The 52,537-nt window shown below is 69.9% G+C and carries 47 protein-coding genes and 1 pseudogene; 8 read left to right on the top strand and 40 right to left on the bottom strand.

Annotated elements, in window-relative coordinates; translation table 11 throughout:
• Window positions 1-286: 286 nt before the first annotated feature.
• From D6718_11995 to D6718_11935, 13 genes are all read right to left on the bottom strand, one after another.
• Window positions 287-1,696, bottom strand: coding sequence for a DUF349 domain-containing protein (locus D6718_11995; protein ID RMG43597.1), 1,410 nt, complete (start codon window positions 1,694-1,696; stop codon window positions 287-289).
• An 82-nt stretch (window positions 1,697-1,778) separates the two neighbouring features.
• On the bottom strand, window positions 1,779-2,393 hold the full coding sequence (locus D6718_11990) for a hypothetical protein (protein ID RMG43596.1): 615 nt from the start codon (window positions 2,391-2,393) through the stop codon (window positions 1,779-1,781).
• A complete protein-coding gene (locus D6718_11985; GenBank protein ID RMG43595.1) occupies window positions 2,390-2,902 on the bottom strand; it encodes a hypothetical protein in 513 nt (170 codons plus the stop codon). Before D6718_11985 ends, D6718_11990 begins: the two co-directional genes overlap by 4 nt.
• A complete protein-coding gene (locus tag D6718_11980) occupies window positions 2,851-4,173 on the bottom strand; it encodes a FliI/YscN family ATPase (GenBank protein ID RMG43601.1) in 1,323 nt (440 codons plus the stop codon). The genes D6718_11985 and D6718_11980 overlap by 52 nt, the downstream gene beginning before the upstream one ends.
• Before the next feature lie 17 nt (window positions 4,174-4,190).
• Entirely contained in the window at window positions 4,191-4,763 is a 573-nt protein-coding gene (locus D6718_11975; protein RMG43594.1) for a hypothetical protein, read from the bottom strand.
• A complete protein-coding gene (gene fliG / locus D6718_11970) occupies window positions 4,750-5,778 on the bottom strand; it encodes a flagellar motor switch protein FliG (GenBank protein ID RMG43593.1) in 1,029 nt (342 codons plus the stop codon). The genes D6718_11975 and fliG overlap by 14 nt, the downstream gene beginning before the upstream one ends.
• On the bottom strand, window positions 5,778-7,349 hold the full coding sequence (fliF, locus tag D6718_11965) for a flagellar M-ring protein FliF (GenBank protein ID RMG43592.1): 1,572 nt from the start codon (window positions 7,347-7,349) through the stop codon (window positions 5,778-5,780). Before fliF ends, fliG begins: the two co-directional genes overlap by 1 nt.
• 64 nt (window positions 7,350-7,413) lie before the next feature.
• On the bottom strand, window positions 7,414-7,716 hold the full coding sequence (fliE, locus tag D6718_11960; protein ID RMG43591.1) for a flagellar hook-basal body complex protein FliE: 303 nt from the start codon (window positions 7,714-7,716) through the stop codon (window positions 7,414-7,416).
• A 26-nt stretch (window positions 7,717-7,742) separates the two neighbouring features.
• Window positions 7,743-8,174 carry a flagellar basal body rod protein FlgC gene (flgC, locus tag D6718_11955; protein RMG43590.1) on the bottom strand — a complete coding sequence of 144 codons (432 nt, stop codon included), beginning with the start codon at window positions 8,172-8,174 and terminating at the stop codon, window positions 7,743-7,745.
• Complete coding sequence (flgB, locus tag D6718_11950; GenBank protein ID RMG43589.1) at window positions 8,174-8,590, bottom strand: flagellar basal body rod protein FlgB; 417 nt, start codon at window positions 8,588-8,590, stop codon at window positions 8,174-8,176. Before flgB ends, flgC begins: the two co-directional genes overlap by 1 nt.
• The gene (locus D6718_11945; GenBank protein RMG43588.1) at window positions 8,587-9,939 is read right to left on the bottom strand and encodes a sigma-54-dependent Fis family transcriptional regulator; all 1,353 of its coding nucleotides are present in this window, start codon (window positions 9,937-9,939) and stop codon (window positions 8,587-8,589) included. The genes flgB and D6718_11945 overlap by 4 nt, the downstream gene beginning before the upstream one ends.
• Window positions 9,936-11,075: a hypothetical protein gene (locus D6718_11940; GenBank protein RMG43587.1), complete on the bottom strand. Its 1,140-nt coding sequence runs from the start codon at window positions 11,073-11,075 to the stop codon at window positions 9,936-9,938. The genes D6718_11945 and D6718_11940 overlap by 4 nt, the downstream gene beginning before the upstream one ends.
• Complete coding sequence (locus tag D6718_11935) at window positions 11,072-12,847, bottom strand: hypothetical protein (GenBank protein ID RMG43586.1); 1,776 nt, start codon at window positions 12,845-12,847, stop codon at window positions 11,072-11,074. Before D6718_11935 ends, D6718_11940 begins: the two co-directional genes overlap by 4 nt.
• 301 nt (window positions 12,848-13,148) lie before the next feature.
• Between D6718_11935 and D6718_11930 the strand changes: the two genes are divergently transcribed.
• The 3 genes from D6718_11930 to D6718_11920 all read left to right on the top strand — a co-directional run bounded on the left by D6718_11930 (window position 13,149) and on the right by D6718_11920 (window position 19,649).
• Entirely contained in the window at window positions 13,149-14,576 is a 1,428-nt protein-coding gene (locus D6718_11930; protein ID RMG43585.1) for a sigma-54-dependent Fis family transcriptional regulator, read from the top strand.
• An 82-nt stretch (window positions 14,577-14,658) separates the two neighbouring features.
• The gene (locus D6718_11925) at window positions 14,659-15,270 is read left to right on the top strand and encodes a peptidyl-prolyl cis-trans isomerase (GenBank protein RMG43584.1); all 612 of its coding nucleotides are present in this window, start codon (window positions 14,659-14,661) and stop codon (window positions 15,268-15,270) included.
• 2,768 nt (window positions 15,271-18,038) lie between these two features.
• Complete coding sequence (locus D6718_11920; protein RMG43600.1) at window positions 18,039-19,649, top strand: hypothetical protein; 1,611 nt, start codon at window positions 18,039-18,041, stop codon at window positions 19,647-19,649.
• A 22-nt stretch (window positions 19,650-19,671) separates the two neighbouring features.
• Here the strand turns inward: D6718_11920 and D6718_11915 are convergent, their stop codons facing one another.
• The 7 genes from D6718_11915 to D6718_11885 all read right to left on the bottom strand — a co-directional run bounded on the left by D6718_11915 (window position 19,672) and on the right by D6718_11885 (window position 25,446).
• Window positions 19,672-20,070, bottom strand: a complete 399-nt coding sequence (locus D6718_11915; GenBank protein ID RMG43583.1) for a DUF302 domain-containing protein — start codon at window positions 20,068-20,070, stop codon at window positions 19,672-19,674.
• 157 nt (window positions 20,071-20,227) lie between these two features.
• Complete coding sequence (locus D6718_11910; GenBank protein ID RMG43582.1) at window positions 20,228-20,554, bottom strand: hypothetical protein; 327 nt, start codon at window positions 20,552-20,554, stop codon at window positions 20,228-20,230.
• A 10-nt stretch (window positions 20,555-20,564) separates the two neighbouring features.
• Window positions 20,565-20,969, bottom strand: a complete 405-nt coding sequence (gene fliS, locus D6718_11905) for a flagellar export chaperone FliS (protein ID RMG43581.1) — start codon at window positions 20,967-20,969, stop codon at window positions 20,565-20,567.
• 18 nt (window positions 20,970-20,987) lie between these two features.
• Entirely contained in the window at window positions 20,988-22,901 is a 1,914-nt protein-coding gene (locus tag D6718_11900; GenBank protein ID RMG43580.1) for a hypothetical protein, read from the bottom strand.
• A gap of 45 nt (window positions 22,902-22,946) precedes the next feature.
• The gene (locus tag D6718_11895) at window positions 22,947-23,336 is read right to left on the bottom strand and encodes a flagellar protein FlaG (protein ID RMG43579.1); all 390 of its coding nucleotides are present in this window, start codon (window positions 23,334-23,336) and stop codon (window positions 22,947-22,949) included.
• Window positions 23,337-23,458: 122 nt separating this feature from the next.
• Entirely contained in the window at window positions 23,459-24,328 is an 870-nt protein-coding gene (locus D6718_11890) for a flagellin FliC (GenBank protein ID RMG43578.1), read from the bottom strand.
• Window positions 24,329-24,609: 281 nt separating this feature from the next.
• Entirely contained in the window at window positions 24,610-25,446 is an 837-nt protein-coding gene (locus tag D6718_11885; GenBank protein RMG43577.1) for a flagellin FliC, read from the bottom strand.
• Between the two features lie 235 nt (window positions 25,447-25,681).
• Here D6718_11885 and D6718_11880 point away from each other — a divergent pair, with 235 nt between their 5' ends.
• From D6718_11880 to D6718_11870, 3 genes are all read left to right on the top strand, one after another.
• The gene (locus D6718_11880; protein ID RMG43576.1) at window positions 25,682-26,623 is read left to right on the top strand and encodes a GGDEF domain-containing protein; all 942 of its coding nucleotides are present in this window, start codon (window positions 25,682-25,684) and stop codon (window positions 26,621-26,623) included.
• Window positions 26,620-27,201, top strand: coding sequence for a PilZ domain-containing protein (locus D6718_11875; protein ID RMG43575.1), 582 nt, complete (start codon window positions 26,620-26,622; stop codon window positions 27,199-27,201). The genes D6718_11880 and D6718_11875 overlap by 4 nt, the downstream gene beginning before the upstream one ends.
• Before the next feature lie 110 nt (window positions 27,202-27,311).
• Complete coding sequence (locus D6718_11870) at window positions 27,312-29,768, top strand: response regulator (GenBank protein RMG43574.1); 2,457 nt, start codon at window positions 27,312-27,314, stop codon at window positions 29,766-29,768.
• A 274-nt stretch (window positions 29,769-30,042) separates the two neighbouring features.
• On the opposite strand, the gene D6718_11865 is transcribed toward D6718_11870, so the two are convergent.
• From D6718_11865 to D6718_11800, 14 genes are all read right to left on the bottom strand, one after another.
• Window positions 30,043-31,293 carry a Glu/Leu/Phe/Val dehydrogenase gene (locus D6718_11865; protein RMG43573.1) on the bottom strand — a complete coding sequence of 417 codons (1,251 nt, stop codon included), beginning with the start codon at window positions 31,291-31,293 and terminating at the stop codon, window positions 30,043-30,045.
• 88 nt (window positions 31,294-31,381) lie between these two features.
• The gene (locus D6718_11860) at window positions 31,382-32,890 is read right to left on the bottom strand and encodes an NADH-quinone oxidoreductase subunit N (GenBank protein ID RMG43572.1); all 1,509 of its coding nucleotides are present in this window, start codon (window positions 32,888-32,890) and stop codon (window positions 31,382-31,384) included.
• The gene (locus tag D6718_11855) at window positions 32,890-35,025 is read right to left on the bottom strand and encodes an NADH-quinone oxidoreductase subunit L (GenBank protein ID RMG43571.1); all 2,136 of its coding nucleotides are present in this window, start codon (window positions 35,023-35,025) and stop codon (window positions 32,890-32,892) included. The genes D6718_11860 and D6718_11855 overlap by 1 nt, the downstream gene beginning before the upstream one ends.
• Window positions 35,026-35,055: 30 nt before the next feature.
• Window positions 35,056-35,379: an NADH-quinone oxidoreductase subunit NuoK gene (nuoK, locus tag D6718_11850; GenBank protein RMG43570.1), complete on the bottom strand. Its 324-nt coding sequence runs from the start codon at window positions 35,377-35,379 to the stop codon at window positions 35,056-35,058.
• Window positions 35,380-35,382: 3 nt separating this feature from the next.
• Complete coding sequence (locus D6718_11845) at window positions 35,383-35,931, bottom strand: NADH-quinone oxidoreductase subunit J (GenBank protein ID RMG43569.1); 549 nt, start codon at window positions 35,929-35,931, stop codon at window positions 35,383-35,385.
• Window positions 35,931-36,905, bottom strand: a complete 975-nt coding sequence (nuoH, locus tag D6718_11840) for an NADH-quinone oxidoreductase subunit NuoH (protein ID RMG43599.1) — start codon at window positions 36,903-36,905, stop codon at window positions 35,931-35,933. Before nuoH ends, D6718_11845 begins: the two co-directional genes overlap by 1 nt.
• 41 nt (window positions 36,906-36,946) lie before the next feature.
• The gene (locus D6718_11835) at window positions 36,947-38,641 is read right to left on the bottom strand and encodes an NADH-quinone oxidoreductase subunit G (protein ID RMG43568.1); all 1,695 of its coding nucleotides are present in this window, start codon (window positions 38,639-38,641) and stop codon (window positions 36,947-36,949) included.
• An 88-nt stretch (window positions 38,642-38,729) separates the two neighbouring features.
• Window positions 38,730-40,010 carry an NADH oxidoreductase (quinone) subunit F gene (gene nuoF / locus D6718_11830; GenBank protein RMG43567.1) on the bottom strand — a complete coding sequence of 427 codons (1,281 nt, stop codon included), beginning with the start codon at window positions 40,008-40,010 and terminating at the stop codon, window positions 38,730-38,732.
• Window positions 40,011-40,061: 51 nt separating this feature from the next.
• Window positions 40,062-40,586 carry an NADH-quinone oxidoreductase subunit NuoE gene (gene nuoE, locus D6718_11825; protein RMG43566.1) on the bottom strand — a complete coding sequence of 175 codons (525 nt, stop codon included), beginning with the start codon at window positions 40,584-40,586 and terminating at the stop codon, window positions 40,062-40,064.
• A gap of 22 nt (window positions 40,587-40,608) precedes the next feature.
• Entirely contained in the window at window positions 40,609-41,751 is a 1,143-nt protein-coding gene (gene nuoD, locus D6718_11820; GenBank protein RMG43598.1) for an NADH dehydrogenase (quinone) subunit D, read from the bottom strand.
• Window positions 41,752-41,851: 100 nt separating this feature from the next.
• Complete coding sequence (locus tag D6718_11815; protein RMG43565.1) at window positions 41,852-42,361, bottom strand: NADH-quinone oxidoreductase subunit C; 510 nt, start codon at window positions 42,359-42,361, stop codon at window positions 41,852-41,854.
• On the bottom strand, window positions 42,349-42,726 hold the full coding sequence (locus D6718_11810) for an NADH-quinone oxidoreductase subunit A (protein RMG43564.1): 378 nt from the start codon (window positions 42,724-42,726) through the stop codon (window positions 42,349-42,351). The genes D6718_11815 and D6718_11810 overlap by 13 nt, the downstream gene beginning before the upstream one ends.
• A gap of 191 nt (window positions 42,727-42,917) precedes the next feature.
• Window positions 42,918-44,180 (bottom strand): tetratricopeptide repeat protein, encoded by a 1,263-nt coding sequence (locus D6718_11805; GenBank protein ID RMG43563.1) that lies wholly within the window; start codon window positions 44,178-44,180, stop codon window positions 42,918-42,920.
• A gap of 178 nt (window positions 44,181-44,358) precedes the next feature.
• Window positions 44,359-44,670, bottom strand: coding sequence for an energy transducer TonB (locus D6718_11800; protein ID RMG43562.1), 312 nt, complete (start codon window positions 44,668-44,670; stop codon window positions 44,359-44,361).
• A 34-nt stretch (window positions 44,671-44,704) separates the two neighbouring features.
• Between D6718_11800 and D6718_11795 the strand changes: the two are divergent.
• Window positions 44,705-44,794 (top strand): annotated as a pseudogene (locus tag D6718_11795) (endoglucanase).
• A 340-nt stretch (window positions 44,795-45,134) separates the two neighbouring features.
• Here the strand turns inward: D6718_11795 and D6718_11790 are convergent.
• The 6 genes from D6718_11790 to D6718_11765 form a co-directional block, all read right to left on the bottom strand.
• Window positions 45,135-45,629, bottom strand: a complete 495-nt coding sequence (locus D6718_11790) for a biopolymer transporter ExbD (GenBank protein RMG43561.1) — start codon at window positions 45,627-45,629, stop codon at window positions 45,135-45,137.
• 62 nt (window positions 45,630-45,691) lie between these two features.
• Complete coding sequence (locus tag D6718_11785; GenBank protein ID RMG43560.1) at window positions 45,692-46,144, bottom strand: biopolymer transporter ExbD; 453 nt, start codon at window positions 46,142-46,144, stop codon at window positions 45,692-45,694.
• A 13-nt stretch (window positions 46,145-46,157) separates the two neighbouring features.
• Window positions 46,158-46,901, bottom strand: coding sequence for a MotA/TolQ/ExbB proton channel family protein (locus D6718_11780; GenBank protein RMG43559.1), 744 nt, complete (start codon window positions 46,899-46,901; stop codon window positions 46,158-46,160).
• Window positions 46,902-47,419: 518 nt separating this feature from the next.
• Window positions 47,420-48,985, bottom strand: coding sequence for a TolC family protein (locus tag D6718_11775; protein ID RMG43558.1), 1,566 nt, complete (start codon window positions 48,983-48,985; stop codon window positions 47,420-47,422).
• The gene (locus tag D6718_11770; GenBank protein ID RMG43557.1) at window positions 48,982-50,034 is read right to left on the bottom strand and encodes an ABC transporter ATP-binding protein; all 1,053 of its coding nucleotides are present in this window, start codon (window positions 50,032-50,034) and stop codon (window positions 48,982-48,984) included. The genes D6718_11775 and D6718_11770 overlap by 4 nt, the downstream gene beginning before the upstream one ends.
• The gene (locus D6718_11765; GenBank protein ID RMG43556.1) at window positions 50,031-51,161 is read right to left on the bottom strand and encodes an ABC transporter ATP-binding protein; all 1,131 of its coding nucleotides are present in this window, start codon (window positions 51,159-51,161) and stop codon (window positions 50,031-50,033) included. Before D6718_11765 ends, D6718_11770 begins: the two co-directional genes overlap by 4 nt.
• Before the next feature lie 92 nt (window positions 51,162-51,253).
• Between D6718_11765 and D6718_11760 the strand changes: the two genes are divergently transcribed.
• The coding region (locus D6718_11760; protein RMG43555.1) for a sodium:proton antiporter at window positions 51,254-52,537 on the top strand (1,284 nt) is incomplete at its 3' end.

Raw genomic sequence — 52,537 nt, 5'->3', positions numbered from 1 at the left:
GCTACCGGAAGGCGTACGAGCGGAAGCTGCGGGCCCGGCCGAAGGAGAAGCTCCCCGCGGCGTGAGCGGGAAGTCGGAAACTCCCGGAAGACGAAGCCTCGCCCCTCGGCCGAGCGCGATCGCGACGGTCGTCCTCTCTGCGGCGCCCTTTCGGTCCTTCGAGAACGTCAGAAAAAACGGGCCCGAACGCTCCCGCCCCGCCGCGGCGGTCCGGTCAGGAACCGTGCCAACGGAGGTCCGGCGCCGAAAACGCACCGCGAAGGAAGCACCTCAGAAGGGCTGGGGGTCAGTCGCGAGCGGAGCGCAGTTCACGCTCCAGACGCTCCAGCTCTTCCCGCTTCGCCGCGAGCTGCCGCTCCATCTCGGCGATCTTGGCCCGGAGGGCCTCGGCGGTGCCGTCTTCGCGCTCGCCGACGGCGCGGCGCCACCGGTCCAGGTGGCCCTGGTCTCTCACGATCGACTCGCGCAGCCTCTCGATGTTCTCGCGCGAACCCGGCGCCACCGGCGCCTGGCTGTCCTCGGTCCGGCGGCGCCTCGGCCGCTGGCGCCTGGCCTTTTCGAACACGCGGTTGCAGGCGGCCCGGAAGCGCTTCCACTGGGCTTCCGACTCCTTCCGCGGGACAGGACCGATCTCCTTCCAGCGCGCCTGCAGCTCCTTGACGCGCTCGCAGGCGGCATCCAGGTCGTCGGCGCCCTCCAGCGCCTCGGCCTGCTCGCACAGCTCGTCCTTGAGGCGCTTGTTTTCCTGTAGCTCCCGCCGGCGGCGCTCGCGATCCTCCTTCCGGCGCTCGAAGAACCTCTGCCGAGCGGCCCGGAACCGCTGCCACAGCCTCTCGTCTTCGCCGCGCCCGGCCCAGCCGGCCGCCTTCCAGGCCGCCATCAGCGCCGCGTGCTGGCCGGCGGCTGCGGCCCAATCGGTGGACTCCGCGAGAGCCTCGGCTTGCTCGCAGAGGTCGATCTTGGTGGCGCGGGCGCGTTCCTGCTGTTCCTTCCGCCGTGCGCGATCCTCGTCACGCCTCCGGAAGAACGTGTCGAGCGCGGCGCGGAACCGCTTCCACAGCTCCTGCTCCTGTTCGCGCGGGAGGGCCCCCAGCGACTTCCACTCGCTCTGCAGCGCTTTGAGCTTCTCCGTGGTCCCGCGCCAGTCGGTGGAGTCGGCCAGGCTCTCGGCCAGCGCACACAGCTCTTCCTTCCGCGCGCGCTGGGTCTTCTCGAACGCCCGCACTTCGTCCTGCAGGCGCTCCAGCCGGTCGAGGAGCGCATCGAAATCGCCCAGCGCGTCCGCGTGGGTGACCTCCTCGATGAGTTCCGAGACGCGGCGCAGATAGCGTGCCTTGTTCTTCGCCGAGCGGATCTCCGTCTCGAGGCGGTTCGCCCGTCTCTCGAGCTGAGCGAACCGCTCGGCGTAGAAGGCGAGCACGGCCTCCGGCGTCCGCCGGCCGATTTTCCCGATGACGCGCTCGCCGAGGCGGCGGCCCCCGCGGATGTGAACCGCGCCCTCCTCGTCGATGAACCCCCACGGGGTGGAAATCGGTGGGGTCGGTGCGGGCGGGACCGCGGACGGGGCCGAATCCGTCTCCGGCGTCCCGGTCCCCCGATCCGGCTCCGGACCGCCGCTGAGCCGCTCCTCCGGCCGGCCGATCGCGCCGGGCGGCTGCTCCTCCGGCCCTTCGGGCTGGGGATCGAGGTCGCTCATCGTCGCGCTCCGTCGGCCCGCCACCGGCGACGCGCCGGGCGGGGTCTCGTGCGGGGCAGCTTATCCGAAGGAGCCGCTGCCGTCACCTCAGGCGCTTGGGGTTGCGCTTCCAGATCTCGTAGGAGACCTGAGCGGCGACCTCGGGCTGGGCTGCCGCCAGCGCGTCGAGGGCCGCGGCCGCTTGGCGGGGCTTCAGCCCCAGCAGGAGATCGACGACGACCATCTGGTCGCGCCGGAACAGTTCGGCCAGGGCCTTGGCCGCATTGTCCGGTTCCATCCCCTCGTAGGCCTTGAGCAGGCGCTCGAACGAAGGGGCTCGGAGCTCCTCGAAAGCCTTCCGCTCCCTGGCCAGCGCCGCGCGGGCCTCCTTCACCGCCTCGAGCTCGGCGGCCAGCTCCTCCCGCAGGATCACGACCTGCCGCTCGCGTTCGGAGATGTCCGCCTCGCGCCGCTCGATCTCCGCCTTTTTCGCGCGAAGCTCCTCCACGAGCTCCCGGAACGTCCGCTCGCGCTCGAGAGCTTCCGCCTTCACCGGGTCGGCCAGCGGATCGAGCGCCTCCGGGACGGTCTGCTGGGCCCGGCTTTCCCTACCCGCCAGCGACACGACCGCGAGGATGGCGGCTGCGGCGACGGCGTTCACGAGGTTCGCCGCCGCGAGTCCGGCCAGGATCCTGCGGCGTCCGACGCGTCGAATCATCGCTCCCGCCTCCCGCCGCGGGCCGAGCCCCCGCGGCGCACCAGTGTGAGATCGTCGATCTCGGCCTGCTCGCGCTTGAGAAGCGCCAGGCGATGGGCCCGGTGCGCCTCCCGTTCCAGCCTCTCGAGGACCTGGACCCGGCGGCCGATACCGGCCAGCTCCGACCTCGCCGACTCGAGCCTCTGCCGGACCGAACGCTGCTCCCTCGCGAGAATCTCCGCCCGGGCGCGCGCCGCTTCGATCACCTGCGCGGTCTGCCGGAACTCGTCCCCTCCGATGCCTCCCGGCGCGCGCGCGAGGACGTCCGCGGCGGCGCCCCGGCCCGCCTCCCTGAGGCGCCGGATCTGCTCTTCGAGCTCGATCTCCCGGCGGATCTCCTCCGCCAGCCGGCGGCGCAACTCCTCCCGCCGAAGGCGAGCCAGACGCAACGGAGCGGCCAGGCGGAATCGGAAGCGGCTCACGGCGTCGGCTCCGCGATGGCTTCCAGACGCTGCCGGGTTTCCTCCCACGGGCTCGGCTCGGAGAGGTCCTGGCGCAGGAAGGCCTCGATCTCGCGGTGCGCGGAGACCGCCGCATCCAGCTCGGGATCCGCGCCCGGTTTGTAGGCGCCGATCGCCACCAGATCGCGGTTTTCGCGGTGGACGGCGAGCAGGCGGCGAACGCGCTCCGCGGCCCGCCGGTGGCGATCGTCGATCACCTGGAGCATGACCCTCGAGGTGCTCGCGAGCACGTCGATCGCGGGATAGTGGGCGCGCTCCGCGAGTTCCCTGGAGAGAACGATGTGTCCGTCCAGAATCGCGCGCGACGCGTCGGCGACCGGATCGGTCAGATCGTCCCCTTCGACGAAGACGGTGTAGATGCCGGTGACCGATCCGCCTCCCGACATGCGCCCGGCGCGCTCGAGCAGCCGCGGCAGGAAGGCGAACACGGATGGGGGATATCCCTTCGACGACGGCGGTTCACCGGTGGCCAGGCCGATCTCGCGGAGGGCCATGGCGACGCGCGTCACCGAGTCCATCAGAAGCGTCACGTTCCGCCCGTGGGCGCGAAACTCTTCGGCCACGGTGGTCGCGGCGAGCGCGCAGCGCACCCGCCGCAGGGGCGACTCGTCGGAGGTGGCCACGAACGTGACCGAGCGATCCCGGCCGCCGCCCGCGAGCTCCCTCTCCACGAACTCCCGGACCTCCCGGTTCCGCTCCCCCACCAGGGCGATCACGATCACGTCGTCCCGGGCGTGACGCGCCAGCGCACCGAGGAGGCGGCTCTTCCCCACTCCGGAGCCGGCGAAGATGCCGATCCGCTGCCCCCGGCCGATGGTGACCAGCCCATCGATGGCGCGCACCCCGGTGACGAGCGGTTCGTCGATCAGCGGGCGCGCGAGCGCGGGGATCGGATCGCGGTGGATCACCGCCCGCTCGGTGACGGGCGGCGGCGGCCCTCCGTCGATCGGGCGGCCGTCCGCATCAAGCACGCGCCCGAGAAGCGCGTCGCCCACCGGCACCCGGGGGTGGCTTCCCGTGGCGACGACGCGGTCGCCGCGCCGGAGTCCCCGAACGGGGTCGACGGGCATGGTGTAGATCGTGTTTCCCTCGAAACCCACGACCTCGGCCAGGGAGAGAAGCTCGCCGCCGGCGCTCTCGAGACGGCACTCCTCTCCCACCGCCACCCGCGGACCCCGGGATTCCACCGCGAGACCCACGGCCCGAACGACCCGGCCGGCGTGCGCCACCGGATCCACCTCACCGACGCGACGCCGCAGCCGCCGAACCAGCTCCGTCACGGTGCCCCGATCCCCCGTCACCGGTCCTCCATCAACGCGGCCCAGAAGGCGCGGAATCCCGTCTCGATCCGGGCGTCGACCTCTTCCTCCTCCGTTTCGACGATCACCCCGCCGCGCCCCACCGAGGGGTCGGCCACGAATTCCACCGCGGACGGGCTCCCCGACGCCGCCCCGTCCGCCACCGCCATGTCGTCGGGGTGCAGCCGAACGCGTCGCACCCCGCCGGGAAGCGGGCGGTCCAGCAGTTCGCGAACGACACGTTCCGCGACGGGATCCCCCTCCTCGATCCGCGCCCGGACGATTCTCCCCGCGATCTCCAGAGCGAGGCGCGGCACCTCGCGGCGCAGCTCTTCGCTCAGGTCTCGCGCGAGCGCCTCGAGCTTCGCCACGCTCTCGGACAGCCGGGCGCGGAGTCGTTCCCGTTCCGCCTCCAGCTCGCGTGCCGCCGCCTCCCGCGCCTCGCGGGCCAGCTCCTCGCGGAGGCGCTCCAGCTCGGCCGCATCGTCGCGCGCCGGCGCCTCGCCGGCGTCGGCGCGGGGCGGTCTGTACGGCCGAACCTCCGCGTTGTCGATCACCCTACCCGGCGACAACGGCCTGCTCCTCGAGGGAGATCGTCCCCTCCTTCTCCAGCTTCAGGACGAGGTCGATGATCGTCCTCTGGGCCTTCTCGATGTCCGCGAGCTTCGGCGCACCGAGGAATTCCATCTCCTCCTTGAGCATCTGGCCGGCTCGCTCCGACATGTTTCGGAAGAAGATCGCGTGCAGCTCGGGATCCGCCCCTTTCAGGGCCAGAGCGAGGGTGCTCCGATCCACCTGTTTGAGCACCTCCTGCGCATCGCGGTCTCCGAGGCCCCGCAGCATGTCGAAGGTGAACAGGATGTCGCGGAGCTGGGTCGCCAGCTCGGGGAAACCCTCGCTGAGGGCCTCGACGATCTCCTGGCCGTTGGCGCGGCCGAGATTGGTCAGCCGATCCGCTGCCGTCTGAATGCCGTCGAGGGGCACGAGCGGCTCGTCGCAGAGCTCGTCGAGACGCTGGGACAGGACCTCGCCGACCCGAGCCACCACCTCGCTCCGAACCTCGTTCATCGACGCCATGCGGCGCGTGACCTCGATGCGCTGCTCGCGATTCATCATCGCCAGAAGGCGCGCGGCCTTCCGCGGAGGGAGCAGCGCCAGAACCAGAGCGACGGTCTGCGGCGGCTCGTCGGCGAGGAGCATCGCCAGGCGCCTCACCGGAGCGCGGACCACCACCTCGGGCAGCTCGGGGGGAGGTGGAGGAGGCCCGTCCTCGTCGTCGACGCGCCGGCGGGGCGCGATCTCCCCCATGATCCGATCGGCGTCGTCCGGGCACGCCTTCGCGAGCAACCGGCGCGCCAGCGGCGGTCCCGCCAGCTCGAGCCCCCGCGACTGCTCGAGCATCTGACGAAACTCCTCGAGGACGCTTTCATATCGGGTGGCGTCGATCATCTCGATGCCCGCGATCTCCATCGTCACGCGGCGGACTTCCTTCTTGTCGAGGTGCTCCAGCACCTTGGCGGCCGCTTCCTCCCCGATCAGCGACAACACGATCGCGGCCTTCGTGGCGCCCGACAGTTCTTCCGGCATCAGTCTTGCCCCTTCGACTCGTGCAACCACACCCTCAGCGTCTGCGCCATGCCCTCGGGCTCCTCGAGCGCCGCCTTGTGGAAGCTCTGGCGGAGAATCTCGACCCGGGACGGCGGACCGATCTGGAGCGGCGCCTCGAGCGACGCCGAACCCTCAGCGGGGGCCGGCGCAGCGGCCCGCGCCGCCTCGCGAAGCGCCTCTCGCACCGTGGCCACCATCGGGCGGTAGAAGAGCAGGAAAACGAGCAGAAGCGCCACGACCAGGGCCGGGTACTTCACCAACGGCAGCCATTTCCGCGGCGCGAACCGCCGGGAGGGCTCCACCTTCGGCTTCGGCACGAACGGCGCCTGCTCCACGGTCACCTGGTCTCCGCGCTCCTCGTCGAAGCTGATCGCTGCCTTCACGAGCTCCTCGATCCGGGCCAGCTCCTCTTCGCTTCTCGGCTCGGTCGTCGCGCCGTCCCCGTCGGACGACGGTTTCTCGTTCACGAGCACAGCCACGGAAAGGCGGCGGATTCTCCCCTGCGGCTCCTCGACCGTCTTCTCGACGACCGAGTACTCGAAGTTGCTCGTCTGGTCGACGGAATCGCTCTGTTCGCTTTCCCCGGCGGCGGCTCCGCCGGCGCCCCCCGGAAGGTTCGACCCGGTCCCCGGTACGCCTCGCGCCCCCGCGGCGCCGCGGCGGGTCTTCTCCTTGCGTTTCTGCTCGGAGACCAGGACGCCGCTGTCCGGATCGTACTGCCGCTCGTGCCGCTTGATCCGCTGGAAGTCGAGGATGGCGGTGGTCCGGACGACGAAGCCGTCCGGCCCCAGAATCGGCTCGAGAACCCGGGCGACCTTCGCGTTGATATCGCGCTCGACCGCGCTCTGCATCTCGATCTGCCGTGCGGCCACGAGACCTCCGCCATCGCCGCCTCCGTCCCACAGAACGCGGCCCGAGGTGTCCACCACCGCCACGTTCTCCGGCGACAGCTCGGGCACCGCTCCCGCGACGATGTGCGCGATCGCCTGGACCTGTTGGGCCGAGGGAGCGGTTCCCCCGGCCAGCGCCAGCGTCACCGAAGCCTTGGCGATGTCCTTGTCGTCGATGAAAACGCGGTCTCCCGGCAGGACGAGGTGCACGCGGGCCGAGCGGACCTCGTCCAGCGCCTCGATCGTCTGCGCCAGCTCGTCCTCGAGGGCTTTCTGGTAGCGGATCCGCTGCATCTCGTTGGACTGGGCCAGCGTTTCCTGCTCGAACATGCTCATGAAGCCGAACCGGCCGCTGGTCGGAAGGTTCTGCGCGGCGAGCTCGATGCGCAGCCGGTCGACTCTCTCGGCAGGCACCTCGATCGTTTGGCCGCCCTCGCTCAGCCGCAGGGGAACCTTGCGCGCCTGGAGCGTCTGGACGATCTGCTGCGCCTCTTTCGGATCGAGGCCGGTGTAGAGAATCGACCACGTCGGCTGCTTCGCCCACCAGACGAGAGCGATCACGGCCGCGGCCGTCATGAGGGCCGACGCGCCGAGGCTGATGCGCTGCTTGAGCGAGAGCGACAGCCATGCGGCCTTGAGCTGGCGGATCATCTCCTGCATCGCGCCTCTCCTCGACCGGGTCGCGCGCGCGGGCGTGAAGCGCCGCGCAGCCGCTCAGCCGGCGTCACACCTGCATTCGCATGATCTCGCGGTAGGCATCCAGGAGCTTGTTGCGCACCTGCATGAGAGTCCGCAGCGACAGGTCGGCTCGCTCCATCTCGAGGAGGACGTTGTGGAGATCGCTGCCGTCGCCGGCGATGTGCCCGACAGCCGCCGCGTCCGCGCGGCCGAGCTCGGTCTCCACTTCGCGGAGCGCCTCCTCCATCGCCTCGCCGAAGCTCGGGCCGTCCGGCCGGTTCCCGGAACGGCCGGCCTCAGGGCCCCGCGGTTTCTCGATCTCGATCCGTCCGATCTGGCCCACATTCATGCCGACTCACCCCGCGGCGGCGACACTCACCGCACCATGCCGAGCGCGCTCTCGTGCATCCGCCCGGCGGCCTTGATCACGTTCACGTTGGCCTCGTAGGAACGCAGCGCCGAGAGAAGATCCACCATCTCCTCGGCAGGATCGACGTTGGGATACGCGACGTAACCATTGGCGTCCGCATCCGGATGCCCGGGCTCGTACCTCAAGAGAGGCGGCCGCGGGTCCTTCGTGACGCCGGTGATGCGCACGCCGCGCACAGCGCGGTCGAGGGCTCCGGCGAACCCGCCGGGGCCGTCGACGGGGGCCGCTTCCACCACCGGGAGCCGGCGGACGTACGGCCCCCCCTCGGCGGTCCGCGTCGTGTTGGCGTTGGCCAGGTTCGAGGCCACGATCTCCATCCGGGCTCGCTGCATCTCCAGGCCGCTGGCGGCCACACGCATTGCGCGAAGCAGGCTCATCAGCCGATCCTCCCTTCGGAGATCACCGATCGGAGCTGGCGCAGCTTGATGCGGAGGAGCGCCGTCGCCGCGTCGTAGCGAAGGCGGACCTGCGCGAGCGCCAGCATCTCGCGGTCCAGGTTCACGTTGTTGCCGTCGATCCGCTCCATCAACCCCTCAACCTCGCGGGGACGCTCGGAAGGAGAGGAAGCCGGGGCGAGGTGCCCCGGCCGCGTGCGGGCCGGCTCGACGCCGCCGCCGGCCTCCTCCACCGCACGCTGGAGCGCGCGGTCGAAATCGATGTCGACCGTGTGGTAACCGGGCGTGTCGATGTTGGCGATGTTGGCCGCGGTGAGCTGCTGGCGGCGCGACATCACGTCGAGCGCCCGCTCCATCCGTCTCAGAAACGGATCGAACGATGGCAGGCCCCAGGTCATGGTGCACCTCCCCGGCAGGCGGCGGCGAAAGCCGCGTCGCGCTCCCGGAACGCCTTGAGCTTGTTGCGGAGTGTCCGGACCGAGATGCCGAGCATCTCGGACGCCCTGGTCCGGTTCCCTCCCGCTGCGTCGAGAGTCCTTTCGATCAACCGCCGCTCGGCCTCGGCGATCGTCATCCCCGGTGCGATCCGGTCGCCGTCCTGCGGCTGGTCCCAGGAGTCGAGGAACAGATCCTCCGGCCCGATCCGGCCGTCCTGGTCGAGGATCACCGCCCGCTCGATCACGTTCCTGAGCTCGCGCACGTTACCGGGCCACGGATGCCGGACGAGCCGGTTCATCGCCGCGCGGTCGATGGCCGGCGCCCGCCGTCCCAGCTTCGCCGCCACCTGTTCCGCGATGTGCCGCGCGAGCGCTGGAATGTCGCCGCGGCGTTCCCGCAGAGGCGGGACCGCGAGCGGCAGCACCCGCAGCCGGAAGTACAGGTCCTTGCGGAAGCGGCCTTCCGCGACGGCGGCGACGAGGTCCTGGTGGGTGGCAGCGATGATCCGCAGGTCCACGGGCTCGGCCGCCCCGGCCCCCAGCGGAACGATGACCTTCTCCTCCAGGGCGCGCAGGAGCTTGGCCTGGATCGCCAGCGGGCAGTCGCCGATCTCGTCCAGGAGCAGGGTTCCGCCCGCCGCCCGCTTGAGGTGCCCGTCGCGATCCCGGTCGGCGCCCGTGTAGGCGCCGCGCCGGACACCGAACAGCTCCGCCTCGAGGAGTTCCGCCGGCAGGGCGGCGCAGTTGACCGCCACGAACGGACCGGCAGCGCGCGGGCTGCGGCGGTGGATGTAGCGGGCGACGACCTCCTTGCCGGTTCCGCTTTCCCCGGTGATCAGCACCGTGGCATCCGTCTTCGCGGCACGCTCCGCCTGATCCAGCAGCTCGCGGAACGCCGGATCGTCGCCGACGAGGCGCTCCTCGTCGGCCTCCCCTCCGCCGCGACCGCCGAGGGCGCGCTCGAGCGCCGACAGGAGCGCCTCCGGAGAGAACGGCTTGAGAAGGTAGTCGGCGGCCCCCCGCCGGATGGCCGAGACCGCGTCCTCGACCGTCCCGAACGCCGTCACCACGATCACGCGGAGCCTGGGACGCAGGGCAAGGGCCTGGGTGAGCAGACGCCGGCCATCGAGTCCCGGCATCCGGACGTCGGTCACCATGGCATCCCACGGGCGGGCGCGCAGCGCCTCGAGCGCGGCGGCTCCGTTCTCGCAGCGTGCCGTTTCGTAACCGGCCCGCCGGATCGCCCGCGCCATCGCCAGGCGCATACCCGCGTCGTCGTCCACCACGAGGACGGAAGCTTTCGGTTTCACCGTTCCGACTCCTCCGGAGCGCCGCAGCCTTTCGGACCGCGCGCAGGGAGATGCAGGCGGAACAGGGCACCGCCGGCCGGCGCTTCCCCCACGGTCACCCGGCCTCCGTGGGCCATCGCGACGCGCTCCACCAGCGCCAGGCCGAGGCCGGTGCCCTGATCCCGCGTCGTGTAGAAGGGCTCGAAGATGCGCTCCCTGAGAGCCTCGGGGACCCCCGGCCCCTCGTCGCCGACCTCGAAGACGAGGAGGTCTTCCTCGATGCGGACCCCGAGCGTGATCTCGCCTCCGGGCGGCGACGCCTCGAGCGCGTTCCCGAGAAGGTTGAGCAGCGCCTGCTGGACCGCTTCGGGGTCGATCACCGCGGCGAGCGACTCGCGCGGGAAGCGGAGCGCGAGGCGCAGACCTCGGCTCCGGGCGAGCGGCTCGAAGAACGCTCCCGCCTCCCGCGCCACGGCCACCGCGTCGACGGGCCGGGGCCGCACGCGGGTCCCCCGAGCCGTCGCCAGCAGCCGCGTCACGGTCGCGGAGAGCTGGCGCACACCGACCTGGATCTGCACCGCAAGTTCCCGGTTGTCGGGATCGTCCTCGAGTTCCTCTGCCAGGATCGAGGCGAGCAGCTCGAGGCTGCCGAGCGGATTGCGGACCTCGTGTGCCACCTCGGCGGCCATGCGTCCGAGGAGTTCCAGGCGGCTCTTCCGGCGCGCTTCGCACTCCAGCTCGACGAGGCGCGACACGTCGTGGACGACGATGAGTTCTCCCGTCCGGCCGTCCTCCAGCGGCACGGCGCGGCGCCTCACGAGCCATGTGGGCCCGCCGGCACCCGAGGGCCGGACCGTTCCCTCCTCGGCGCCTGCGATGGAGCGGTGGCAGGTTTCCGCGGTCCCCACGCGGCTCACGGCTCCCATCTCTCGTGCCGCCCGGTTGGCCGCGACGATCCTCCCCTCGGCCCTGAGAACGATCCCAGCGTCGATCCCCTCGAGAACCTGGTCCAGCAGCCGGCTCAGCCGGGATTTCGCCTCGGCGAGCCGGCGCAGCCGCCCCGTCGCGCCCGCCAGCTTGTCGGCGAGTTCGATCACCTGCGCCTGCAGTGAGGCGGGTCCGGGCATCGGAGCGGTTCGCGCGGCGGCCCTCGTCATGACCGGCTCTCTCCCGGCGCCGCCTCCTCGATCCTCTCGAGGAGGTTCTCGGCGGCGAAGCGGATCGGCTCTCCCGGCGAACGCGCCAGCAGCGTTCGGACCCGCCGCGCGGCCTCGCCCGCGCGCCCCTCCCGGAAGGCGCACGCCGCCCCCCGCAGGTCGAGCCACGAGCGCTCCGCGGGCAGAAGGTGCTCCGGCCGGCCGGCGGCCTTCCGATACAGAGCGCACGCCTCGTCCCACCGCCCGCCGAGGGCGAGCAGATCGGCCCTCTCGACGAGGAGGGCGGGCGGCGCGCCTTCCGGCGGCTCCACCGCCGCCTCCAGGAGGGGCCGGGCCTCGGCCAGGCGTCCTGCTCTCATCGCCGCACGCGCGGCGAGGGCGGCGGCGCGGGCGGGCGGCTGCGGCCCGAGCTCCGCGCTCCGAACGAGCACCTCGTCCCAACGTCCCTTCCGCGCGAGCGCGGCGATAGCCTCGGCAGGCCCGACACCGGGCGCCTTCGGCGGGGCACACCGGGCGAGCCCGGCGCGGGCGCGACCGGCCGCAGGCCCCCCTCCGGCGGCCAGCCGCGAGTAGAGGCGTCCCGCGGCCTCCTCCTCGCCGATGCTCTCGAGCAGTTCCGCGGCGCCGAGGGCGATCGCGGGCGGCGTTTGCTCGGTCAGGTCCAGCTCCTCGAGCAGCCGCTCGAAGAAGTAGGCCTTCGCCGGATCGCGCGACAGCTTGGAGGCCATCGCCTCGAGGAGGCGCGGGAAGTGGGCCTCGGCGAGCTTGCGGCGGAAGCGGTCGCCGCGGCGCAGGTCGGAAGCCAGCATCAACAAAGCCGTTTCGCTGCCGTGCTCCCGGATCGTCAGATCGATCAAGTGCCGCAAGGCCGTGGCGGCGAGCCGAGGATTCGTGGCGCCGTCGAGCCCGCGGCGGTACGCGTCACGCGCCTTTTCGAGGTCCCCGGCCCTCTCGAACGCTTCGCCGCGCAGCAGCCAGGCTCTCGCGGCGAGCTCGGCGTCGGCGCTGCTCTCCGCGACCTCTTCGGCGAGGGTCGCGGCCAGCGCGTGGCGCCCGTGACGAGCGAATGCCTCGGCGGCGCGCATCAGCGCCTCGTAGCGGTGAGGATCGGCCGGAAAGAGGTTGGCGAAGCGGAGCATTCCGGCCGCCGCGACCAGGGGATCGTCGAGCGCGGCGGAAGCCTCGGCCGCGAGCCAGGCGAGACCGGGATCGTACGAGGCCCTCCCGGGAGCGAGCGCGGCCAGGCGCGCGAGCGTTCTCTTGACCTCGGCCGGCCGCCCCAACCGCGCATAGGTGCGGGCCAGACGGGACAGCACGGGGATGGGATCGGCGAGACCGTCCTCGAGAAGCGATTCGTCGGCCCGGGCGGCCTTGGCGGTCAGACCCGCCCTCAGGTACAGCGCCGGCAGCGCCCGGCGCGCCCGGATTCCGGCCGGGTGGCCGGGGTGCCGGCGCGCGAGCTGCTCGAAATCGGCGATCGCTCCCTCCACATCGCCGCCGCGCCGCCGGATCTCCCCCCGCCGCCACAGCAGCAGGGGATCGTCCGGGTGCGTCTCGAGGAGCTTCGCCACCAGCCACGCCGCTTCCGCGGTGCCCCCTTGGCCCGACGCATCGAGCGAAGCCAGCAGGCGCCGCGCCGTGCGGTCCCAGTCCTCCCGGGTCTTCTGCCGCTCGAGCTCTTGCCGGAGGCCGTCGGGATCGCCGGCCGCCGGTCCCGCCATCGCCGCCGGGACGGCGCACAATGCGATCACGATCGAAAGACACGCGCGCACAGGCGACACCTCCGGCGGCGTTGCGCGGCGCACCCGCCGCGTGGTGACGCCAGCAAGGGGCGTGCCGAACTGCGGCACGGGGAGGCATTTCCCCGTAAGATATTGGCAAGGTGCTGCTTAGGGGGCCGGGCTGCGCGCCGCCGGGCGGCGCGCAGCGCCGGCGGAACGTCGGTCGGGCGGAAGAGATCGCCGGTCGATGGTCGATCTCTTGACACTCCCGGCCTCCGGCCTATGTATTCTCCGCGTACGCCGCCACCGGCGTTCGCCCCGAGCGAGCACCGAATCCGGGTGACGAACCGCGATGAAGACGACCCACCAGACCAACGCGCCGAACCGTGAACGATGCCACGTCATCGTCGTCGAGGACGACGAGGGGCTGCTCCGCACGATCAGCGAGTATCTCCGCAAGATCGGCCATGAGGTCAGGACCGCGACCTCGGCCGCCGCCGCGTGGGAGCTCCTGCTCCAGGAGCCGGCGGACGTGCTCATCACCGATCTCAAACTGCCGGACCCGAAGACGGACGGGCTCGACCTCCTCCGGCGCGCCCGGGAACTCTACCCCGGGCTGATCGTCCTCGTGATGACCGGATTCGCCTCCGTGCGGTCGGCGGTCGATGCCATGCGATGCGGCGCCTCCGACTACCTGCCCAAGCCCTTCGCGATGAGCCAGCTGGAGATCGCCCTGAACCGCGCTCTCGAAACGCGCCGACTGCGCGAGGAGAACGAACGGTTGCGCTCCCAACTGATGGAACGCGAGAGTTTCGACAAGATCATCGGCAAGAGCCGGCCGATGCAGCGGCTCTTCCAGCTTCTCGAGAAGGTGAGCCAGGTGGACAGCACCGTGCTGATCACCGGCGAGTCAGGGGTCGGGAAGGAGCTGATCGTCCAGGCCCTCCACTACGGGCACCCGTTGCGCCGGCGGCACCGGCTCGTGGCCGTGCATTGCGGCGCTATCCCCGAGAACCTGATCGAGTCCGAGCTGTTCGGCCACGCTCGCGGCTCGTTCACCGGGGCCGACCGGGACAAGCCGGGCCGGTTCGAACTGGCGCAGGGTGGCACCCTTTTCCTCGACGAGATCGGGACGATGAAGCCCGATCTCCAGGTGAAGCTGCTCCGCGTGCTGCAGAGCCGGCAGATCCACCGGGTGGGGGGAACGCGCCCGATCCCCGTCGACGTGCGGGTCATCGCCGCCTCCAACGAAGACCTGAAGGCCAAGGTGGACCGGGGGGAGTTCCGCGAGGATCTCTACTACCGCTTGAACGTCATCCCGCTGTACGTCCCGCCGCTTCGCGAGCGCCGGTCCGATATCCCGCTTCTCGCCGCCCATTTCGCCGCCAAGTACGCCCACCGCAACAACCTCCCCAAGAAGGAGATCTCCCAGGAGGCGATGCGGATCTTGATGCGCCACGACTGGCCGGGGAACGTCCGCGAGCTGGAGAACGCCATCGAGTTCGCCACGGTGATGTCGGGAGGCCGCTCGACGATCGAGCCCGGCGACCTGCCGTTCGAGATCCAGCGGGAATCTTCCGGCTTCTCCCTGCCGCTGCAGGTGACGGAGGAGGGCCTCGACTTCAAGAGCGTCGTCTCGGAGCTGGAACGGAACCTGATCCTCCAGTCGCTCGAGATCGCGGGGGGCAACAAGGCCCGGGCCGCCGCGCTGTTGGACCTCAAGCGGACCACGTTCGTCGAGAAGCTGAAGCGGATCCAGCGCGGCCAGCCGACAGCGTGACGCGGCACCCGGCCCGTTGGAGCGCGGGGGCCGGACCTCTATAATCCTCCGGGCACTGCAGTCTCCCCGGAGGGTACGATCGATGACCCCTGTGCGCACGCTTTTCGTCGGCGTCACCTCGCTCCTGCTGTCCGCTCCCCTCGCCTTCGGCGCTGGGGCCGCGGAGCCCGAAGCGGGCAAGGTCTATGTGAAGATGGCCACCACCATGGGGGACATCTACCTCGAGCTGGACAGGGAGAAAGCTCCCATCACGGTGGAGAACTTCCTTCGGTACGCCCGCGAGGGCTTCTACGACGGGACGATCTTCCACCGGGTGATCGACAACTTCATGATCCAGGGGGGCGGCCTCGACAAGAACATGAAGAAGAAGCCGACCCATGAGCCGATCAAGAACGAGTGGCGCAACGGATTGAAGAACCGGCGCGGCACGATCGCCATGGCACGGCTCGGGCGGCAGCCGGATTCGGCCACGTCACAGTTCTTCATCAATGTCCGCGACAACGAGGCCCTGGACATCCCGCGCGACGGGGCCGGGTACGCCGTGTTCGGGCGCGTGGTGTCGGGAATGGATGTCGTGGACAAGATCAAGTCGGTGCCCACGACGTCGCGAGCGGGGCGCCAGGACGTTCCCGTCGAGCCGATCGTGATCCTCTCGGTGCGCGAGATTCCGCGCGACCAGGTGCCCGGGAACTGACGCCGTGCGGATCCGCCGGCGAGGCGCGGCTCCGGCGGGCGTTCGCGGGCTCCCGCCTCCGGCTGCGGCCCGTTCGGACCCGTGCGCCCCGATTGCGGTCCGCGCTCCCGCCCCGCTCTCCCACGCACGGGCGCGACAGCGGGCCGCCCCCTGACAGGATCTGTTGCCATGTCCCGTGCCCTTCACGCCCTTCCCGCCGGTCTCCTCCTGGCCCTCGCCCTTCCCGCCGGAGCCGCGATGAAGCTCCAACCGGAGCTTCTTTCCGGTATGAAGGCGCGCGCCATAGGGCCGGCCGGAATGAGCGGCCGCGTGGCCGCGATCGAAGGGATCGCCGCCGATCCCGAAGTTCTTTACGTCGGCGCCGCAACGGGCGGCGTCTTCCGGTCGGAGAACGGCGGAGTCACTTTCGAGTCCGTTTGGGACGACCAGCCGGTGGCCGCCATCGGAGCGGTGGCCGTCTTCCAGTCCAATCCGGACATCGTCTGGGTGGGGACCGGCGAGGGGAATCCCCGGAACAGCGCCAGTGTGGGCAATGGCGTCTACCGCTCGCTCGACGGGGGACGGACCTGGCGCCACGTCGGCCTCGACGGGACGGAACGGATCCATCGCATCGTCTTGCATCCGGAGAATCCCGACATCGCCTATGTGGCCGCTCTGGGCCGGGCCTGGGGGGAGAACGAGGAGCGCGGCGTGTTCCGCACCCTCAACGGAGGCCGGACGTGGGAGAAGGTCCTTTACATCGACGCCCGGACGGGCGCCGCCGACCTCGCCATGGACCCCCGGAATCCGCTTCACCTCATTGCCGCGATGTGGGACTACCGGCGATGGCCTTGGTTCTTCCGTTCGGGCGGGCCGGGCTCGGGGCTGTTCGCCACCTACGACGGCGGGGAGACCTGGGTGGAGATCACGCCCCGCGACGGGCTGCCCCGGGGCGACCTCGGTCGCATCGGCATCGCGTTCGCGGCGTCGAACCCGGACATCGTGTACGCCTTCGTCGAAGCGGCCGAGCGCAACGTCTTTCTCAGATCCGAGGACGGGGGACGGACGTGGCAGGACACGGGGGCCAAGAAACGTTTCGGCAACCGGCCGTTCTACTATGCCGACATCCGTGTCGATCCCAAGGATCCGAACCGCGTCTACAGCCTGTGGTCGGCGCTGAGCGCATCGGACGACGGGGGGCGCACCTGGCGCGTGATCGCGGACTTCAGCGCCGTGCACCCCGACCACCACGCCCTCTGGATCGACCCCGGCGACCCCCGTCACCTCGTCGCCGGGAACGACGGGGGCGTCTACGTCAGCCGGGACCGCGGCGCCACGTGGCGGTTCGTCTCCAACCTGCCGCTGGCCCAGTTCTACCACATCCGCGTCGACATGGATCTGCCCTACCACATCTACGGGGGCATGCAGGACAACGGCTCGTGGCGGGGACCGAGCAGCGTCTGGGAGAACGGCGGCATCAGGAACCACCACTGGGAAGAGGTCGGCTTCGGGGACGGCTTCGACACGATTCCGGACCCGGAAGACTCCCTCACCGGGTACGCGATGAGCCAGGAGGGCTACCTCTTCCGCTGGAACCTGAGGACGGGGGAACGGCGGATGATCCGTCCCGCCGGACCTCCCGGCGTGGAGCTGCGGTTCAACTGGAACGCCGCACTGGCCATCGACCCTTTCGATCCCGCGACCATCTACTTCGGGAGCCAGTTCGTTCACCGTAGCCGCGACAGGGGGATGAGCTGGGAGATCATCAGCCCTGACCTGACGACCGACAACCCCGAGTGGCAACACCAGGACGAGAGCGGAGGGTTGACCCGAGATGTCACGGGCGCGGAGAACTACACCACCATCGTGGCCATCGCTCCGAGCCCAGTGCGGCGCGGCCTCATCTGGGCTGGCACCGACGACGGGCGCCTTCACGTCACCAGCGACGGAGGGGAGAGCTGGACGAGCGTCGAGCGGAATCTCGATGGTGTTCCGGAGAACACCTGGGTCGCCCACATCGAGCCGAGCCATCACGATGCCGAGACGGCCTACGTCGTCTTCGACGATCACCGGCGCTCCAACTGGGAAACCTACGTCCTCCGCACGCGGGACCTGGGGCGCCACTGGAAACGGCTTCCCGTCGAGGGTGTTTCCGGATACGCGCTGGCGATCGCGGAGGACCCGGTCGATCCCGACCTCCTCTTCCTTGGCACGGAGTTCGGCCTGTTCGTCACGGTGGACGGCGGAGATCACTGGTTCCGCTGGAAGCACGGTTTTCCGACGGTTCCGGTCCGCGACCTCGTGGTCCATCCCCGCGACGGCGATCTCGTCGTCGGGACTCACGGGCGGGGAGCCTACGTCATCGATGACCTGACGCCGCTGCGGGAGATCTCCCCCGAGATCCTGGAAAAGAGGATCCACCTGTTCCGGCCGCCGCCGGCACAGCAGTACGTCGTCAAGCAGACGGGGGCCTCGCGCTTCCCCGGGAACGGGGAGTTCCGCGGGGAGAACCGGCCCTATGGCGCGCTGATCAGCTTCTGGTTGGGCGATCCCGAGCTTCCGCACCCCGACGAAAAGCGCCGGCGCGACGAGGAGCGCCGGCGCCGCATGGAGCGGCGGTTAGCCGGGGCCGCGCCGTCCCGTGAGGCGGAGAGCCCGACCGGGACGGGTGAACCGGGAACGGAGGAGGAGAAAGAAACCCCCAAGGCGACCATCCGCGTGTACGACAGCGAGGGCGCCCTGATCCGGGCTTTCCGCCGCGAGGTCGTCCGCGGTCTCAACCGGGTCGTCTGGGATCTCCGGCGGGATCCCTTCCGGGAGCCTCCCCGGGAGCCGAGCCCGTGGCGGGAGGCGCGGGGCCCCGAGGTGCCCCCGGGGCGCTACGAGGTGAAGGTGGCGTACGGGGACGCCGAGGCCTCGACCGAGGTCGACGTGCTGCCCGACCCGCGTCTCGGCGTCACGGCCGCCGAGCGCCGCGAGAACTGGGAAGCCCAGATGGAGGCGGGCCGTCTCCAGGAGCGTGCCGTCGCTGCCATCGAGTCGCTCCTCGGCGTGCGCGAGGACGTCGAGGCCGTGCTGGGAAAGGCACGGCGGAAGTGGGATGTGGAGCGGCGCCGGGCCCGGGGCGAGACGCTCCCTGCCGCCTACCGCGAGCTCGAGGAGGCCGCCCGCAAGCTCCGCCGGCGCCTCGACGAGGTCGAGCGGCTCCTGTGGCAGCCGCCGGACCTCAAGGGGATCCACGCGGAAAAGGACGCTCTGTCGCGGATCGAAACCGCCCAGTGGATGCTCTCGTCGACGTGGTCACGCCCGACCCCCGCGGCGCTCGGCTATCTGGAACGCGCGCGCCGCACCCTCGAGGAGTCCCTGGCGGCGCACCGGCGCCTGATGGAGGGCGAGGTCGCCGCTTTCCGCGCGCTCGCGCAGGAGCATGGCCTGCTCACGCTCCTTCCCGCCGGGGGGACGGCCCCTGGCGGCGTGGATGCGGACCGGTGAGGCGGATCGCCGTCTCGGCGCTGGCGGTCGCCCTGGCGATCCTCCCCGCGCCGTCTCGCTCCCCCGGTCGCGGGAGCGCTCGGCCGCTGTTGTGGCGGATCGACGGGGCGGTTCCGTCGTTCGTCTTCGGAACGATCCACGTTCCGGACGAACGCGTCCTCGATCTGGCGCCCGCCGTCGAGGCGGCGCTCGCGGCAGCCGACGTGGTCGTCACCGAGATCGCGCTCGACGAGGCGAGCCGGCAGAGGATCGCCTCCCGCCTGCTCCTTCCGGAGGGGAAGACGCTCGCGGACGTGCTCCCGCACGCGCTCTACGAACGGGCCGCCGGCGCCCTTCGCGAGAGGGGGCTGTCGATGGCACCCTTCTCGCGGCTCACCCCCTGGGCCTTCGCCGCCCGGCTGGAGCTGGTGGACTACATCGCGCGGGGAATCCCCGCCAGACCTCTGGATCTCGTCCTCGCGGAGAGGGCGCGGCGGGAGGGGAAGCGGACGGACGGTTTGGAGACACCGGAGGAACAGCTGGAGATCTTCGAATCGCTGCGGCCGGAGGAGCAGTGGCGGCTGGTGGAGGCGGCGCTGGACCGGCTCGGTCCGGAGGCGGGCTCCGGCGGCACCGAACGCCTGATCGAGCTGTACCTCGCCGGAGACACGGAGGGGCTCCTGGCGGAGGTCCGCCGGGGGCTGCCGCGGGACGGAGCCCTGGCGGCCAGGCTGGAGCGGCGCCTGATCGACGAACGGAACGAGCGGATGGCCCGGCGCATCGCGAAGAGAATCGCGGCGGAGCCCCGCACGTCCTTCTTCTTCGCCGTCGGGGCCGGCCATCTCGCGGGGCCCCGCGGTATCCCGCAGCTGCTCCGCCGCGAGGGCCTCGCCATCGCGCGCGCCACCGCGGCCGCCGCCGCGCCGTAGCGACGACGCCCGCGCCGACCGGTCAGAGTCGCTCGAGGACCCGCTGCAGCCGCGCGGCGACTTCCTCCGCGATCGGCTGGAGTTCCGGGCGGCCGATCACGCCGAACATCGTGATCGGATTGATCGCCTGCACGACCGTCCGGCCGCTGTCGTCCTGGAAGACGGTGACGTTGCAAGGCAGCAGCACGCCGATCGGCGGCTCCTTCTCCAGGGCCTGATGGGCGAGCTGGGGATTGCACGCGCCGAGGATGAGATACGGCGGCCGGTCGATGTCGAGTTTCTCCTTCATCGCCTTCTGCACGTCGATCTCGGTCAGGACACCGAATCCCTCTTCGGCGAGCAGCTCCCGCACTTTCCCTGCAGCCGCCGCCACATCCATGCCTTCGACCTGCCTCGTGTAGGCGTAGTCTCTTTCCAGCATCGGACGAGCCTCCTCAGCGGGCAGGAACGACACCGATCGATCCGCTCCCGCCCCGCCGGACCATTATGGCGGGCGGGCAGCCGGGCGCCACCGCGCGGCGGAAAAAAGGCCGGCGCCCCAGGGGCGCCGGCCCGGAGCATGCTCCTCCCTTCCCCCTTCAGCTGCGAGCGTAGTTCTCCACCGCCCGCCGGAGGCGATGCGACCGGGACAGCGCTTTCGAGAGTTCGTCTCGGAGGCTCAGCAGGAGCGCGAGGTTCCGGCGCACCTGCCCGGCGAGCCGGTCGACCCGTTCCTTCAAATCGCCGTCCTCGACCGGGCCGGCCGGCAGAAGCGCGTTCAACTCCTCGATCGCCCGCCGCCGTTCCTCGACGATGCCCTCCAGCTCGGCAATCCGCCCGCTCGCGACGAGATCCCGTTCCGCCGCCATCAGCCGCTCCAGTCGGCCGGCGACCTCCGCAGCGCGGGCGGCTTCGTTCTGCGTCATCGAACCGCCCTCAACGCACGCCGGCGGCGAGCGTCTTCTCGCGCGCCTCCGCCCACGCGTCGCGCAGCGGCTGCAGAAGATCCGCCACCTCCCGCAGCCCCGCGGGATCGGACCCGAGATGGGCCTCCACGATGCGACGGCGGGCGTACGTGTACAGCCGGTCCAGGTTGGCGGCCACCTCGCCGCCCCGGTCGAGATCGAGCACGGCCTGCAGCTCGCCGACGATGTCGGTGGCGCGGCGAATCGGTTCGGCCGCCTCCCGGTACCGGCTCTCCTCCAGCAGCTCGCTGCCGCGCCGGAGGAAACCGAGCATCCCGTCGTACAGCTTCACCACGAGGCCCAGCGGGTCGTCGTCCCGCACCGTGTTCGCCTGGTAAGCCGCCCTGGCCCGCTCTGCGCTCAGCGCATAGCTCATTCGCGTGCCGCTCCTTCCTCAGGCCCTCTGCTGCAGGGAGGCCTGCATTTGTTGCAACTGCGCGATCGCCTGCTCCGCGGCCGAGAACTGGCGCACGAGCAGTTCCTCGCGCCGCACCAGCCGGGCGTTGATCGCGTCGATCCGCTCCTGGATCGTGTCGATCGAGTCCTGAAGCCCCTCCGTCAGCGCGTGGATCGTTCCCTCGAAGGGGTCCGTGATGTCGTCGATGGCGTTGATGAAGCGGTCCGCGACGCCCAGGCTGTAGCCGACGGTCCCGAAGTCGCCGCCCTTCGCCGCCACCGAGTCCGCCGTCGCGTAGACGCGGATCCTGATCCCGTCCACGTCGGTGCCGTCCGGGCCGACGAGCACCTGGCCGGTGCCCACGCCCGTCTCGCCGCCGATGGTGCCGGCGACATCCACGCCGACGCTGTTCTGCGGCGTGGTCCCGATCTCCGTGCTCTTCCCGTCGCCCTTCGCCTGGCGGTCGCTCACGACCGTCAGGTCGTACTGGGAGCCGTAGTCGTTGGCCTGGATGACCAGCACGCCGTTGTCGTCCAGCGCCGTCGCCTCAATTCCCGCGGCGTCGAGGGCGGCGTTGATCTTGTCGACGATCACGGAAATCGTGTCGTTCTTCGCCAGGGCGACGTCCGTGGAGGTCCCGTTCAGCGTGATCGTCAGGGTCTCGTTCTTGGAAATGCCCTGCGAGCGGATGGCGGTCCCGCCGCGGACCTCGGCCTTCTCCGCGGCCTGCGTGATGTGCACGGCGTAGGTTCCGGGTACGGCGTTCGAACCGGCGCTGAGGAAGACCACCGAGCCGTCGGTCGCGGTCCCGGTGGACTGAATGACGGCACGGACCTCGTCGAACCGTCCCTGCTCGACGATGTCGTCGAAGGTCGACTCCTTGAACTCGAGGCGGCCGGTCCCGTCGGCGACCAGAATTCCCAGCTCGGAGAGCGAGTCGAGTTTTCCATCCGGGATCCCGGTCACCGAACCGGTGAGGAGCTGCTGCAGCTGCCGCTGGATGCCGCGGATCAAGGCGTCACCGGCGACGGCGGAGGCCGACTCCAGCTCCGCGGACCCGAAGTTCTTGTCGAAGTAGTCGTTGACCTCGTTGTACGCCTCCACGAAATCCCGGAGCGCCTGCTTGGCTCCCTCGACGTCGTCGGCCACGGTGAGCGTGACCGGGGAGGTCGTCTCGGCGGTCAGTTCGAGCGTGACGCCCTGGATCGCGCCGGTGACGGTGTTGGAGGAGGAGGTCACCGTGATCCCGTCGATGATGAGCTCGGCGTCCTGAGCCGGCTGGAGCTCGTTCCCGGCGTCGTCGAGATTGAGGTTCGTGGTGTCGGTGATCGTCAACGCATTCTCGGTGCCGGTTTCCTCGGCGCGGACGATGAGGATGTCGCTGCTGCCGTCATTGACGATCGACGCGATGACACCGGCGTCGGCGTTGTTGATCTCGTCGGCGATAGCGCGCAAGGAGTTGTTGCCGTTCGCGGCGCTGACGTCGATCGTGATCGTGTCGTTCGATCCCGACTGGATCGTGATCGTGCCGTCGGAAACGAGAGGCGAGTACCTGTCGGCGAACCCGTCCGAGCGGACACGGTGAGCCTGGGCGATCCGGGTCACCTCGATCTGGTAGGTTCCCGCCAGCGCTCCGGGCCGGGCGCTCGCCGTGAGCGCGGTCTCGTCGTCCAGGGACGCCGTCTTGCCACCGACCCCCGTGTCCGAGCTGAGCTCCTCGAGCTTGCTCTTGAAGGTTTCGAGCAGGCCCGAGAGTTCCTCCGCCGAGCTCTTCGCGCGGTTGAAAGTGTCGATGCGCTTCTGGAGCGTCTTGATCGGGGCCCGCTCCGCCTCGAGCAGCGCGTCGATGATCGAGCGGAAGTCGAGGCCCGAGACCAGCCCCTGACCGAAGGCGATGCTTCCGAGCGGCATGCGGTGTCCTCCAGCCCCCTCCGGCCCGGGACCGCCGCCGGCCGCTCAGGCGGTCTCGTCCAGGACCAGGCCGAGGTATTCCTCGAGCCGGCGCGCCAGCTCGAGTTGTTCCTCGGGGGGGACCGTCCGGATGACCTTATCGGTCTCCGCGTCGAGGATCTTGACCACCACGACGTTCCCGTCCCGGATCTCGTAGTCCAGGCGGAGCTGCCTGAGGCTGCCCCGGGCCTGGATCTCCGCCAGCTGCCGCTTGAGGTCCTCGAGGAACTGCGGGGCGTCCGCCGGCACCGGCGGCCGGTCGCCTGCCGTCTCCGCGGCTCGCGGGGGCGGTGCTGCCGGAGGTTCGGGGCGCACCGCCGGCGGCGACGGACCGGATCCGGGGACCGGCGTACCGGCCGCGATCCTTCCCTCGAACGTGAGGCTGTCCGCCGTCATCGCTGCTCCCTCCGCCGGCGCCTCGCCGGGGCTGCGGGCCGCCCCGGGGCCGCCGCCGGCTTAAGGGCCCGGAAGGGAGCGTGAGGCGGGCCGCGCCAGCAGGCCGGCCCGCCTCCACCCCGTCAGCCGAGCAGCGCCAGGACGCTCTGGGCGCTCGCGTTGGCCTGAGCCAGCGCCGCGAGGCCGGTCTGGTTGAGCACCTGGAACTTGGTCAGGTTGACCACTTCCGCCGCGATGTTGGCATCCCGGATCTGGCTCTCGGCCGCCTGCAGGTTCTCCGCCTGGGTCGTGATCACGCTGATCGTCGCCTCGAGACGGTTCTGGGCGGCGCCGAGGGTGCCGCGGTCGGACGAGATCGTGTCGACGGCCGACTGGAGGTTCACCAGCTCGAGCCGCGCGTCGGAGGCGGTCAGCAGCGAGTCGGAGGTCAGGCCGAGGGTGCTCGCGCTGATCCCGCTGATCGTCACCGTCAGGCGGTCGTTGGCGCTGGAACCGGTGCCGATCTGGATGTCGATCGAGGTTCCCGAGCCGTCGATGAGCTTCAGGCCGTTGAACTCGACGGTAGCGGCGATCCGGTCGATCTCGGACAGGATCTGGTTGTACTCGTCGTTCAAGGCCGCCTTGGAAGTGGAGCTGTCCTGCCCGGAGGTCTCGGAGGCTGCCTGCTGGGCGAGGGTCACCGCCCGCTGGACCAGGTTGCCGATCTCCTGGAGGGCGGCGTCGGCGACGTTGATCACGCCGATGCCATCGTTCGCGTTGCGCACGCCCTGGTTCAACGCCGCGACGTCGGCGCGCAGAGTCTCGGCGATCGCGAGGCCTGCCGCGTCATCCTTCGCGCCGTTGATGCGCAGGCCGGAAGAGAGGCGGTCCAGCGTCTGGCTGAGGCCGCGCTGCGTCCGGGTGAGATGGTTCTGCGCGACGAGCGACTGAATGTTGTGGACGACCGAGAAAGTGGCCATGCTGTCGTTCCTCCCTGAAGCGTGCCGCGGCATCCGTGCCGCGAGGTGGCGGGGCGCCCCCGCCGGCGTTCGGTTGTTCGTCGGTGGTCGGATCGCTGGAGAGCCGGCCACCCTTCCCCAGGCGCTGCGGCCCGTGCCGGACGGCACGGAGCGCCGCCGCCTATCCGAAGGGACGTTTCGGCAGGCGGGCGGCCCGCTTTAGCTCCCGGGAGGAGCCGGATCGCGGGATCGGGACGCCGTCCCCCCGGGGCGGGGGCCCCGGGGGAACGGCCTCTGGAGGTCCTCGGTAGGCCGCGGACCGCGGCGAACGGGCGCTACCGGAGAAGCGCCAGGACGCTCTGGGCGCTCGAGTTCGCCTGGGCCAGTGCCGCGAGACCCGTCTGCGTCAACACCTGGAACTTCGCCATGTTGACGACCTCGGCCGCGACGTTCGCGTCCCGGATCTGGCTCTCGGCCGCGGACAGGTTCTCGGCCTGCACGGTGATCACCGAGATCGTGTGCTCGAGCCGGTTGAAGGCGGCACCGAGATCCCCGCGATCGGAGGAGACCGTGTCGATCGCCGACTGGATCTCCACCAGCTCCAGGCGGGCGTCCGACTTCGTCAGGAGGGCGTCGGAAGTCAGCCCGAGGCCGGCCGCGGTGATCGCGGAGGTCACGATCGTGAGGCGGTCGTCGGTGCTGGAGCCGACGCCGATCTGGACGTCGATCGTCGTGCCCGAGCCGCTGAGCAGCTTGAGCCCGTTGAACTCCACCGTCGCGGCGATCCGGTCGATCTCCGAAAGGATCTGGTTGTATTCGTCGTTGATCGCCGACTTCGACGAGCTGGAATCGGCTCCCGACGTGTCCGAGGAGGCCTGCTCCGCCAGCGTCATCGCCCGCTGGAGCAGGTTCGAGATCTCCTCCAGCGCCGAGTCGGCGACATTGATGATGCTGATCCCGTCGTTGGCGTTCCGGATGGCCTGATTGAGGCCCTGGATGTCGGCGCGCAGGTTCTCCGCGATCGCAAGGCCGGCGGCATCGTCCTTCGCGCCGTTGATGCGCAGCCCGGACGACATGCGGCTCAGCGTCGTCTGCAGCCCCCGCTCCGTCTTGATGAGGCTGTTCTGGGCGTTGAGTGCCCCGATATTGGTCACGACCGAGAAGGCAGCCATACCGAAACCTCCGTTCCGGCAGGGCCGAGCACCGGGCGTCCTGGGGATGCCGGCGCTGCCCGCCGGGTTTCGCCGACCTTCTCGGCCGCCCGGGGCCGGTCTTTAGGACTTCCGGTCGGATTTCTTGCCCTCCGGTTCGAGCATGTCCATCTTTCATCGTGTGAAGACCTGAAACGGTCCCGGGAGCCGGGAACTGGACATGCCCATGGAAGAGACACACCCAGCCCCGCCCGGCGTGCGGAAACCGCCCACCCGGGGCGCGCCGGGGCTGCTGCTGGACCTCGTCCGCTGCCTCGAGCCGGCCGATCTCGAAAAGTCGCTGCTGGAGGCGCTTCTCGAGCGGCTCCCCGGGGCCACGGCCCTGGTCTCGCTCCAGGGCAGGACGCCTCGCCCCTCCCGGATCGCCAGCGACCGGGGGGTCCACCGCTTCCCGGCGGGTGCACCGGTGCCGCCGCTCGTCGCGGTCCCGGTGATGGACCGGGGGGAGATGCTCGGCTGGGTCGGCTACGCCGACGACGAGGCGCTCGGAGACCGGCGGGATGCGGCGCTGGCGGCTCTCCGCGAGGTGGCGGAGGCCGCCGGCATCCCGGCGCGCAACGCCCGCCGCCACGCTGCAACGATGGAGCTGGCCCTGCGGGATCCCCTGACCGGCCTGTTCAACCGCCGGGCCTTCGAGGCGTTTCTGGACCGTGAGGTCCACGCCGCCCGCCGCTACCGGCGCCCCCTGGCCGTGCTGATGGTCGACCTCGACCGCTTCAAGGAGATCAACGACCGCCTCGGCCATGCAGCCGGCGACGAGGCGCTGCGCTGCTGCGCCCGGGCGGTGGAGAAGACGATCCGGCGGGCCGACGTCGCGGCCAGGCTCGGCGGCGACGAGTTCGCGATCCTGCTCCCGTGGACCACCGCGCGAAACGCCGTGCAGCTCGGCGGGCGCCTCCTGTCGGCGCTCGAGGAGGAGCCGCTGGAGCTGGCGGAGCCCCGCCCGGCGCGCCTCGTGGTGGGGGCGAGCCTGGGGGCGGCCGATCTCGAGCAGGCGGGCGGCCGCGCCTCCCGCTTGCTCGAGCTGGCCGATCTCGCGATGTTCGAAGCGAAGCGTGCCGGGGGCCGGCGGGTGGCGGGCGGACCTCCGCCCGCGGGGCCCCTCCCCCCGCCGCACCTCCCGGAGGACTCCCGATGACCACCCCCACCGTCCAGTCGCGCCGCTTCGCCCGGGTGGAACATCCCCTCCCCGTGCGCCTCCGGCCGCTCGACGAAACGGAGGCCGAGGAACTCGCCAAGCGGCTCTCCTGCACCCCCACCTACACGGAGCGTGTCCGGGCCGACGCCGCCGGCCATCCGGGGACGGAGGTCTCCTGGGAAAGGGCCGCCCTTTCGTCGGTGATCGAGAAGCTCGAGCGGCTCGAGCAGACCATCCAACGCATCGCCGCGGCATTGAGTGTCGACCTGGGCGACGGCGAGAACTGGATCTCCGGCGTCACCTCCGCCCTGTCCGGTTCGGGAGTCGGGCTGGTGGTTCCGTGCAAGCTCCCGCAGGGAACCCCCGTCGAGATCGAGCTGACGCTGGTGGGGGAGACGACGGCGACGGTCCGGGCGGTGGCGCGGATCGTCTCCGTGGTCCACCCCGACGGCGAGGCCCTGCCGGTCGGCCGCTACCATCTCGGCGCGGGGTTCGAGGGGATCAACGACGCCGACCGGGAGGCGATCGTCCGCTACACCTTCAAGCTCCAGCGGGCCAAGCTCCGCGAGCGGGCCTGAGCGGGCATCGCACCGTGAGCGCGACGGCACCGGGAGCCGGGGATCGCGAGTCGGCCGGCCGATCCGCGGCCGCCGCTCCGGGGGGGAGAGCGCCGCGCCTGAGCGGGACGGTGTGGCGCTACGCCGCCTACCTCGGCGCCGTGCTCGGTCTGGGGTTCCTGGTCGAGTCGGCGGTCATGGTGGCCCTGGCGCGCTTTCCGCTCCCCGCACGGTTCGGGCCGCTGCTCCCGCTGGTGGACGCCGGCCTGCTGGCGGCGCTGCTGGCGGCCCCCCTGTGGATTTTCGTCCTCCGGCCGATCGCGCGCGCGGAGGCGAGACTCCGAGACGCCCACCGGCGGCTGGCGGGCCTGCTGGACGCCCTGCCCGACGCCGTGCTCATGGTCGATCCGGACGGGCGGGTCAGCGGCGGGAACCGGTGCGCGCGGCGCCTCTTCGGCGGCCGCGGCGGCAGGATCGAGGGGATCCCCGTCCGCCGCCTGCTTCCCGGGCTGCCGCCCTGCGCCCGGGCCGGCCTGACGTGGACCGGTGAGGCGCGCCCCGGCGACGGGACCCTCGCCGGCGTGCCCGTCGAGGTTTCCTTGGCCCACGCCCCGCTGGCGGAACGGCCCACCCTGCTCGCGGTGGTGCGGAACCTGTCGGGGACCAAGAAGCTCGAATGGGAACTCCGCGTCCGCGCAGCGGCTCTCGAGGCCTCGGCGAACGCGGTGCTGATCGCGAACGCCGACGGCACGATCGAATGGGTCAACCGCGCCTTCACCGAGCTCACCGGATACAGCCGGGAGGAGGCGGTGGGCAGGACCCCGGCGATCCTGCGCTCCGGCCGTCACGATCCCGCTTTCTACGAGGATCTGTGGACAACTATTCTCTCGGGCCGCGTGTGGCGGGGCGAGATCGTCAACAGGAGGAAAGACGGGACGCTCTACACCGAGCAGATGACGATCACGCCCGTTCTCGACGACGAAGGCCGTCCGGCGCGCTTCATCGCCATCAAGCAGGACGTGACGGAGGAGAGGCGGAAGCGGGAGCAGCTCGAGCGGGCGCGCGAGGAGGCGGAAGCCGCGGCGCGCGCGAAGGCCGCTTTCCTGGCCAACATGAGCCACGAGATCCGGACGCCGCTGAACGCGGTGATCGGCCTGACCGACCTGCTCCTGCGGACGAAACTCGACCGGGAACAGGAGGAGTCGCTGGAGCTGATCCGAAGCAACGGCGAGACGCTTCTCGCGATCATCAACGACATCCTGGACCTGTCCAAGATCGAGGCCGGCCGGATGCCGGTGAACAAGGAGCCCTGCGACATCGTCGAGTGCGTCGAGGAGGTGCTGGCGATGCTCGCTGCCAGGGCGCAAGAGAACGGGGTCGAGGTGGTGCCGGTGGAGATCGCCGGCGAGGTCCCTCGCATCGTGTCGTGCGACCGGCTCCGGCTCCGGCAGATTCTGTTCAATCTCGTCGGCAACGCGGCGAAATTCACGCTCGAGGGGGAGATCGCGGTCCGCATCGGGCTCTTGCAGCGAGACCGTGCCTATCTGGAGTTCGCCGTCCAGGACACGGGGCTGGGGATCGCGAGGGAGCACCAGGAGGCGATCTTCGAGAGCTTTCGGCAGGCGGACGGCTCGATCGCCCACCGGTTCGGCGGCACCGGGCTGGGCCTCGCCATCTGCCGCCGGCTGGTGGACCTGTTGGGCGGGACGATCGGCGTCGAGAGCGCGCCGGGCCGGGGCTCGACCTTCCGCTTCACGATCCCGCTCGAACCGGCTCCGGATCAGCCCTCGCATCCAGTGGCCCCCAGCGCCCTCAAGGGGCTCGCCCTCCTCCTGGTCGAACCGCACTCCCGGAGCCGCAGCGTTCTCCAGCAGGAGCTTCTGCGGTGGGGGATGGCCGTGGAAGCCGTGGCCGGCCTGAACGAGGCGCACGATCGGCTGGCGAAAGGAGGCATCTACCCGCTGGTCCTCGCGGCCGCCCCGCCCCGCGGTGACGGCGGTGCTCTCCGGACGCTCGCCTCGCGGCTCCCCTCGGCCGAGAGCTTGATCGTCATGACCCCGAGAACCCGCCTGAGGGATCCGGAGCTGGCGGGTTTCACCCTCGTGGCGAAGCCGGTTCGCTTCGCACCGCTCGCGGCCCTGCTCGCGGCCCGCGTCGGCGGCTCCGCTCCCCCCCGACGGCGCTTGTTACCGGTCTCCGGGGGCAGCGATTCGCGCCGGCTGAAGGTTCTCGTGGCCGAGGACAACCCCGTCAACCGGAAGGTGGCGGTCAAGCTGCTCGAGCAACTGGGCCACCGGGCCGACACCGTGTGCGACGGAGCCGCCGCCGTCGAGGCCGCGCGCCGCGAGCGCTACGACGTCGTTCTGATGGACCTGCAGATGCCGAATATGGACGGCCTGGAGGCAGCGCGGCGCATCCGTGCCCTCGGCCTGCGCCCGCGGATCTACGCCCTCACCGCGCACGCACTCGACGAGGCCCGCCAGGCCTGCCTGGCCGCCGGCATGGACGGCGTCCTGCTCAAACCGATCGGGGTCGATGCGCTCGCCGAAGCGCTCGCCGCCCGCCCGGCCGTGGCCGCGGAGTCGTGACGCGGGCCCCGCTCGCTCCCGCGAAGGAGAGCTGCCCGGAGCGACTCCGCCACCGGATCGCTCCGGAGCCGGCCGCCGGTCCGCGAAGGCCGTAAAGGGTGGGGCGGCGCCGCAAGGTCGAGCCGCGGCGGCGCGCCGGTCGGTCCTCGCCGCGCGGCGACTCTCCGCCTGCGTGCGCCGACCTCGCGCGGGCCGCGCGCCCGGAGGGACTTCGTTCCGCAAGAGAAAGCGGCGGGGCGGCGCGTCCGGTGCGCCGCGCCGCCCCGTCCGACACTCAGACCCAACCGCGGAGCTTGCAGGCCTCCGCGACGCGGCGGACCGCCACCATGTAGGCGGCCAGCCGGGGATGGACCTCGTCCCGCTTCATCGTCTCGTACACGGCGTGGAAAGCCGTCGTCATCCGCGCGTCGAGACGCTTGTGCACGTCCTCGAGGGTCCAGTAGTAGTTGTACGTGTTCTGGACCTGCTCGAAGTAGGAAACGGTCACCCCGCCGGCGTTGGCCAGGAAATCGGGGAGGACCAGCTTCCCGTTGCGGTAGAGGATCTGGTCGGCCTCCGGAGTCGTCGGGCCGTTCGCCAGCTCGCAGATCAGGCGAGCCTTGATCCGGTCGGCATTCTTCTCGGTGATCTGGTTCTCGAGCGCCGCCGGATACAGGATGTCCACGTCGAGCTCGAGAAGCTCCTCGTTGGTGATCTCCTCGCCTTCCGGATAATCGGCCAGGGTCCCGTGGCGCAGCTTGTGATCGACGAGCTTCTTCGCGTCGAACCCGTCGGGCTTGTAGCGGGCGCACCGCGAATCGCTCGCCGCCACGAGCTTCCCACCGCCGAGCACCTCCTCGTGGAGCAGGGCGGCGAACTGGCCGGCATTGCCGAATCCCTGGATCGCGTACGTCGCCGTCGCCGGATCGAGGCCGATCTTCTTCGCAGCCTCGCGCACGACGTACAGGCCGCCGCGTGCCGTGGCATCCCCGCGACCCTGGGAGCCGCCCAGGGCGATCGGCTTTCCGGTGATCACGCCCGGATGGGACTCCCGCACGATCGTCTCGTACTCGTCCATCATCCAGGCCATGATCTGCGGGTTCGTGTAGACGTCGGGGGCGGGAACGTCCTTGTGGACCCCGAGGATCGGGCCGAGGGCCCGCACGTACGCGCGCGCCAGGTCCTCCTTCTCGCGCTCGCTCATCTCCTTCGGGTTGCAGATCACGCCGCCCTTGCCCCCTCCGAGCGGAATGTCGACGACGGCGGTCTTCCACGTCATCCACGCCGCGAGAGCGCGGACCGTGTCGATCGTCTCGTCCGGATGCCAGCGGATGCCGCCCTTCGCCGGACCCCGAGCCATGTTGTACTCGACGCGGAAGCCCTGGAAGACGCGGGTCGTGCCGTCGTCCATCCGGACGGGGAGGGTGAAGTGGTATTCCCGCTGCGGAACGCGCAGCAACGCGCGAGTCGCGTCGTCGAGACCCAGGCGGTCCGCAGCCTCGTCGAACTGCCTTTGCGCGATGTGGAACGGATTCAGGTCTGACATCGGTTTCTCCTCGGGCGGCGCTCGGCGGCGCCCCCGCCGGCACCGCCCCGCCGGCCGTGCGGCACGGCCGGTGCTGCCAGGGCGGAGGTCATGGCAAGAACACCAGGCTGTCCGGGATCCTCGTCAGCGGCTCCAGCACGAGGGCCGGGTAGACGCCCAGCAGGACCGTCCCCGCTGCGGCGACCGAGAGCGCGACGCCGGCGGGCAGAGGCACGCGGACGTCGACGGTCGACCCGGCGGCCGGATCCCGGAAGTACATCGCGACGATCACCTTGAGGTAGTACGCCGCGCCAATCACTGCCGTGAGGGCCATGATCCCCGCGAGCCAAGGGTGGCCCGATCTCAGTGCGGCGAGAAAGATGACGTATTTCCCGGTGAACCCGCCCATCGGCGGGATCCCGATCAGCGACAGCATGAAGACGGTCATCACGAGGGCGAGGACGGGATGGCTCCGGCCCAGTCCGGAGAAGTTCATCAGGTGATCGGCATCTTCGCCCTCCGTCTGGAAGAGCGACACGACCGCGAAAGCACCGACCGTCATGAAGGTGTAGGCGGCGAGGTAGAAGACCGTGTTGGCCACACCGACATCGATCGGCGCCATCACTCCCAGCAGGAGGTACCCGGCGTGCGCCACGCTGGAGTAGGCCAGGAGCCGCTTCACGCGGTCCTGGACGAGCGCCATGAGGTTGCCGACGATCATCGTGGCCACCGCCAGAACCGAAAGAGCCGCCGTCCAGCGGTCCGCCAGGTCCGCCGATCCCTGCAATCCCTCGTGCAGCAGCCTCAGCAGCACCCCGAAAGCGGCCGCCTTCGTTCCCGCCGCCATGAAGGCGGTGATCGGGGTCGGGGCGCCCTGGTAGACGTCCGGCGTCCAGAAGTGAAACGGCACGGCCCCGATCTTGAAGGCAAACGCCACGAGAACCAGCGCGGCGCCCGCCAACAACATTCCGTTTCCGAACGAGCCGAAGTTCAGCCGCCCGTCGGCGATCGCTGACGCCATCTCGCTCATGTCCAGAGACCCGGTGGCCCCGTAGAGCAGCGCGGTACCGTACACCAAGAATCCCGTGGCGAAGGCGCCCAGCAGGAAGTACTTCAGCGCGGCCTCGGTCCCGAGCGCGGTGTGCCGGGCCACCCCGGTCATCACGTACAGCGAGATCGAGAGGATCTCGAGGCCGAGAAACACCATGAGCAGGTTGTCGGTGCCCACCATCACCGTCATGCCGGAGACGGCGAAGAACATGAGCGGGTAGATCTCCGGACGGTGCGACTTGACCTTCTCCAGGTAGTTCGGAAGGACGAGCAACGCCAAGAGACCCGCCAAAGCGAAAAGGATGTCGAGCGAGAGGGAGAGCCTGTCGGCACGGACCATCGCCATCCCCGGCAGGCCGGCGGTCTCCCGCACGTCCCCGTAGTCGCCGATGTGCCAGAGCATGAAAGACGGGATGAGCAGGGCGAGCGACATCCCGGCGACGGAGAAGCCCCACAGCCACTGACGGTCCTGCCGGAGTGCAGGGGCGAACAGGAGGAGCAGCAGGCCGTAGGCCGCCGTCCAGAGGGTCGGCATCGCTGTCCACGCTTCGAAAAGCTGGTTTTCCATCAGCCGATCACCACCCAGAGCAGCATCACCGCTCCAGCGAGGAACCAGAGGGCGTAGTGCCTCACCACGCCTGTCTGGAAGAGCTTGATCACCTGACCCGAGAACTCGGCCACCGCGCCGGACAGATTCACCGCACCGTCCACGACGTTCCGGTCCATCGCGCTCATCGCGCGGGACAGCGCGTTGAACGGCTGGATGACCAGGCGGTCATAGAGCTCGTCCACGAACCACTTCCGGTGGAGAAGCCGGCGGAGATACTGCAACCGCCCGGCAAGCTCCTCGGCGCGCCTCATCCCGTCGCCGTAGGCCCAGGCCGCCAGCGCGAGGCCGAGCGCGAACACGCCGATGCCGAGCCCGAACAGGCCCCACTCCCCGGCGACGCTCGGGTGCCATGCCGCGCCCTCACGGAGCACCTCCGCCGGTCCCGCCCCCTCGTGCGCCGCCTCCCCCGCCTCCGCGACGATTCCCCGCGCCGCGACCACCGGGTGCAGAACGTGGTCGAACCAGTTGACGTCGTGCACCCCGACGAGCCTCGACACGCCCTCGGGGATGCCGAGGAAGCCGACGAGCGCGGCCCCGACCGCCAGCACCACGAGAACCGCCGTCATCACCCGCGGCGACTCCCCGAGCTGGCGCCGCACCCAATCCGGCGAGCGGTTCTCGCCGTGGAACGTCATCAGCAGGGCGCGGAACATGTAGAAGGACGTCAGAACGGCAGCCGCCGTACCCACCAGCCAAAGGGCCAGCGACCCTCGGGTTGATGTCAGCGTCCTCGCCAGGATCTCGTCCTTGGACATGAAGCCGGAGAGGAGCGGGAAGCCGGTGATCGCGAGCGTCGACACCAGGAAGGCGGCATAGGTGACGGGCATGAACCGCCTGAGGCCGCCGTACAGGCGCATGTCGTTCGTGTGTCCGCACTTCACGATGACCGATCCCGCCGCGAGGAAGAGGCAGGCCTTGAAGAAGGCGTGCGTGACCAGGTGGAAGATCGCCGCCGTGAACGCGCCCACGCCCGCGCCGAGGAACATGTACCCGAGCTGGGAAACGGTGCTGTAGGCGAGCACCTTCTTGATGTCGTACTGTGCGGTCCCGATGGTGGCCGCGAAAAGCGCGGTGAGGCAGCCCACGACCGCGACCACGAACATCGCCCCCGGCGCGTGCCAGTAGAGCGAAGACATCCGCGCCAGCATGTACACGCCCGCGGTCACCATCGTCGCCGCATGGATGAGGGCGGAGACAGGGGTCGGTCCGGCCATCGCGTCGGGCAACCACACGTAGAGCGGGATCTGCGCGCTCTTCCCGGTCGCTCCGATGAACAGAAGAACCCCGATTCCCGTCAGCAACGCCGACGCGTACCAGTAGTCGGAGTTCGAGTCGATGGCGCTGCTGATCGCGCCGAAATCGAGGGTGCCGAAGGTCACCAGCAGCAGCAGCCCGCCGAGCACGAAGGCGAAATCGCCGACGCGATTGGTGATGAATGCCTTCCGCCCCGCGTCGGCGCATGTCATGGCGGTTTCCGGGTCGAACATCCGGTCGTAGTAGAACGAGATGAGCAGGAAAGAGCAGAGTCCGACGCCCTCCCAACCGATGAACATGACCAGGAGGTTTCCACCCAGCACCAGCGTGAGCATCATGGCCATGAACAGGTTGAGGTAGGCGAAGAACCGGAAGTAGCCCTTCTCCCCCGCCATGTAGCCGATCGAGTAGATGTGGATCAACGTTCCCACGAACGTCACGACGAGCAGCATCACCGCGGAGAGAGCATCGAGCGAGAACGTCCATCCGATCGAGACGTCGGCCGCGCGGGCGCCGCCGGGTGCCCAGCCCCTGAGGAGCGTCTCCCCGAAGGGGAGCCATTCCGCGTAGGTCACCGTGAACCGCGCGGGCATCCCCTCCCCCGCCGGCTGGACCGCATACCGCTCCGGCTGCTCGGCGCCCAAGGATGCGACACGGTCGAGACCGCCCGAGAACTCCCACACCACTCCGGCGGACAGCACGAAGGACGCCGCCGAGGCCGCCACCGCTATCCGGTGCGCCCAGCGGTCGGGGAGCCGTCCCGCCGCGCCGAGGACGCCCACGATGGCGAAACCGGCAAGGGGCGCCAGCGGAATCAGCAGCAGGTAAGGCAGCAGCATCTCTCGTCCCCGCGGCGTCGGCCCGCCCCGCTACCAGCGGAGGAGTCGCGCCAGGTCGATATCGATCGAGCCCCGCAGCCGGAACAGCGCGATCACGATCGCCAACCCGACGGCGGCCTCAGCGGCGGCGATCGCCAGAACGAACATCGCGAAGACCTGCCCGTCGACGACTCCGGCCCCGCCGTCGCCCGGCAGCATCCGAGAAATCGCCACGAGGGCGAGGTTCCCGGCGTTCAGCATCAGTTCGATGCTCATCAGGATCACGATCGCGTTGCGGCGCGTCAGGACCCCGACGGCGCCGATTCCCAGGAGGAGAGCCGATAGCAACAAGGAGCCGGCCGCCGGTTCGATCATCGCTCAGCCCTCCAGCCGCCGCTTGGCGAGCAGCACGGCGCCGGCCATTGCCGCGACCAGCGCCAGCGAGATCACCTCGAACGGATAGAAGTAACGATTGAACAGAGCCTCCCCCACCTGGCGCGCCGAACCGAATCCGTCCGCTGCGGCACCGGACGGTCCGATATCGGTCGGCGGGAAGCCGGTCACCGCCCGTGCGATCAGCCCCACGAAGATCAGAATCAGCGCGAACGCCACCAGGCGCGGGAGCAGCCCCGGGCCTCCCCGACTCTCCGGTTCGAGGCGCAGCAGCATGATGACGAAGACGATCAGGACGACCACCGCCCCGGCATAGAGGAGAACCTGCAGGATCGCGAGGAACGGCGCGTGGAGCAGCGCGAACAGGCCCGCGATCGACATCAGGTGCAGCACGAGGAAAAGCGCCTCGATGACCGGATTCCGGTGGAGCACCACGGCGAGCGCCGTCGCCACCGCCACGAGGGCCAGCAACACGAACGGAACGCCCGCGGCCGAAGCCGCTGCGAGAGGCAACGCGTGCGCCAGCGCCAGCATCAGACCCACTCCATGTAAACGAGAAACGCCGCCCAGATCACGTTGACGAACCCGAGCGGGATGAGCATCTTCCAACCCAGCCGCAGCAGCTGGTCGAACCGGAACCGCGGCAACGTCCACCGAACCCAGACGAAGAGCCAGAGAAGGACGGCCACCTTGACGAGGAAAACGAGCATCTCCGCGACCGCGAGCAGGTTCCCCTGCAGGCCGAGGGGAACGCGGACGAACGCCGGGACCGAATAGCCGCCCAGATACAGGGTCGTGATCAGCCCCGAGATCGTGACCATCGCGATGTACTCCGCCATGAAGAACATCGAGAACTTCATCGACGAGTACTCGGTGTGGTAGCCGGCGACGAGCTCGGATTCGGCCTCCGGCAGGTCGAACGGCAGGCGGTTCGTCTCCGCGAAGCCGGCCACGACGAGCACCAGGAAGCCCAGGGGCATGTAGACGAGGTTCCACCACCCCTCGGCCTGGAGGCGGACGATCTCGACGGGGCGCAGGGACCGGCTCACGATGACGACCGCGATCACGGCCAGACCCAGCGCCAGCTCGTAGGAGATCATCTGGGACGAGGAGCGCAGCCCGCCGAGCTGCGAGTACTTGTTGTTCGACGCCCAGCCGCCCACGATGATCCCGTAGACGCCCAGGCTCGAGGCCGCGAGCAGGAAGAGCACGCCCACCTCGATGTCGGCGATGACGAGCGGAACGCGGAGGCCGCCCACCTGCAGAGCGCTCCCGAACGGGATGACCGCGAAACCGCACAGGGCCGCCGCGAGCGCGATCGCGGGGGCGGCGATGTAGGTGGGCCGATGGGTCATCGGCGAGACGATGTCTTCCTTGAAGAGGAACTTGATCCCGTCGGCCACGGGCTGGAGGAGGCCGAACGGCCCGACGCGGTTCGGCCCCAGGCGCCGCTGAATGAACGCCGAGCCGCGCCGCTCGACCCAGGTCATCGCCATCACCGCCACCATCAGCAGGTTGACGACGACGAAGACCTTCACGAAGCTCGCGATCACCACACCCACGGCGGCTTCCCCCTGGGGCTGGCGGGCAGCTCCCGCCAGCCGCGGGCCAGCATGTCGGCGGCGGCGCCGGTGACGCGGCAGGCGTGTGCGGCCGCGTCGGCGCCGGCCAGATCGGCCCCCGTCGAGCCCGGGAGATCGTCCCAGACGATCCCCGCGAACGCCGGCACGGTCTCCGAGATCAACGTGTGAACGCTGTCGTGCGCGGGAGCCGGATCCCCGGTGAGGTGCTCGTACAGATCGGCCAGCAGCATGTACGGTGGCCGGCAGTCGGCGTGCGGGGTGAGCCCTTTGGGCGCCGCCTGCACGCGGCCGGCGAAGTTGACGTAGGTCGCATCGTACTCGGCGAAAGCGGCCGACGGGAGCAGAAGCGTGGCTGCCTCGCTGAAACCGGAGCGGTGGGCGTCGATCACGATCCGGTTCGGCGCGCGCCGGAGCGCCTCCTCCGGGAGCACCTCCGGCTCGCCGTCCACGGGGCCCACGAGCCCCGGTCCGAGGGCGAGGACGGTCTCGAAGCGCCCGTCGCCGAGAGCTCCTCTCAGCTCGTCGATCGGCCTGGCTCCGCCGCAGAGCGCCTCGAGGAGGAGCTCGACGCCACGCCGGTTCGGGCTCTTGTCCGCTCGGATGAGCAGGTCGTCATCCTCCCCCCGCTCGTGCCGCGGGAGATACACGGGAGCGCCGCCGAGGGGTCCGGACGCGAGCCGCGCCAGCAGGAAGGTCTCCTCCAAACCCGCCCGCGGCGATGCGACGACCGCGACCCGCCCCGCGGAGCCGCGCAGGATCTCGGCCCCGGCTCGGACGGCCTCCGCCCACGGATCGGCTGCTTCCGCGGCCGGTCCGCGGACCCCCGACAGCCGGTTCGCCGCGGCTCGCTCCAGCCTGCGGCCCCATAGCCGGCCCTCGTCGCAGATCCACCAGCGATTGATCGCCTGGTTTTCCCGCGGGGTGATCCGGACGATCTGGTTCCGGAAAACCCCCAGGTGGACGGAGCAGCCGCGGGCACATCCGGGGCAGACCGAGGGAACGTCGCTGACGAAGTAGACCCGCGGCATGAAGCGGGTGTCCTTGATCGTCAGAGCGCCGACCGGGCAGACATCGGCGACGTTGCCCGAGTAGGGGTTCTCCAGCGGACGCCCCGGGAAAACGCCGATCTCCTCCTTGACTCCCCTGAGGAACATGCCGAGCTCACCGGTCCCCGTGACTTCCCGGCAGAACCGGATGCAGCGAGTGCACTTGATGCAGCGCTCCCAGTCGAAGACCACATGGGGGCCGAGGATCCTGCGCTTCGGCCCGTGTTCCTTTTCCTCGACGAACCGGGTGGTGGGGCGGCCCAGCTTGAACGAGTAGTCCTGCAGTTTGCACTCGCCGGCCTGGTCGCAGATGGGGCAGTCGAGCGGATGGTTGATGAGCAGGAACTCCATCACGGATTCCTGCCACTCCTTGACCTTCTCCGACGAGGCCTGTGTCCGCACGACCATTCCGTCGGTCACGACCGTGTTGCAGGCGATCGCCGGCTTCGGGAACTTCTCCACCTCGACGAGGCAGATCCGGCAGTTACCGGCGATCGACAATCCCGGGTGGTAGCAGTAGTGCGGGATAGGGATGCCGGCAGCATGCGCCGCCTGCATGATCGTCGTCCCCTCCGGGACCTCGAGCTCACGGCCGTCGATCGTGAACTTTGGCATCGGCAGCCTCGCAGCGGCTCAGCGCGGCTCTTCCGGCCGGCGATCGGTGGGCCACCTCGTCGCGGTCGCAGCGGTCATGGCAAGCCCCTCATGCCGTAGCGGTCATGCTTCGACCGTGCCGGATGTAGTGTTCGAACTCCTCGCGGAACTTGCTCACGAAGGACCGGCAGGGCATCGCCGCTGCATCCGCGAGCGGGCAAATGGTGGTGCCCATCATGTGTCCGGCGACCGAGTCGAGCAGGTCCAGATCCTCGGGACGGCCTCTCCCGCTCCGGATCCGGTGCAGGATCTTCAGCAGCCAGCCGGTCCCCTCGCGGCAAGGCGTGCACTGCCCGCAGCTTTCGTGGGCGTAGAAGTGGGCGATCCGCTCCATGACCGCGACCATGTCGGTGGTCTCGTCCATGACCATGGTGCCGGCCGAGCCGAGCATCGTGCCCGCCTTGGCCAGGGAATCGAAATCCATTCTCAGCCCCTGGCACTCCTCGGCCCGCAGCACCGGCACGGACGATCCCCCGGGGATCACCGCCTTGAGCTTCCGCCCCTCCCGGAGCATCCCGCCGCCGAACTCCTCGATCAGCTCGAGAAGCTCGATCCCCATCGGCGCCTCGTACACGCCAGGGCGCTTGACGTGCCCCGACAGGCAGTAGAGCTTGGGGCCGGTGTTGCGCTCGTCCGGGCCGATCGACTTGAACCAGTCGGCTCCCCGCTCGATGATCAGCGGCACGCAGCAGAGAGTCTCGACGTTGTTGACCGTCGTGGGCATGCCGTAGATGCCGTATTGGGCGGGGAACGGCGGCTTGAGCCGGGGGTTGCCGCGGCCGCCCTGCAGGGAGTCGAGCAGCGCGGTCTCCTCGCCGCAGATGTAGGCACCGGCGCCGCGATGGACGACGATGTCGCAGGACCATCCCGATCCGAAGATGTCCTGTCCGATGATCCCGGCTTCCCGCGCCTCCGCCGCCGCCTGCTCGAGACGCCGGGCGCCGAGGACGTACTCTCCGCGGATATAGATGAAGACCTTGCTCGACCGCACGGCCCTGGCTGCGATGAGGCAGCCCTCCAGGAGAAGGTGCGGGTCGTTTTCGATCAGGAGGCGGTCCTTGAACGTGCCGGGCTCCGATTCGTCCGCATTGCACACGAGGTAGTGGGGCCGATCGGGATGCGGCTCCTTCGGCATGAACGACCACTTCACGCCTGTCGGGAAACCGGCACCCCCGCGGCCCCGCAGACCGGAGGTCTTCACGGCGCCGACGATCTCGTCCGGCTCCATCCGGCACGCCTTCTCCAGCGCCCGGTAACCGCCGCGGGCGCGGTAGGTTTCCAGCCGGTGCGAGTCGGCGATGCCGACGTTCCGCGTCAGAACCTTCTCCATCTCCTCCCGTCCTCGGCCCGGCGGTGCCGCCGGAAGCCCGCGCGTCCCCGGCTAGTCCCCGACGAGGACGCGCTTCGGTCCTGGACCCGGCGGGAACGGCGGTTCCCGCCCGGCCGCGAGCGCGTCCAACAGGGCATCGACGCGCTCGATGTCCATGTCCTCGTAGTAGTCGTCGTTCACCTGCATCATCGGCGCCGTGCCGCACGAGCCCAGACACTCGACCGTGACGAGCGTGAACTTGCCGTCGGGTGTCGTCTCGCCCACCTCGATCCCGAGCCTGTTCTTGATGTGCTCGAGGACGTGATCGCAGCCCCTCAACATGCACGAGACCGTCGTGCACAGCTGGATGAGGTACTCGCCGCACGGCGCCGTCCTGTACATGGTGTAGAAGGTCGTCACACCGTGCACGAACGAGGGCGTCAGCCCGAGACGCCGGGCGATCCACTCCTCGGCGTCCGGGGGGATGAATCCCTTCTGCTCCTGGACGAGATGGAGAAGCGGCATCACCGCGCCGCGCGGCTGTGGGTAGCGCGCGACGATCTCTTCGGCCCGGCGCTCGAATTCCTGCCCGTACACGTCCCGCTCCCTGCCGTCCGCCTCAGCGGTCGACCTCTCCCATCACCGGGTCGAGGCTGCCGATGATTCCGACGACGTCCGGCACCATTTGTCCCACCGCGATCTTCTCGATCACCTGCAGGTTCACGAATGCGGCCGGCCGGATACGGCACCGGTAAGCCGAGTTCGCCCCGTCGCTGACGATGTAGAAACCGAGTTCCCCCTTAGGCGCCTCGATCGCATGGTAAACCTCGCCGACCGGGGGCTTGATTCCCTCTGTCAGGATGATGAAGTGGTGAATGAGGTCCTCCATCGATGTCAGGACCTTTTCCTTCGGAGGGAGCACGACCTTCGGGGCGTCGGCGTTGATCGGGCCCTCCGGCATGTTGTCCAGGGCCTGCTCGATGATCCTGACCGACTGCCGCATCTCTTCCATGCGGACGAGATAGCGATCGTAGACGTCACCGACCGTGCCGACGGGAATCTCGAAGTCGTACTGCTCGTAGCCGAGGTAGGGCTGTGCCTTGCGGAGATCCCACTCCACGCCCGATCCGCGCAACACCGGACCGGTGCAGCCGAAGGCGATCGCATCTTCGGCGCTCAGAACCCCGATGTCGCGGGTCCGCTCGACCCAGATGCGATTGCGCGTCAGCAGGCGTTCGCACTCATCGATCACCGGGACGACCTGTCGCGTGAACTCGCGCACCTCGTCGAGCCACCCCTCGGGCGTGTCGCGAGACATGCCGCCGATCCGCTGTGCCGAGGTGGTGAGCCTGGCGCCGGTCAGCTTCTCGTACAGGTCGTAGAGGATCTCGCGCTGCTGGAAGGTGTAGAAAAAGACCGTGGCGGCCCCGAGATCGAGGGCGTGGGTTCCCAGCCACAAGAGGTGCGCCGAGATCCGCGACATCTCGCAGAGAACCACCCGGAGGGCCTTGCACCGGGGAGGCACGTCCAGGCCCAGCAGCTTCTCGACCGCCAGGACGTACGCGACGTTGTTCGACGCCGGCGCAAGGTAGTCCATACGGTCGGTCCAGGTGATGAACTGCTGCCACGTCTTGTTCTCGGCGATCTTCTCGAAGCCACGGTGCAGGTAGCCGATATCGGCCTTGCAGCTTCGGACTTCCTCGCCCTCGAGTTCGAGCACGAGGCGGAGCACGCCGTGCGTCGAGGGGTGCGAGGGCCCCATGTTGATGGTGATGGTGCCCTCGCGGTCGCCGGCCGCCGACCCGTCGCGGAGTAGCGAATCGCTCACCGTTCACCTCCCGCAGCCTGAACCGCGCCGGCCCTCAGCATTTGAGCGGGAACTCCTTGCGCAGCGGCCAGCCCTCGTAATCCTCGGGCATCAGGATGCGCCGCAGATCGGGATGCCCCTCGAAGGTGACGCCGAACATGTCGTAGCACTCGCGCTCGAGCCAGTTCGCCGTGGGCCACAGGGCGACGACGCTCGGGACGGTGGGTGGATCGGGCACCCGGCACTTCACCCGGAGTCGCCGATTCCGGGACATCGAATAGAGGTGGTAGACGATGTCGAACGGCTCTTCGCGGGCCGGCCAGTGGACAGCCGTCACGTCGGTGAGGAAGTCGAAGTCGGTCTCCGGATCGTCGCGAAGAAAGGCGAGCACTTCGAACAGCTTTTCCCGGGCGACCACCACGGTCCGTTCCCCGCGGAAATCGCGGACCTCGAGCACGGCATCCGGGAATTCCTGGCGGAGTCTGTCCGCGGTCGGGCCGATGTCCCAGAACTCACCCTTTCCGGGATAGCTGTCGAACGCTCCGGACACCCTCAGCTCTCCCAATCCAGGGCGCCACGCGCCCACACGTAGACGAACCCGGCGATCACGATCGTCAGGAAGACCAGCATCTCCGCGAGGACGAAGCCGCGACCGACTTCGGCGGCGGCGTCGCCGAGCTGCAGCGCCCACGGATAGAGGAAAGCCGCCTCGATGTCGAAGACGATGAAGAGCATCGCGATGAGATAGAAGCCGACCGAGTAGCGGCGCCTCGCCGAGGTGAACGGCTTCTTGCCGCACTCGTAGGGGGTGACGTCCGTCAGACTGCCCGTGCGCGGCCGTCCGGCCACCCACGACACGACGATCATCCCCGCCGGCATCGCCACCGCGAGAACGGCGAGGAAGAGCAGACCCCAGGCGCTGTCGCTCATGCGGGAACGCCTCCGCGGCCTGAAGGGGCCGGCCGCACCCACCCTCCGCGCGCCGCCGGCTCGGACAGGGTCCGGGATGCTAGCAATCCGCCCGTCCGGCTGTCAACGAATCCGAGAGAGGGGAGAGGTTATACACGAAGGCGCCCCCCGGCCAACCGGCTCGGGGGGCGCGGACGGGGGATCCGCGGGCCTCAGGGGGCGCCGCCGCCCCCCTCCCCGCCGCTCTTCGCGTCCGGCTTGGATGTCCCGGCCTGGCCGGTACGGATCTTGTACTCCTCGATCCGCCGGCGTTCCTCCTCCTCCCGCCGGCGCTGCTCCTCGAGGGCCTTCTCGTAGGCGATCCGCTCCGCTTCCGCCCGGCGGTTCGTCTCCTCCGCCTCCCGGCCCTTCCGGGCGATCTCGAGCTGCTGGCGCGAGCTGGGGTTGTCCTTCAGCGACAGGGCTTTCGACGCAGCCGCCTCCGCGTCGTCCCAGCGGTGCATCTTGTTGTAGGCGAAGGCGATCTGGTTGTAGGCGAGATAGCTCTTCGGGTCGCACTCCGCGGCCTTCTTTCCCCACTCGAGCACCTTGTCCCATTTCTCCAGCTTGGGGTAGGCCTGGGCGATGTTGAGCATCGCCGTGCAGTTCTTCGGCTCCCGCGCCAGGACCGCCTCGAACTCGGCGATGGCCCCGGCGAAGTCGTCCGCGCCGAGCAGCGCGGCCCCGAGCAGTTCGTGCCCCTCCGTCGAATCCGGCTCGAGGGCGAGCAGGCGCCGCGCCGCCTCGGCCGCCTTCCGGTATTCGGCGGCCTTCTGCGCCTTGGCGGTGCTCTTCCGGGCCGATTCGAGGTGGGCCTGGGACAGCAGCTTGAGGGACCGCGCGTCGTCCTTCTTCAAGGCGATGGCCTGCTCCAGGGCCTTGACCGCGCACGCGTACTTGCCCACGGTGTAGCACACCCGGCCGAGCTCGGCGGCGACGGCGTAGTCCTTGCCGTCGTTCACCGCATTCAAGTCCTCGATCGCCCGGGCGTAGTCCTTCACCCGTGCCAGGGCCAGGCCGCGGAACTTCCTCAGAAGCCGCTTCTCGCGGTCCGTGGCGGCGAGGTCCTCGGCCCGGTCCAGGGTCACGACGACGTCGTCGTACTTCTTGAGCTGGAGCAGCGCTTGGGCGAGGTTCAGGTGGTAGGGGAACTTGCTGTTGTTGAGCTCGATGGCTTTCCGGTACTGCTGCTCCGCGTCCCGGTACTTGCGAAGCTGGAGGTAGCAGGTCCCGAGCATGAAATAGCCGTAGTCCCAGTCGGGAGCGTTGCTCAGGAGGGCCTCGAACTCGGCCGCCGCCTCCACGTACTTCTTTTGCCGGAAGTACGACATCGCCTGCTCGTAGTCCGCCAGCGCCGGCGGAACGGCGAGCGAGACGCAGAGGAGCGCGACGAGGGCTCCGACCACGACGGGAAGTCCGTTTCTGGCGTCTTTCACGGCTGCCTCCTGGGCTCGGCGCCGGCCCCGATCCCATGGCGGGGGCCCGGCTCCGTCTCCGCGCCGGACCGGTCGGGCGCGGGCGGCCTTACGACGCGGTGCGGCATTTCTTTTGTCGCACCGCGGCAGCGATTTGTCAAACGAAACATTACCGATTCGTAAGCCTTCGCCCTCGGCCTCACTGGAGCGTGAAGTTCACGGTGACCGTCAGGTAGACGTCCACGGGACGGCCGTTCTGCACGCCGGGGCGGTAGCGCCACTGCCGCACAGCGGCGATCGCCGCCTCGGTGAAACCGAGGTCCGGCATCGGGGCGCGCAGAACCTCGATGTCGCCCACCGTACCGTCCTTCCGGATCACCGCCCGGAGAATCACCTTCCCCTCGATCCTCGCCTTCCGGGCCAACTCCGGGTACTCCGGCTCGACTTTGGTCTCCGGGATCAGCTCGGGCGACGTCACCCCTCCGATGCCGGGCATCAGCGGCCCTGTCATCGGCGGCGGCTCCGGGTCCCCCAGGACGATCTCCACGTCGTCCGGAAGCGGCTCCGGCTCCGGCGGCGGCTCCGGCTCGATGATCGGCTCGGGCTCCTCCGGCGTGGGATCGGGGATCGGCACCTTCTTCGTGAGCTTCTTCTCGATCTTCTTCTTCGGCTGCTGCTTCGGAGGGGGCGGCGTGTACTTCCGGACGGTGAGAACCTTGCGATTGGCGGAGACCGCCGGCGGCTGGAACTTGATCTCGGGGAAGGTGATCATGAAGATCACCAGGTGGATCAGCCCGGCGATCAGCCAGAAGGGCCAGTTGTTCTTGAAACCGACGTCGGCGAACTCCTCGTGCAGGAAGATCTCGCTGACGAGCTCGCCCGAGCCTGCCCCGCCGGCGGCCGCCGGCGCCGGCCTGGGTGCCTGGCCCTGAGGGGGTGTCCGGTCCGTCATGGCGCTCTCCGTCCCCCTCCCGCTCAGCACTGCTGCTCGAACGGGTTGACCCCGAACAAGCGCTCGTACTCCCGGACCTCCGTCTGGGTCGGGATGGAGATGTTCGGGACCTTCTTCAGCCCGAGACCTCCTTTCTCCACCGGTTGCGTCGACTGCATCAGGACGTCGTAGACGTTGACCATCGCCTTGTAGGGCGCGTCGGGTCTAGTGTAGATGATGATCGGCTTGTCGGGCCAGCGCTCGAGCTTCGGAGCGATGTAGGGAAGAACCTCGTCCAGGGTCGCCGGCCGGCAATCCATCAGGAAGCTGCCGTCCTCCAGGACCTTGAAGAAGATCGCCTCCTCCTCCTCGACCGCCCGATTCTGCTGCTCCTCCTTCGGGAGCTTGAAATCGAGCCCCTTCGTGGCCGAGAAGACGGCCGTCACCATGAAGAAGATGATCAGGAGGAAGGCGATGTCGGCCATCGACGCCGACGAGATCTCCGCCTCCGGCCTTTTCACCTTGTCCCGTATCTCCACCGTCCTGCTCCGCGGCCTCAGTGGGGCCGTTCATGCCGCCACGACCGGCCGGCCTCGTCGGCTCAGGAGACGTCCTCGACGGTGCGCTGGTTGGTGAGGAGGATGATTTCCTCGACACCCGCCCGGCGCAACATGTCGATCACGTCGTCGATCATCTGATAGGGCGTGTCGCCTTCCGCCTTGATCACGAAGGGGCGCGTGGGGTCGACGCCGGCGACGCTGTTGACCTCGATCTCCATCTCCGACAGGTCGGCAACGGGGTGCGAAGTGCTCTTCCCGTCGGAGAACTTGTAGAGGTACTGCTGGCTGCCCTTCGGCTCCTCGTCGATGACGACGTAGGCCGATCCTTTCGGCACCTCCTCGCGGAACGACGACTTCGGCAGCTCGACGCGGCTCCGGTCCACGTGAAACTGCGTCGTCACCATGAAGAAGATGATCAGGAGGAAGGCGATATCGGCCATCGAGGCGGTCGGGATGAACGCCTCGATCTTCTTCGCCTTGTGCTTGAAAGCCATCTCGCCCGCCGCGTCACTTCCGGTTCTGCTCGTGAACCTCGAGCAAGATGTTGGCCGTCGTCTCCATCTCCCGGATGTAGCCGGCGATCTTCGTCATGTAGAAGTTGTAGAACGGCAGCATCATCACGGCGACGATCAGGCCGCCCGCCGTGGTGATCAGCGCGACCGAGATGCCCTTGGCGACCTTGCCGGGGTTGTTCAGCCCCTCCGCCGCGATCACGTCGAACGACATGATCATGCCGACGACGGTGCCGAGGAAGCCGAGAATGGGCGCGATGTTGGAGATCAGTGCGAGAATCCACACGCCGCGCTCGAGGCGGGCGATCTCGTGCAGCGCCGCGGTCTCCAGCAGCTTCTCCATCTCGTCGCGATTGGCGTCCCAGCGGAGAAGCGCCGTCTTGATGATCGCCGCCGAAGGACCCTTGTAGACGTCGCAGGCCTTGATCGCCTGATCGATGTCGCCGGCCTGCACGAGCCGGCGCACCTTGCCCACCAGCTCCGCCGTTCGCGTCTTGGCCCTCACGTACAGCGTGTAGCCGCGCTCGAGGACCACGACAAGCCCCAGAATCGACAGGCCCAGGAGCGGCCACATCACGATGCCGCCCTGGTTGAAGTAATAGACGAGCGTTCCGCCGAAACCGCCCACGTTGCCTCCTCGAAAGGGCCCGCCGCCTGCGCCGGGCAGCCCCGTCCGCATCCCGCGGGCGCTCCGGCCCGCCGGAAGAGCCGGCGCCCGCATCGCGATCCGCGGGGCCATCAGAGAGTCCCGAGAATCTGGGTCCGCTCCGCGCTGCCCGCCGATCCTGGGCGGGCCGCCGCGCGGGTGCGGCGCGCGCGGGCCTTCCGGCAGGCCGCAACGCGCACCTCTTTACACGAGCGCCGCGAGAATACGGGCGGCCCTGAGGGCTGTCAAGCCAGCGACGGGCGCCATCCCCACGCCCAGCGGGTCCTTCACCGCACCTCCGCCGTGCCCTCCCCGGACCGCCGCGGCGGCGCCCCGAGGGGCGCCGCTGCACCCGAAAAGCGCGGTGGAAGAGGACCGACGTGCGGAGGGGCGCCGCCACGCGGAAAAACGGAGGTGGGCGGCGGGGGGCGCCGCACGGGTCGCCGCTCCGGACAGAGCGTCGGGGAACGCCGGGGCGGTGTCCCCGGGGGCTCCGCCGCGGCTCGACGCGCGGGCTGAACGTCGCGGCGCCCGGAGGGGCGCAGCCCGCGAAGACCGTGGCAGGCGGCGGGCGAGCGGCCGCGGGCCGGCCGGAGCTTCCGGGGTGCGTATCAGGGAAGTTCGATCCCACGCGCCTCGAGGAGGGTGGCCTGCGCCCGCTCGAGATCGGTCAGCGCCTTGTTGTAGTCGATGATCGCGGCGATCTCCTGGCTCTCGGCGACCCGGAGGTCGTTCTGGAACTGGAGCACCTGGTAGGCGGTGGACAGCCCGTTCTCGTAGCGCTTCTGCTCCGCTTCCAGCTTCTCGCGCTGCAACTCCAGGTTGGCCCGCGCCGCCTGGACCTGGCGCGCCGCCGTCTCGACGCTCCTGACCGCCTGGCGCACCTCGACCCGGATCTGCTGGCGCGCCGCCTCGAGCCTGAGCCGGGCCTGCTCCACCGCCATCCGCGCGCGGGCATGGTCGGCGCGGGCCCGCCGGTTGCCGACCGGGAGGACGAAATTCAGGCTGACGGTCCAGTTGGTGTTGTCGAAGTCCTGGAGTTCCGAGAAGGAGTCGCTGCGGCCGCCGACCTCCGTGACCACCACGACGTTCCCGTCGATGATTCGCGGGACGAACTCGAAGTTGTTCCCGGTCACGGTGTAGTCGCCGTTGATCCGCAGGTCCGGCTTCAACTGGTTGCGGTAGAAGCGCTCTCCGAGCTCCTCGTTCCGGAGCGCCAGCCGGGCCTGGATGACCTCGAACCGCCGGTCCAGGGCGGTGCGGATCGCCGCCTCCGCGTCGACCGGCGCCGGCGAGAAGCCCGGCTCGTCCGTGGGCAGGATCTCCCGCTGCCAGTTCTCCGAGTCCTCCGGAACGCGGAGGAGAGCGCGCAGCACGTCCTCGGCGTCCCGCACCCGGTTCTCGGCGGCGATCACGTCCTGAACCCGGCTCGCCACCTCGGCTTTGGCCTGAGTGATATCGATCGGCGGCAGCGTCCCCACCTCGACGCGGATCTTGGTCTGCTCGAGGAAATCTTTCGCGAGATCGAGCGACGATTGCGCCACCTCGAGCTGCTTGCGGGTCCCGACCAGGTCCCAGTAGGCGTTTTCCACCTGCTGTACGGTGCGGATCACGAGATCCCGGAACTGCTCCTCCGAGATTTTCAGACTGTTCCGCGCCTGTTCGATCGAGGTCTTGTTGACCGACAGCCCGAGGTTCCGCAGCAGGGAATGCTGCATCGACAGGGTGAGCGAGGTCGAGAAGCTGCTCGGGACCGCCGGGATCTGCACGTTCCCGATCACCGGGAACGTCTGGGAGAACTCCCCGTGGCTGAGCTGCGCGGACCACTGGCCGCCGGTGCTGAGCGGATCGGTGTAGGTGAGCGTCACCGCCTTCACCGTCTGCGACTCGGGCGAGACGCTGCTGCGCGGCTCCTGCTGCTGTTCGTTCCACGTGACGCCGGCCGAGAACGAGGGATCGAAGGCGGACTGCGCGATCACGACCGACTCGCGGGCCCGCTCCGGCTCGATCCGGCCCACCGCCAGATCGAGGTTGTTCTCGAGCGCCATTTGCACCGCGTCGGCGAGCGAGAGACGCCACGGACCCTCGGTGCCGACCTCCGCCTGCGCTCCCGCGCCGCCGGCCAGAGTCCACGCGGCGGCGAGCGCCGCGGCCATCGTCCGATGCCATCGCTTCATTGGACTTCGCCCTCCTGCGCCGTCCGCTCGGCGGACGGCCCGCTCGTCGCCGGGCGCGCCACGGGCGGCGTCTCCGGCAGGGTCTCGGCGAGGTGGCAGGCCACCCGGTGGCCCGCGCCGATCTCCCTCAGCTCCGGGTCCCGGTCGCGGCAGGCCGCTTCGGCGTGGGGACACCGCGGGTGGAACCGGCATCCCGGCGGCAGGTCCACCGGGGACGGCATTTCCCCGGGGAGAGGCGCCCGGAGCCGCCGGGCCCTTTCGGGATCGGGGGGCGGCACCGCCGCGAACAGCGCTCTCGTGTAGGGGTGGCGCGGCGCCCGGAGCAGCGCCGCCGCCCGCGCCTCCTCGACGATCCGGCCGAGGTACATCACGGCGATCCGGTCGCAGAGATGCCCGATCAGCGCCAGGTCGTGGCTGATGAACAGGTAGGCCATCCGGTGCTTTTCCTGCAGCTCGAGGAGGAGGTTGACGATCTGGGCCTGGACCGAGACGTCGAGCGCGGAGACCGGCTCGTCGAGGACGACGAATTCGGGACGCACGGCAAGGGCCCGGGCGATCCCGATCCGCTGCCGCTGGCCGCCCGAAAACTCGTGCGGGTAACGGTCCAGCGCGCCGGCGTCCAGCCCGACCTCCTCCAGGAGCGCCACCACGCGCTCGGTGAGTTCGCGCCCCCGCGCCATTCCGTGGATCACGAGGGGCTCCCCGACCAGGCTCCTGACGCGCATCCGAGGATTGAGCGCGGTGGAGGCGTCCTGGAAAACGATCTGCAGCCGCCTCCGGAGGCGCCGCAGCTCCCGGGGCCGGAGCGCGAGCAGGTCGATCCCGTCGAAACGCACGGAACCCGCCGTCGGCTCGAGCAGCCGCAGCACCGCCCTGCCGAGGGTCGTCTTTCCCGACCCCGACTCCCCGACCAGCCCGACAATCTCCCCCCGGCCGACGTCGAGATCGACCCCATCGACCGCGCGCACGAGGGCGCGCGGTCCCCACCACCCTCCCTGCACGGGAAAGTGCTTGACGAGCCCGCGCACCTCGAGCAGGGGCGCCGTCACCGGCCCTCCCCTGCCCCGACCGGCTCGGCCAGCAGGCAGGCCACGGCGCGCTCGCCGCCGGCGGGTTCGAGGTCCGGGACCCGCTCGCGGCACCTCTCCTGGGCCAGCGGGCACCGCGGGTGGAAGGCGCACCCCGGCGGAAGATCGGCCAGGTCCGGCACCTGACCGGGGATCGCCGCCAGGCGGCCGCGGCGCCCCTCCGGCCGCGGCACGCTCGCCAGGAGCGCCCGCGTGTACGGGTGCCTCGGGTCGGTAAAGAGGTCGCGCACGCCGGCGCGCTCCACGATCCGGCCCGCGTACATCACCAGCACCCGGTCGCACAGGGCCGCCACGACGCCGAGATCGTGCGTCACGAGGAGCACTCCGAGGAGCCGGCCCTCCTCGACCAGCGAGCGGATGAGGTCGAGAATCCCCGCCTGGAGGGTGACGTCCAACGCGGTGGTCGGCTCGTCGGCGACGAGGACCTTCGGGCGCGCCGCGAGGGCCAGCGCGATCAGGGCCCGCTGCTTCATCCCGCCGGAGAACTGGTGCGGGTACTCGCGGGCCCTGCGCTCCGGGTCGGGGATGCCCACCCGTCGCAGCGCCTCGACGGCCTCCGCCCAGGCCTCGCTCCGGGGGACGTGCCGGTGCGCGCGGATGACGTCGACGATCTGCGTGCCCACCTTCAGTACGGGGTTCAGCGCGGCTCCCGGCTCCTGCGGCACGTAGGCGATCCCGGCGCCGCGGTAGCGACGGATTTCGCGCTCCGACAGCGAGAGGATCTCCGTCCCCTCGAGCCGGACCGCTCCGTCGACGACCCGGCCGGGAGGAGGAACGAGCCTCACGAGCCCCAGCGCGGTGGCGGTCTTGCCGCAGCCGGACTCGCCGACGAGGCCGACGACCTCGCCGCGGCCGACGGTGAAGGAGACCGCATCGGCGGCGCGGACGATCCGGCCCGCGCGCGGGAACTCCACGCGCAGACCCTCGACGGCCAACAACGGCTCCGCTCCCAAGGCGTCCGTCCCCGTCCGCCGGGCCTGCCGGCGGTCAGGCAAGGCTAACACCGCCCCGCTCCGGCGCACCCGCGTGGCGGGCGCCGGCGGTTCCGACCGCGCCGCGAACGGAGGGCGCCGGGCGCGGCCTCGCATCGCGGCGCGAACCAGTCTATACAATGCGCTCTTTCCGCCGCGTCGACCCGGCCCCCGGGAAGGCGTGACGGTCCGAAAGGAGGCCGCCTCCGATGCCCGCGAGACGCCCGTCCACGATCCTGGGCCCGCTCGCCGCGCTCCTGCTCTGTGGCGGGGCGCCCGCCTTGGCCGGCGAGGGCGCGGCGGCCGCCGAGGCCGCCACGCACCTGGGATCGAGGCTTCCTCTCTGGTCGGTCATACCGTTCGCGGGAATCCTCCTGTCGATCGCCGTGCTTCCGGTCGCCGCGACCCGCTTCTGGCACGACCACTACCCGAAGGTGGCGGCCATGTGGGCCCTCCTTCTGGCGGTGCCGTTCCTCCTGAGCTACCGGATGGAGGCGGTGCACGCGATCGTGCACATCTACCTCGTCGATTACGTGCCGTTCATCATCCTCTTGTGGGGTCTGTTCACCGTCGCCGGGGGCATCGTGGTGCGGGGCACCCCCCGGGGAACCCCGGCGGTCAACACGGTCCTCCTTGCCATCGGGACGGTGCTCGCTTCGCTGGTCGGCACCACGGGGGCGGCGATGCTCCTCATCCGGCCGATCCTCCGCGCGAACGCCCACCGGCGATCGCGGACCCACATCGTGGTCTTCTTCATCTTCCTGGTGGCGAACATCGGCGGCTCGCTCACTCCCCTGGGCGACCCGCCCCTGTTCCTCGGGTTCCTGCACTCCGTTCCCTTCTTCTGGACGCTGCTTCACATGCCGGGACCGTTGCTGATGGTGGCCGGCATCCTGCTGGCCTTCTTCTACGTGCTCGACAGGATGCTGGTTCAGCGGGAACTTCGTCAGGACGGCCCGCACCCGGCAGAGGGTCCGAAACGGCCTCTCGAGATCGCCGGCGCGCGGAATTTCATCCTCCTCGGCGGAATCGTCGGGGCGGTGCTCATGAGCGGGCTGTGGCACGCCGGCAGCGTGCACATTCTCGGCGTCGACCTCGCCTTCCAGGATCTGGCCCGTGACGTCATCATCGTGCTCTGCGGGCTGATCTCGCTGCTGACCACGAGCAAGGAGCTGCGCCGCGAGAACGATTTCACCTGGGGCCCGATCCGCGAGGTGGCCTACCTGTTCGCCGGCATCTTCATGACGATCGTGCCGGCGCTCGAGATCCTCAAGGCGGGCGAGGCGGGGGCGCTCGCCGGCCTCATCCGGACCTGCCGCGATCCGTGGCACTACTACTGGATCACCGGGACGCTCTCCTCGTTCCTCGACAACGCGCCCACCTACCTGACCTTCTTCAACACCGCCCTCGGGCGCTTCTACCCCGGCATGGAGGAGCACGCCGCCGTCGCCAACCTGATCGCGACGCACAACCACTATCTGCTCGCGATCTCG

It is taken from the genome of Acidobacteriota bacterium (assembly GCA_003696075.1).
In the GTDB taxonomy this organism is placed as follows: domain Bacteria; phylum Acidobacteriota; class Polarisedimenticolia; order J045; family J045; genus J045.
This window is presented reverse-complemented; position numbering and strand designations above follow the sequence as displayed.

Coding starts and splice junctions, on each gene's coding strand:
- D6718_11995 (RMG43597.1), bottom strand. CDS start 1,696: ATGAGCGACCTCGATCCCCAGCCCGAAGGGCCGGAGGAGCAGCCGCCC.
- D6718_11990 (RMG43596.1), bottom strand. CDS start 2,393: ATGATTCGACGCGTCGGACGCCGCAGGATCCTGGCCGGACTCGCGGCG.
- fliG (RMG43593.1), bottom strand. CDS start 5,778: ATGCCGGAAGAACTGTCGGGCGCCACGAAGGCCGCGATCGTGTTGTCG.
- fliF (RMG43592.1), bottom strand. CDS start 7,349: ATGCAGGAGATGATCCGCCAGCTCAAGGCCGCATGGCTGTCGCTCTCG.
- fliE (RMG43591.1), bottom strand. CDS start 7,716: ATGAATGTGGGCCAGATCGGACGGATCGAGATCGAGAAACCGCGGGGC.
- flgC (RMG43590.1), bottom strand. CDS start 8,174: ATGAGCCTGCTTCGCGCAATGCGTGTGGCCGCCAGCGGCCTGGAGATG.
- flgB (RMG43589.1), bottom strand. CDS start 8,590: ATGACCTGGGGCCTGCCATCGTTCGATCCGTTTCTGAGACGGATGGAG.
- D6718_11940 (RMG43587.1), bottom strand. CDS start 11,075: ATGACGAGGGCCGCCGCGCGAACCGCTCCGATGCCCGGACCCGCCTCA.
- D6718_11930 (RMG43585.1), top strand. CDS start 13,149: ATGAAGACGACCCACCAGACCAACGCGCCGAACCGTGAACGATGCCAC.
- D6718_11925 (RMG43584.1), top strand. CDS start 14,659: ATGACCCCTGTGCGCACGCTTTTCGTCGGCGTCACCTCGCTCCTGCTG.
- D6718_11915 (RMG43583.1), bottom strand. CDS start 20,070: ATGCTGGAAAGAGACTACGCCTACACGAGGCAGGTCGAAGGCATGGAT.
- D6718_11910 (RMG43582.1), bottom strand. CDS start 20,554: ATGACGCAGAACGAAGCCGCCCGCGCTGCGGAGGTCGCCGGCCGACTG.
- fliS (RMG43581.1), bottom strand. CDS start 20,969: ATGAGCTATGCGCTGAGCGCAGAGCGGGCCAGGGCGGCTTACCAGGCG.
- D6718_11900 (RMG43580.1), bottom strand. CDS start 22,901: ATGCCGCTCGGAAGCATCGCCTTCGGTCAGGGGCTGGTCTCGGGCCTC.
- D6718_11895 (RMG43579.1), bottom strand. CDS start 23,336: ATGACGGCGGACAGCCTCACGTTCGAGGGAAGGATCGCGGCCGGTACG.
- D6718_11890 (RMG43578.1), bottom strand. CDS start 24,328: ATGCCGCGGCACGCTTCAGGGAGGAACGACAGCATGGCCACTTTCTCG.
- D6718_11885 (RMG43577.1), bottom strand. CDS start 25,446: ATGGCTGCCTTCTCGGTCGTGACCAATATCGGGGCACTCAACGCCCAG.
- D6718_11875 (RMG43575.1), top strand. CDS start 26,620: ATGACCACCCCCACCGTCCAGTCGCGCCGCTTCGCCCGGGTGGAACAT.
- D6718_11865 (RMG43573.1), bottom strand. CDS start 31,293: ATGTCAGACCTGAATCCGTTCCACATCGCGCAAAGGCAGTTCGACGAG.
- D6718_11860 (RMG43572.1), bottom strand. CDS start 32,890: ATGGAAAACCAGCTTTTCGAAGCGTGGACAGCGATGCCGACCCTCTGG.
- D6718_11855 (RMG43571.1), bottom strand. CDS start 35,025: ATGCTGCTGCCTTACCTGCTGCTGATTCCGCTGGCGCCCCTTGCCGGT.
- nuoK (RMG43570.1), bottom strand. CDS start 35,379: ATGATCGAACCGGCGGCCGGCTCCTTGTTGCTATCGGCTCTCCTCCTG.
- D6718_11845 (RMG43569.1), bottom strand. CDS start 35,931: ATGCTGGCGCTGGCGCACGCGTTGCCTCTCGCAGCGGCTTCGGCCGCG.
- nuoH (RMG43599.1), bottom strand. CDS start 36,905: ATGGTGGCGGTGATGGCGATGACCTGGGTCGAGCGGCGCGGCTCGGCG.
- D6718_11835 (RMG43568.1), bottom strand. CDS start 38,641: ATGCCAAAGTTCACGATCGACGGCCGTGAGCTCGAGGTCCCGGAGGGG.
- nuoF (RMG43567.1), bottom strand. CDS start 40,010: ATGGAGAAGGTTCTGACGCGGAACGTCGGCATCGCCGACTCGCACCGG.
- nuoD (RMG43598.1), bottom strand. CDS start 41,751: ATGGGGCCCTCGCACCCCTCGACGCACGGCGTGCTCCGCCTCGTGCTC.
- D6718_11810 (RMG43564.1), bottom strand. CDS start 42,726: ATGAGCGACAGCGCCTGGGGTCTGCTCTTCCTCGCCGTTCTCGCGGTG.
- D6718_11800 (RMG43562.1), bottom strand. CDS start 44,670: ATGACAGGGCCGCTGATGCCCGGCATCGGAGGGGTGACGTCGCCCGAG.
- D6718_11785 (RMG43560.1), bottom strand. CDS start 46,144: ATGGCTTTCAAGCACAAGGCGAAGAAGATCGAGGCGTTCATCCCGACC.
- D6718_11780 (RMG43559.1), bottom strand. CDS start 46,901: ATGGCCCCGCGGATCGCGATGCGGGCGCCGGCTCTTCCGGCGGGCCGG.
- D6718_11775 (RMG43558.1), bottom strand. CDS start 48,985: ATGAAGCGATGGCATCGGACGATGGCCGCGGCGCTCGCCGCCGCGTGG.
- D6718_11765 (RMG43556.1), bottom strand. CDS start 51,161: ATGCGAGGCCGCGCCCGGCGCCCTCCGTTCGCGGCGCGGTCGGAACCG.